Annotated in this window: 48 protein-coding genes, 1 tRNA gene, 1 pseudogene and 1 riboswitch; of the genes and pseudogenes, 31 read left to right on the forward strand and 19 right to left on the reverse strand. The window is 65.8% G+C overall.

The annotated features are described in order from the left end of the window. The 5 genes and pseudogenes from AS93_RS20810 to AS93_RS0101965 form a co-directional block, all read left to right on the forward strand. Positions 1-629: pseudogene (locus tag AS93_RS20810) on the forward strand (hypothetical protein); the annotation flags it as partial. A 76-nt stretch (positions 630-705) separates the two neighbouring features. Further along, positions 706-1524 carry a rhodanese-like domain-containing protein gene (locus tag AS93_RS0101950; protein WP_027589014.1) on the forward strand — a complete coding sequence of 273 codons (819 nt, stop codon included), beginning with the start codon at positions 706-708 and terminating at the stop codon, positions 1522-1524. A gap of 21 nt (positions 1525-1545) precedes the next feature. Then, positions 1546-2421, forward strand: coding sequence for an archaetidylserine decarboxylase (asd, locus tag AS93_RS0101955; protein WP_027589015.1), 876 nt, complete (start codon positions 1546-1548; stop codon positions 2419-2421). A gap of 203 nt (positions 2422-2624) precedes the next feature. Then, on the forward strand, positions 2625-4709 hold the full coding sequence (locus AS93_RS0101960) for an EAL domain-containing protein (protein ID WP_027589016.1): 2085 nt from the start codon (positions 2625-2627) through the stop codon (positions 4707-4709). Between the two features lie 90 nt (positions 4710-4799). Next, a complete protein-coding gene (locus AS93_RS0101965; RefSeq protein ID WP_027589017.1) occupies positions 4800-5873 on the forward strand; it encodes an NAD(P)-dependent alcohol dehydrogenase in 1074 nt (357 codons plus the stop codon). 64 nt (positions 5874-5937) lie between these two features. Here AS93_RS0101965 and AS93_RS0101970 read toward each other — a convergent pair whose 3' ends face one another. Continuing rightward, positions 5938-6906 (reverse strand): polyprenyl synthetase family protein, encoded by a 969-nt coding sequence (locus AS93_RS0101970; protein ID WP_027589018.1) that lies wholly within the window; start codon positions 6904-6906, stop codon positions 5938-5940. Positions 6907-7148: 242 nt separating this feature from the next. On the opposite strand from AS93_RS0101970, the gene rplU reads away from it, so the two are divergent. The 5 genes from rplU to AS93_RS0101995 all read left to right on the forward strand — a co-directional run bounded on the left by rplU (position 7149) and on the right by AS93_RS0101995 (position 10767). Next, positions 7149-7460 (forward strand): 50S ribosomal protein L21, encoded by a 312-nt coding sequence (rplU, locus tag AS93_RS0101975; protein ID WP_027589019.1) that lies wholly within the window; start codon positions 7149-7151, stop codon positions 7458-7460. Between the two features lie 22 nt (positions 7461-7482). Then, complete coding sequence (gene rpmA / locus AS93_RS0101980) at positions 7483-7740, forward strand: 50S ribosomal protein L27 (protein ID WP_027589020.1); 258 nt, start codon at positions 7483-7485, stop codon at positions 7738-7740. Between the two features lie 156 nt (positions 7741-7896). Beyond that, positions 7897-9117, forward strand: coding sequence for an Obg family GTPase CgtA (gene cgtA / locus AS93_RS0101985; RefSeq protein WP_027589021.1), 1221 nt, complete (start codon positions 7897-7899; stop codon positions 9115-9117). 77 nt (positions 9118-9194) lie between these two features. Next, the gene (proB, locus tag AS93_RS0101990; protein WP_027589022.1) at positions 9195-10313 is read left to right on the forward strand and encodes a glutamate 5-kinase; all 1119 of its coding nucleotides are present in this window, start codon (positions 9195-9197) and stop codon (positions 10311-10313) included. 10 nt (positions 10314-10323) lie between these two features. After that, the gene (locus AS93_RS0101995) at positions 10324-10767 is read left to right on the forward strand and encodes a CreA family protein (protein ID WP_027589023.1); all 444 of its coding nucleotides are present in this window, start codon (positions 10324-10326) and stop codon (positions 10765-10767) included. 183 nt (positions 10768-10950) lie between these two features. Here the strand turns inward: AS93_RS0101995 and rpsT are convergent, their stop codons facing one another. Then, the gene (gene rpsT, locus AS93_RS0102000) at positions 10951-11217 is read right to left on the reverse strand and encodes a 30S ribosomal protein S20 (RefSeq protein ID WP_027589024.1); all 267 of its coding nucleotides are present in this window, start codon (positions 11215-11217) and stop codon (positions 10951-10953) included. 200 nt (positions 11218-11417) lie between these two features. On the opposite strand from rpsT, the gene murJ reads away from it, so the two are divergent. From murJ to ispH, 6 genes are all read left to right on the forward strand, one after another. Continuing rightward, positions 11418-12959 carry a murein biosynthesis integral membrane protein MurJ gene (gene murJ, locus AS93_RS0102005; protein WP_027589025.1) on the forward strand — a complete coding sequence of 514 codons (1542 nt, stop codon included), beginning with the start codon at positions 11418-11420 and terminating at the stop codon, positions 12957-12959. A gap of 75 nt (positions 12960-13034) precedes the next feature. Then, complete coding sequence (gene ribF, locus AS93_RS0102010) at positions 13035-13973, forward strand: bifunctional riboflavin kinase/FAD synthetase (RefSeq protein WP_027589026.1); 939 nt, start codon at positions 13035-13037, stop codon at positions 13971-13973. A 15-nt stretch (positions 13974-13988) separates the two neighbouring features. After that, positions 13989-16820 carry an isoleucine--tRNA ligase gene (gene ileS, locus AS93_RS0102015; protein ID WP_027589027.1) on the forward strand — a complete coding sequence of 944 codons (2832 nt, stop codon included), beginning with the start codon at positions 13989-13991 and terminating at the stop codon, positions 16818-16820. Positions 16821-16847: 27 nt separating this feature from the next. Continuing rightward, positions 16848-17345: a signal peptidase II gene (gene lspA / locus AS93_RS0102020; RefSeq protein WP_027589028.1), complete on the forward strand. Its 498-nt coding sequence runs from the start codon at positions 16848-16850 to the stop codon at positions 17343-17345. Continuing rightward, complete coding sequence (locus AS93_RS0102025) at positions 17342-17779, forward strand: peptidylprolyl isomerase (RefSeq protein ID WP_027589029.1); 438 nt, start codon at positions 17342-17344, stop codon at positions 17777-17779. Before lspA ends, AS93_RS0102025 begins: the two co-directional genes overlap by 4 nt. A 129-nt stretch (positions 17780-17908) precedes the next feature. After that, positions 17909-18853, forward strand: coding sequence for a 4-hydroxy-3-methylbut-2-enyl diphosphate reductase (gene ispH, locus AS93_RS0102030; RefSeq protein ID WP_027589030.1), 945 nt, complete (start codon positions 17909-17911; stop codon positions 18851-18853). Between the two features lie 93 nt (positions 18854-18946). Here ispH and AS93_RS0102035 read toward each other — a convergent pair whose 3' ends face one another. The 8 genes from AS93_RS0102035 to AS93_RS18575 form a co-directional block, all read right to left on the reverse strand. Next, positions 18947-19399, reverse strand: coding sequence for a type IV pilin protein (locus tag AS93_RS0102035; RefSeq protein ID WP_037008397.1), 453 nt, complete (start codon positions 19397-19399; stop codon positions 18947-18949). Further along, on the reverse strand, positions 19399-23475 hold the full coding sequence (locus AS93_RS0102040) for a PilC/PilY family type IV pilus protein (RefSeq protein ID WP_256214669.1): 4077 nt from the start codon (positions 23473-23475) through the stop codon (positions 19399-19401). Before AS93_RS0102040 ends, AS93_RS0102035 begins: the two co-directional genes overlap by 1 nt. A 12-nt stretch (positions 23476-23487) precedes the next feature. Continuing rightward, entirely contained in the window at positions 23488-23829 is a 342-nt protein-coding gene (locus AS93_RS0102045) for a hypothetical protein (RefSeq protein WP_139182016.1), read from the reverse strand. A 14-nt stretch (positions 23830-23843) separates the two neighbouring features. After that, positions 23844-24356: a PilX N-terminal domain-containing pilus assembly protein gene (locus tag AS93_RS0102050; RefSeq protein ID WP_027589034.1), complete on the reverse strand. Its 513-nt coding sequence runs from the start codon at positions 24354-24356 to the stop codon at positions 23844-23846. Positions 24357-24363: 7 nt separating this feature from the next. Beyond that, complete coding sequence (locus AS93_RS0102055) at positions 24364-25134, reverse strand: PilW family protein (RefSeq protein WP_027589035.1); 771 nt, start codon at positions 25132-25134, stop codon at positions 24364-24366. Continuing rightward, positions 25131-25709 (reverse strand): type IV pilus modification protein PilV, encoded by a 579-nt coding sequence (gene pilV / locus AS93_RS18570; protein WP_074467509.1) that lies wholly within the window; start codon positions 25707-25709, stop codon positions 25131-25133. Before pilV ends, AS93_RS0102055 begins: the two co-directional genes overlap by 4 nt. A 16-nt stretch (positions 25710-25725) precedes the next feature. Continuing rightward, positions 25726-26247, reverse strand: a complete 522-nt coding sequence (locus tag AS93_RS0102065) for a GspH/FimT family pseudopilin (protein ID WP_027589036.1) — start codon at positions 26245-26247, stop codon at positions 25726-25728. Between the two features lie 164 nt (positions 26248-26411). After that, entirely contained in the window at positions 26412-26939 is a 528-nt protein-coding gene (locus AS93_RS18575) for a GspH/FimT family pseudopilin (RefSeq protein ID WP_051587307.1), read from the reverse strand. Positions 26940-27057: 118 nt separating this feature from the next. Here AS93_RS18575 and thiO point away from each other — a divergent pair, with 118 nt between their 5' ends. Beyond that, positions 27058-28152, forward strand: a complete 1095-nt coding sequence (gene thiO / locus AS93_RS0102075; protein WP_037008399.1) for a glycine oxidase ThiO — start codon at positions 27058-27060, stop codon at positions 28150-28152. Between the two features lie 88 nt (positions 28153-28240). Here the strand turns inward: thiO and serB are convergent, their stop codons facing one another. After that, on the reverse strand, positions 28241-29455 hold the full coding sequence (serB, locus tag AS93_RS0102080; protein WP_027589038.1) for a phosphoserine phosphatase SerB: 1215 nt from the start codon (positions 29453-29455) through the stop codon (positions 28241-28243). A gap of 205 nt (positions 29456-29660) precedes the next feature. Here serB and AS93_RS0102085 point away from each other — a divergent pair, with 205 nt between their 5' ends. Further along, positions 29661-31142: a histidine kinase gene (locus AS93_RS0102085; RefSeq protein ID WP_027589039.1), complete on the forward strand. Its 1482-nt coding sequence runs from the start codon at positions 29661-29663 to the stop codon at positions 31140-31142. A gap of 124 nt (positions 31143-31266) precedes the next feature. Here the strand turns inward: AS93_RS0102085 and AS93_RS0102090 are convergent, their stop codons facing one another. Beyond that, the gene (locus AS93_RS0102090; protein WP_027589040.1) at positions 31267-32706 is read right to left on the reverse strand and encodes a TolC family outer membrane protein; all 1440 of its coding nucleotides are present in this window, start codon (positions 32704-32706) and stop codon (positions 31267-31269) included. A 113-nt stretch (positions 32707-32819) separates the two neighbouring features. After that, positions 32820-32926, forward strand: a riboswitch (TPP riboswitch). Between the two features lie 102 nt (positions 32927-33028). Here AS93_RS0102090 and thiC point away from each other — a divergent pair. Both thiC and AS93_RS0102100 read left to right on the forward strand, forming a co-directional pair. After that, a complete protein-coding gene (gene thiC, locus AS93_RS0102095; RefSeq protein WP_027589041.1) occupies positions 33029-34909 on the forward strand; it encodes a phosphomethylpyrimidine synthase ThiC in 1881 nt (626 codons plus the stop codon). 164 nt (positions 34910-35073) lie between these two features. Then, positions 35074-35148 (forward strand) — tRNA-Thr (locus AS93_RS0102100). 62 nt (positions 35149-35210) lie between these two features. On the opposite strand, the gene AS93_RS0102105 is transcribed toward AS93_RS0102100, so the two are convergent. Beyond that, on the reverse strand, positions 35211-35927 hold the full coding sequence (locus tag AS93_RS0102105) for an RsiV family protein (RefSeq protein WP_037008401.1): 717 nt from the start codon (positions 35925-35927) through the stop codon (positions 35211-35213). 133 nt (positions 35928-36060) lie between these two features. On the opposite strand from AS93_RS0102105, the gene AS93_RS0102110 reads away from it, so the two are divergent. The 9 genes from AS93_RS0102110 (at position 36061) to AS93_RS0102150 (ending at position 45284) form a co-directional block, all read left to right on the forward strand. Continuing rightward, entirely contained in the window at positions 36061-36678 is a 618-nt protein-coding gene (locus AS93_RS0102110; protein WP_027589043.1) for an NUDIX domain-containing protein, read from the forward strand. After that, positions 36678-37127, forward strand: a complete 450-nt coding sequence (locus AS93_RS0102115; protein WP_027589044.1) for a DUF1249 domain-containing protein — start codon at positions 36678-36680, stop codon at positions 37125-37127. The genes AS93_RS0102110 and AS93_RS0102115 overlap by 1 nt, the downstream gene beginning before the upstream one ends. A gap of 102 nt (positions 37128-37229) precedes the next feature. Further along, positions 37230-38045 (forward strand): 3',5'-cyclic-AMP phosphodiesterase, encoded by an 816-nt coding sequence (cpdA, locus tag AS93_RS0102120; protein WP_027589045.1) that lies wholly within the window; start codon positions 37230-37232, stop codon positions 38043-38045. A gap of 105 nt (positions 38046-38150) precedes the next feature. Next, positions 38151-38768, forward strand: coding sequence for a YqiA/YcfP family alpha/beta fold hydrolase (locus tag AS93_RS0102125; protein ID WP_027589046.1), 618 nt, complete (start codon positions 38151-38153; stop codon positions 38766-38768). A gap of 15 nt (positions 38769-38783) precedes the next feature. Next, the gene (gene parE / locus AS93_RS0102130) at positions 38784-40673 is read left to right on the forward strand and encodes a DNA topoisomerase IV subunit B (protein WP_027589047.1); all 1890 of its coding nucleotides are present in this window, start codon (positions 38784-38786) and stop codon (positions 40671-40673) included. After that, entirely contained in the window at positions 40670-41653 is a 984-nt protein-coding gene (locus AS93_RS0102135) for an esterase-like activity of phytase family protein (protein ID WP_027589048.1), read from the forward strand. The genes parE and AS93_RS0102135 overlap by 4 nt, the downstream gene beginning before the upstream one ends. Next, positions 41650-42174 carry a TIGR02281 family clan AA aspartic protease gene (locus tag AS93_RS0102140; RefSeq protein ID WP_027589049.1) on the forward strand — a complete coding sequence of 175 codons (525 nt, stop codon included), beginning with the start codon at positions 41650-41652 and terminating at the stop codon, positions 42172-42174. Before AS93_RS0102135 ends, AS93_RS0102140 begins: the two co-directional genes overlap by 4 nt. Positions 42175-42183: 9 nt before the next feature. Next, positions 42184-44436: a DNA topoisomerase IV subunit A gene (parC, locus tag AS93_RS0102145; RefSeq protein ID WP_027589050.1), complete on the forward strand. Its 2253-nt coding sequence runs from the start codon at positions 42184-42186 to the stop codon at positions 44434-44436. A 164-nt stretch (positions 44437-44600) separates the two neighbouring features. Then, positions 44601-45284, forward strand: coding sequence for an ABC-type transport auxiliary lipoprotein family protein (locus AS93_RS0102150; protein WP_027589051.1), 684 nt, complete (start codon positions 44601-44603; stop codon positions 45282-45284). A gap of 167 nt (positions 45285-45451) precedes the next feature. Here AS93_RS0102150 and AS93_RS0102155 read toward each other — a convergent pair whose 3' ends face one another. Continuing rightward, positions 45452-46657: an acyl-CoA dehydrogenase family protein gene (locus AS93_RS0102155; RefSeq protein ID WP_027589052.1), complete on the reverse strand. Its 1206-nt coding sequence runs from the start codon at positions 46655-46657 to the stop codon at positions 45452-45454. Between the two features lie 9 nt (positions 46658-46666). After that, entirely contained in the window at positions 46667-47947 is a 1281-nt protein-coding gene (locus AS93_RS0102160; RefSeq protein WP_037008403.1) for an acyl-CoA dehydrogenase family protein, read from the reverse strand. Positions 47948-48100: 153 nt separating this feature from the next. Between AS93_RS0102160 and AS93_RS0102165 the strand changes: the two genes are divergently transcribed. Next, positions 48101-48958, forward strand: coding sequence for a hypothetical protein (locus AS93_RS0102165; protein WP_027589054.1), 858 nt, complete (start codon positions 48101-48103; stop codon positions 48956-48958). Between the two features lie 34 nt (positions 48959-48992). Here AS93_RS0102165 and hldE read toward each other — a convergent pair whose 3' ends face one another. Both hldE and msbA read right to left on the reverse strand, forming a co-directional pair. After that, a complete protein-coding gene (hldE, locus tag AS93_RS0102170) occupies positions 48993-50414 on the reverse strand; it encodes a bifunctional D-glycero-beta-D-manno-heptose-7-phosphate kinase/D-glycero-beta-D-manno-heptose 1-phosphate adenylyltransferase HldE (RefSeq protein ID WP_027589055.1) in 1422 nt (473 codons plus the stop codon). 56 nt (positions 50415-50470) lie between these two features. Continuing rightward, positions 50471-52264 (reverse strand): lipid A export permease/ATP-binding protein MsbA, encoded by a 1794-nt coding sequence (gene msbA, locus AS93_RS0102175; protein WP_027589056.1) that lies wholly within the window; start codon positions 52262-52264, stop codon positions 50471-50473. Between the two features lie 164 nt (positions 52265-52428). On the opposite strand from msbA, the gene AS93_RS20045 reads away from it, so the two are divergent. Next, positions 52429-53403, forward strand: coding sequence for a glycosyltransferase family 2 protein (locus AS93_RS20045; protein ID WP_162172909.1), 975 nt, complete (start codon positions 52429-52431; stop codon positions 53401-53403). On the opposite strand, the gene AS93_RS20050 is transcribed toward AS93_RS20045, so the two are convergent. Continuing rightward, a complete protein-coding gene (locus AS93_RS20050) occupies positions 53396-54190 on the reverse strand; it encodes a lipopolysaccharide kinase InaA family protein (RefSeq protein WP_081798186.1) in 795 nt (264 codons plus the stop codon). The two genes, AS93_RS20045 and AS93_RS20050, sit on opposite strands and share 8 nt — an antisense overlap. Positions 54191-54203: 13 nt before the next feature. Continuing rightward, on the reverse strand, positions 54204-54771 hold a 568-nt coding region (locus tag AS93_RS18580), incomplete at its 5' end, for a glycosyltransferase (RefSeq protein ID WP_037008411.1).

A 54771-nucleotide genomic window follows, 5' to 3' on the forward strand; every position in this document is an offset into this window, starting at 1 on the left:
CGGGCCCGGCCTGGCACCCGGCCCAGGCGCTGCTCTGGCCGGCAGGCAGCCGCAGGCCGCCACCCCCTGAGCCGCCCTCGCTGCTTTCCAGCTTCTTCCGCCCGGAACAATGGAGCCGCCTGTGCGAGCGTTTCAGCCAGCAGCCGAGCGCCTTCGCCAATCTGCCACACCTGCTCGCCAGCGCCGCGCAAGCCCTGGAACTGTGCGGCCTGCAGCGCTTCGCCCTGCTCTGTACGGACCGCCAGGGCCAGTTGATCGCCCTGCATCAGCAAGGCCTGCCGCCCCGCACGCCCCGCCTGAAGGCCGACCCGGGGCATTGGCCGCTGTTGCCGCAACTGATTGCGCAATCGGTGCTGGTGCACGTCTCGCCGCAGCGCAACGCCGGGCTGTGTCGCAAGCTGCCGCCGGCCATCCGCGAACAGTTCGATGGGCGCCACATGGTCATGCGCGGCTTCGATCTGGGCGGACGCAACGGCCTGGTGCTGTTCGGCGACCAGCACGGCATGCCCTTCTCGGATCGCCAGCTAGAGCTGCTGGAGAAGACCGCGCGGGTGATCGAGCGTGGCACGCTGGCCTTCGGTCGGCGCGGCGCGCCAGCCACTGCGGCAGCCGTACCGCCGGCGCCCTGACCGTCTCGTCGGCGGGCCCACTGCCGTACGGGCGGCTTTTCGCTACAATCGCCCGCCCTTTTCCTGGAGAGCCGCCGTGAGCGACGTCTTTTCCGAACTGCCGCTGGTGATCGAACCGTCGGACCTGCTGCCGCGCCTGTCGGCGCCCGAGCTGATCCTGGTCGACCTGACCAGCAGCGCCCGCTATGCAGAGGGTCATATTCCCGGCGCTCGCTACATCGACCCCAAGCGCACTCAGCTTGGCCAGCCGCCGGCGCCCGGCCTGCTGCCGCCCCGCGAGCATCTGGAAGAGCTGTTCGGCGATCTCGGCCACCGGCACGGTGCGGTCTACGTGGTGTACGACGACGAAGGCGGCGGCTGGGCCGGCCGCTTCATCTGGCTGCTGGACATCATTGGCCAGCGCCGTTACCACTACCTGAATGGCGGCCTGCATGCCTGGCTGGCCGCCGGCCTGCCGCTCAGCCACGACGTCCCGCCGCGCGCCGGCGGCCCGGTGCAGCTGCGCCTCGACGAGACACCCATCGCCAGCCTCGACTACCTGCAGAGCCGCCTGGGCGCCGACGACCTGGTGATCTGGGACGCCCGTTCGCCCGCCGAATACCGGGGCGAGAAGGTGCTGGCTGCCAAGGGTGGGCACATCCCGGGGGCGGTGAACTACGAATGGACCGCCGGGATGGATGGCGCGCGTGCCCTGCGCATTCGTGCGAACATCGCCGAACAGCTGCAGGCCCTGGGCATTACCCCGGACAAGGAAATCATCACCCACTGCCACACCCATCACCGCTCGGGCTTCACCTATCTGGTGGCCAAGGCGCTCGGCTACCCGCGCGTCAAAGGCTATGCCGGCTCCTGGTCGGAATGGGGCAACCATCCCGACACGCCCGTCGAACTCTAGGCTCAGACCCAAGGAACCTTCATGTCCTTCAAAGACCGCCTGTTCATCCTCAGTCAGTACCTGACGCCCCATCACCTGCTGTCGCGCCTGGCCGGCTGCCTGGCCGAATGCCGGATCGGCTGGGTGAAGAGCACTTTCATCCGCCGTTTCGCCGAGCACTTCCAGGTGGACATGAGCCAGGCCCAGGTCGAGGACCTGAACGCCTACGCCCATTTCAACGATTTCTTCACCCGCGCCCTGAAGGAAGGCGCCCGCCCGCTGGACACGACGCCCGGCGCCATCCTCTGCCCGGCCGACGGCACCGTCAGCCAGCTCGGCGCGATCACCGACGGGCGCATCTTCCAGGCCAAGGGCCACAGCTTCAGCGCGCTGGAGCTGCTGGGCGGCGACGCCGAGCGCGCCGCGCCGTTCATGGGTGGCCAGTTCGCCACCGTCTACCTGTCGCCGCGCGACTATCACCGCGTGCACATGCCGCTGGGCGGCACCCTGCGCGAGATGGTCTACGTGCCCGGTCGACTGTTCTCGGTCAACCAGACCACCGCGGAAAACGTACCCGAGCTGTTCGCCCGCAACGAGCGCGTGGTCTGCCTGTTCGACACCGAGCGCGGGCCGATGGCCGTCGTGCTGGTCGGCGCCATGATCGTCGCCAGCATCGAAACGGTCTGGGCCGGCCTGGTCACGCCGCCCAAGCGTGCGCTGAAGACCTTCCGCTATGACGAGGCGGCCCGCGCACCCATCATTCTGGAGAAAGGCGAGGAAATGGGCCGCTTCAAGCTGGGCTCGACCGCCATCGTGCTGTTCGGACCCAACCAGGTCGACTGGGACGAACAACTGGCCGCCCTCAGCCCCGTGGTCATGGGTCAGCGACTGGGCATGGCGCACGACGGCGCCCAGTAAGCCTGCCGGGCCGGGTTCATCCCGGCCCACCCCGGCCAGCCCGATTCCGCGCGGCCGACATAACGCCTCCCCACCCGGCCTGCCGCACCCCAAGCGACCCACGTCACAGCTTCGGCCGGGCGTTTTGACGCGCCGCGCGCCGCGCCGCAAGATTCCGGGCACACCCTCCAGCGTTATTCGCCCGCCCGGGCCGCGTCCTCTCCATGACCATCGACAAGAAGACCATTCGCCTGCTGCTGCTCGAAGACTCGCAAAACGAGGCCGAGCGCCTGGTCAGCCTGTTTCGCAACGCCGGGCGCGCCACCCGCGTGCAGCGCCTGACCTCGGCCGAAGACCTGCAAAGCACCCTGCAACAGACCTGGGACCTGCTGATCTGCGCACCCAGCAGCCAGCTGCTGCCCCCCGAGGAGGTGGTGCACGCCATTCGCCGCCAGGCCAAGGACCTGCCGATCATCCAGTTGGTGCCCGCCGGCATGCCGACCCGCGACATCAGCGACGCGATTGTCGAGGCCATGAGCCTGGGCGCTCAGGATGCCCTGCCGCAGGGCGAGGACGAACGCCTGATGCGCGTCGCCGAGCGCGAACTGGCCAACCTGGAGGAGCGTCGCGCCCGCCGCGCCGCGGAGGTGGCGCTGCACGAGGCGGAGAAGCGCTGCCAACTGCTGCTCGACAGCTCAGTGGATGCCATCGCCTACGCGCATGACGGCATGCATATCTATGCCAACCGCGCCTACCTGGAGCTGTTCGGCTATGCCGACGCCGACGAGCTGGAAGGCATGCCGATGATCGACCTGATCGGTGCCAGCGATCAGAGTGCCTTCAAGGACTTCCTCAAGGGCTACCAGAGTGGCAATGGCCGCAGCGAACTCAACTGTGGCGGCGTGCGCACGGATGGCGAGACGTTCCGCGCCCGCATGCATTTTTCCCCGGCCAGCTATGACGGCGAGCCCTGCATTCAGGTGGTGATCCGCCGTGATGCAGACAACGCCGAGCTGGAGGAGCGGTTGCGCGAGGCGAGCACCCTCGACCCGCTGACCGGCCTGTACAACCGCCCGCATTTCCTGGAGCTGATGGATGCCGCCGCCGAGCGCGCGGTGAATGCCGGCCAGCCGTCCGCCCTCGCCTACCTGCAACTGAACCACTACGCCCAGTTGCTCAGCGAACTGGGTGTCACCGACATCGGCCTGCTGCTGACCGAGCTGGCGCGCTGGCTGCCCGGCCAGTTGCCCGCCGAGGCGTACCTGGCGCGCTTCAGCGACGAGGTCTTCACCGTCCTGTACACCGGGCACACTCCGGAGCAGCTGCAGACGCCGCTGGAGGCGCTGCTCAAGCGCCTGGAGGGCCACCTGTTCGACATCCACGGCCGCAGCGTACAGGCCAGCCTGGGCATCGGCCTCGCCGGCCTGAGCGAAAAGACCGCCCGCGCCCAGGACGTGATCGACCGTGCCCACCGTTGCGCCGACAGCCTGGAGGGACGCGCCGGCCTCAAGCTGCACGACCCGACCGAGGAGCTGGCCGCCGAAGCCAGCCGCGGCAACCTGGAGGCCATGGTGCGCCAGGCACTGGATAACAACGGTTTCCGGCTGCTGTTCCAGCCGATCATCAGCCTGCGCGGCGACACCCAGGAGCACTACGAAGTGCTGTTGCGACTGGCCTCGCCCCAGGGCGAGGAACTGTCGCCGCCGGACTTCCTGGACGCCGCCCGCCAGGCCGGACTGGCGGTACGGATCGACCGCTGGGTACTGCTCACGGCGGTCAAACAGCTGGTCGAGCACCTGGCCAAGGGACACAGCACGCGCCTGTTCATCCACCTGAGCGATGCCAGCCTGCAGGACCCCGGCCTGCTGCCCTGGCTCACCACGGTGCTCAAGGCTGCACGCCTGCCCGCCGACAGCCTGGTGCTGCAACTGCGCGAAACCGATGCCGTCAGCTACCTCAAGCAGGCCAAGGCGCTGGCCGAAGGGCTGCACGCGTTGCACTGCAAGGTCGCCCTGGTGCAGTTCGGCTGCGCGCTCAACCCGCTCAACACCCTGCGCCACCTGGCTGCCGACTACGTCAAGCTGGACGCTTCCTTCACGCGCGAGCTCGGCCAGCCGGAGCAGCTTGAAGGCATCAAGACCCTGCTGGCCGGCCTGCATGCCCAGAACCGCCTGAGCATCATGCCCGCAGTGGAAACCGCCAGCGCGCTGTCCAGCCTCTGGCAGGCCGGGGTGAACTATATCCAGGGCCATTACCTGCAGAGCCCGGCTGCCACCATGAACTACGACTTCGCGGCCGGCGAGGAGTAACCGCCCGGCGCGCGACAATGCACCGCCGCGACCGGGGGCCATTCCCGGGACTAGAGTGTCCTGACACTCTTCCCTACCCAGGAGCGTGCCATGGCCATGATGAAAGCCGCCGTGTTCGTCGAACCCGGCCGCATCGAACTGCAGGAAAAACCCATCCCAGAGGTCGGCCCCAACGACGCGCTGCTGCGCATCACGACCACCACCATCTGCGGCACCGACGTCCACATCCTCAAGGGTGAATACCCGGTGGCGCGCGGCCTGACCATCGGCCACGAACCGGTCGGCATCATCGAGAAGCTGGGCAGCAACGTGAAGGGCTATCAGGAAGGCCAGCGGGTGATTGCCGGCGCAATCTGCCCGAGCTTCACTTCCTACGCCTGCCAGGACGGCGTGCCGAGCCAGGACGGCGGCTGCAGCTGCCATGGCTACAAGCCGATGGGCGGCTGGCGCTTCGGCAACAGCATCGATGGCGTGCAGGCTGAATATGCGCTGGTGCCCGATGCACAGGCCAACCTCGCACCAATACCGGACGGCCTCAGCGACGAGCAGGTGCTGATGTGCCCGGACATCATGTCCACCGGTTTCGCCGGCGCCGAGGCGGCCCATATCCGTATCGGCGACATCGTCGCGGTATTCGCCCAGGGGCCGATCGGCCTGTGTGCCACCGCCGGTGCGCGCTTGCGTGGCGCCAGCACCATCATCGTGGTGGACGGCGTGGACCAGCGCCTGGAAGTCGCCCGCCGCATGGGCGCCGACGTGACGCTGAACTTCCGCAACGTCGACGTGGTAGACGAGATTCTGAAACTGACCGGCGGGCGTGGCGTGGACGCGTCCATCGAGGCGCTGGGTACCCAGACCACCTTCGAGCAGGCGCTGCGGGTGCTCAAGCCCGGCGGCACGCTGTCCAGCCTGGGGGTCTATTCCCAGGACCTGAGCATTCCACTGGGCGCCTTCCATGCCGGCCTGGGCGACCACAAGATCATCACGTCGCTGTGCCCGGGCGGCAAGGAACGCATGCGGCGGCTGCTCAATGTGGTGGCCTCCGGCCGGGCGGACTTCGGCGCGCTGGTCACCCATCACTACCGGCTGGACGACATCGTCGAGGCCTACGACCTGTTCTCCCACCAGCGCGACGGGGTGTTGAAGGTGGCGATAAAACCCTGAGGTCCTAGAGCGGTCGGCGTTTTTCCGGCCGCCGTCGGGGGGCGACGCCAGACGTCACCTGGCCTCAGTGGGTACGGGCGACCGCGAAGCGGGTCAGTTCTTCCAGGGCCTGGCGATGCTCGGAATCCGGCAGCACCTCCAGGCAGGCAATGGCACGATCGGCATACTCGCGGGCCAGCCTGGCGGTGTAGTCCAGCGCGCCGGCGGCTTCCACGGCCTCGCGGATGCGCTCCAGGTCCTCGATGCCGCCCTTCTGGATAGCCTGGCGCACCAGCGCGGCCTGTTCGGCGTTGCCTTCGCGCATGGTGTAGATCAGCGGCAGGGTCGGCTTGCCTTCGGCCAGATCGTCGCCGACGTTCTTGCCCAGGGTTTCGGCGTCGCCCTTGTAGTCCAGCAGGTCGTCGACCAGCTGGAAGGCGATGCCCAGGTTGTCGCCGAACTGGCGCAGCGCTTCAGCCACGTCCGCCGGGGTCTGGGTCAGCACGGCCGCGCTGTGGGTCGAGGCCTCGAAGAGCATCGCGGTCTTGCCGCGGATGACTTCCATGTAGGTTTCTTCGGTGGTGCTGGCGTCGCGCACCTTGGACAGCTGCAGCACTTCGCCTTCGGCGATCACCCGGGTGGCCTGGGAGATGATGCGCATCACCGGCATGGAGCCCAGCGTGACCATCATTTCGAACGAGCGCGCATACAGGAAGTCGCCGACCAGCACGCTGGGGGCGTTGCCCCACAGCGCGTTGGCGGTGGAACGGCCACGGCGCATGCCGGACATGTCCACCACATCGTCATGCAGCAGGGTCGAGGTATGCAGGAACTCGATGATCGCCGCCAGCAGGCGCAGATCGTCCTGGCGGTAACCGAGGGCGCGCCCGGCGAGCAGGACCAGCAGCGGGCGCAGGCGCTTGCCGCCGGCCGAGATGATGTAGTCGCCGATCTTTTCCACCAAGGGAACGCGCGAGCTGAGTTGCTGGCGGATGATCTCGTCGACGGCGGCGAAATCGTCCGCTACCACGCGGTGGAAAAGTTGCGGTTGCACGGCGTATCTCACACTTGCAGGATTGCGCGGCATGCTAGGGGCCGCCCCAGACACTGTCAAGGCGAGGCCCCGCGCCGCTTGCGCCGTCTGGGTGCCTTGCGTACAATCGCGCACCCTGAACTTTCCTGGGCAATTTCCCTGCCTTACGCAAATGCTCGGCGACCCTTCGAACCCGAGCAGCCATGCCAGCCAATACCTCCTCCTATAAAGCGCTGGGTGAGCAGGATCAACGGAGATATTCCATGTACGCTGTAATCGTTACCGGTGGCAAACAATACAAGGTCGCCGAAGGTGAATTCCTGAAGGTCGAGAAGCTGGAAGTCGCCACTGGCGAATCCATCAGCTTCGACCGCGTGCTGCTGGTCGGCAACGGCGACGACGTCAAGATCGGCGCTCCGATCGTAGAAGGCGCCAAGGTGACTGCTGAAGTCATCGGCCAGGGCCGTCATGACAAGGTGACCATCATCAAGTTCCGTCGCCGCAAGCACCACATGAAGCGCCAGGGCCACCGTCAGTGGTTCACCGAAATCAAGATCACTGGCATTCAGGCCTGATCCCTTTAGGAGGATTTGACTCATGGCACACAAAAAAGCTGGCGGTTCTACCCGCAACGGCCGCGACTCAGAAAGCAAACGCCTTGGCGTGAAGCTGTTCGGCGGCCAGGCTGTCAAGGCCGGCAACATCATCGTGCGTCAGCGCGGCACCCAATACCACGCTGGCTACGGCGTGGGCATCGGCAAGGATCACACCCTGTTCGCGAAAGTGGACGGTGCGATCAAGTTCGAAGTGAAGGGCGCCTTCGGCCGTCGCTACGTGAGCGTCGTGACTGCCTAAGTCCGCGCTTGCTGAAAAAGCCCCGTCCGTGCGACGGGGCTTTTTTGTTTCTGTATCCTAGTGGCCGCTGGGAGTCTGTCGGACGTTCGACAGACCCTCAGACCCTGGGCTGATTCACCCGATTCATACTGCCCGCCCACGGGCGGGAGGCGCTCCATGAAATTCGTCGACGAAGTATCGATCTCTGTAAAGGCCGGCGACGGCGGCAATGGCATGATGAGCTTCCGCCGCGAGAAGTTCATCGAAAAGGGCGGCCCCAACGGCGGTGACGGGGGCGACGGCGGCTCCGTGTACCTGGAAGCCGTGGAAAACTTCAACACCCTGGTGGACTACCGCTACACCCGCCGCTTCCAGGCCCAGAATGGCGAAAAGGGTGGCAGCACCGACTGCACCGGCGCCAAGGGCGAGGATCTGATCCTGCCGGTACCGATCGGCACCACGGTGATCGACGCCAACACCCAGGAAATCATTGGCGACCTCGTCAAGGCGGGGCAACGCCTGCTGGTCGCTCAGGGCGGCTGGCACGGCCTGGGCAACACCCGCTTCAAGTCGAGCACCAACCGCGCGCCGCGCCAGACCACGCCCGGCAAGCCCGGCGAATCCCGCGACCTCAAGCTGGAGCTCAAGGTGCTGGCCGATGTCGGCCTGCTCGGCCTGCCCAACGCCGGCAAGAGCACCTTCATCCGCGCAGTGTCCGCCGCCAAGCCGAAGGTCGCCGATTACCCCTTCACCACCCTGATCCCCAACCTGGGCGTGGTCAGCGTGGCCCGCTACAAGAGCTTCGTGGTCGCCGACATTCCCGGCCTGATCGAAGGTGCGTCGGAGGGCGCCGGCCTGGGCATCCGCTTCCTCAAGCACCTGGCGCGCACCCGCCTGCTGCTGCACCTGGTGGACATCGCCCCGCTGGATGAGAGCGACCCGGCTGACGCCGCCGAGACGATTCTCAACGAACTGGGCAAGTTCAGCCCGGCGCTGCTGGAGCGTGAACGCTGGCTGGTCCTGAACAAGGCCGACCAGATCCTCGACGAGGAGCGCGAGGAGCGTCTGAAGCACATCGTCGAGCGCCTGGACTGGAAGGGCCCGGTCTACGTGATCTCCGCGCTGGAGAGCGAAGGCACCGACGCGCTGAGCAAGGACATCATGCGCTACCTGGACGAGCGCGATCAGCGCATCGCCGAGGATCCGGAGTACGCCCAGGCGCTGGAAGAGCTCAACCAGCGTATCGAGGACGAGGCGCGCGCCCGCCTGCAGGCACTGGACGACCGCCGCGCCCTGCGCCGCGCCGGCCTGAAGAGCGTCGACGACGTGGACGACGACGATTTCGACGATTACGAGGACGACGAGGACGGTCCGGAAATCATCTACGTCAGGGACTGACGACAAACCCACGGCGCCGCTTCTCCAAGCGGCGCCGTGCTGATTGACTCACGGCTTTGCGAAGGCAGAACAAAGACATGCGCGACAAGGTGACCGGCGCCAGGCGCTGGGTAGTGAAGATTGGCAGCGCCCTGCTGACCGCCGACGGCAAGGGGCTGGACCGGGCGGCAATGGACACCTGGGTGAAGCAGATGGTCGCCCTGCGCCAGGCGGGCGCGGAACTGGTGCTGGTATCCTCCGGCGCGGTGGCGGCCGGCATGAACCGGCTTGGCTGGGCCGAACGCCCCAAGGCCATGCACGAGCTGCAGGCCGCCGCCGCGGTGGGCCAGATGAGCCTGATCCGCGCCTGGGAAAGCAGCTTCGCCGAGCACGGCCTGCAGACTGCGCAGATCCTGGTCACCCATGACGACCTGTCGGACCGCAAGCGCTACCTGAACGCCCGCACCACCCTGCGCACCCTGGTGGACCTGGGCGTGATCCCGGTGATCAACGAGAACGACACGGTGGTCACCGATGAGATCCGCTTCGGCGACAACGACACCCTGGCCGCGCTGGTGGCCAACCTGGTGGAAGCCGATCTGCTGGTGATCCTCACCGACCGCGACGGAATGTTCGACGCCGACCCGCGCCACAACCCCGACGCCAAGCTCATCTACGAAGCCCGCGCCGACGACCCGCAACTGGACGCCGTGGCTGGCGGCAGCGCCGGCGCCCTGGGGCGTGGCGGCATGCAGACCAAGCTGCGTGCCGCGCGCGTGGCGGCACGTTCCGGCGCCTACACGGTGATCGTTGGCGGCCGCATCGAGAGCGTTCTCGATCGCCTCAAGACCGGCGAGCGCCTGGGCACGCTGCTCAGCCCCGAACAGAGCCGCCACGCCGCCCGCAAGCAGTGGCTGGCCGGCCACCTGCAGATGCGCGGCACGCTGACGCTGGACGCCGGCGCCGTGCGCGCCCTGCGCGACGGACACAAGAGCCTGCTGCCGGTCGGCGTCAAGGCCGCCTCCGGCAACTTCCGGCGCGGCGAGATGGTGGTCTGCGTCGGCCCGCAGGGCGAGGAGGTCGCCCGCGGACTGGTGAACTACAGCGCGGCGGAGACCCAGAAGATCATCGGCCATCCGACCACCGACATCGAGGAGCTGCTTGGCTACATCGACGGCCCCGAGCTGATCCACCGCGACAACCTGATCCTGGTCTGAGGACACATCCATGCGCGCACTGGCCCTGGCCACCCTGCTCTTTTCGCCCCTCGCCCTGGCCGAAACCATCGGCGAGGTTTCCACGGTGTTCAAGTGGCTGGGGCCCAACGACAAGGTGGTGGTCGAGGCCTTCGATGACCCCAAGGTCGAGGGCGTGACCTGCTACCTGTCGCGCGCCAAGACCGGCGGGGTCAGCGGCGGCCTGGGCCTGGCCGAGGATCGCTCCGAGGCCTCGCTCGAATGCCTGCAGACCGGCGCGATCCGCTTCAAGGGCGAGCTGAAGGATGGCGAGGAGGTGTTCAAGGAGCGTACTTCGCTGGTCTTCAAGAGCATGCAGGTGGTGCGCTTTCACGACCAGAAGCGCAACACGCTGGTGTATCTGGTCTACAGCGACCGGATCATCGAAGGCAGTCCGCAGAACTCGCTGACGGCGGTGCCGATCCGGCCCTGGTAGCCCCACGGCCTATGCGGGGGCGGACTTGTCCGCGCGCTGTTCGCGCAGGCCGCCGCCAGAAGCTCGCGAATGAATTCGCTCCCACAGGATCCGCACGCCACCATCACCTCATTGCGGTTTCCAACATAAATCCCAGGCAACAAAAAACCGGCCCTTGGGCCGGTTCTTTGTGGAACGCTTTGCTTAGGCAACCAGGGCCTTGATGCGGGCGTTCAGGCGGCTCTTGTGACGAGCGGCCTTGTTCTTGTGGATGATGCCCTTGTCGGCCATACGGTCGATCACCGGCACTGCAGCCACGTAAGCGGTCTTGGCCTTGTCCAGGTCCTTGGCGTCGATAGCCTTGACCACGTTCTTGATGTAGGTACGAACCATGGAACGCAGGCTGGCATTGTGGCTGCGACGCTTCTCAGCCTGGCGGGCGCGTTTCTTGGCGGAAGGGCTGTTGGCCACCGTCGAACTCCTCGAAAACTGGGGATGCAGGTAAATAAGGCCGCGAATGATGCCGACGCGCCTTTGGCTTGTCAAGCGCGCGAACACCGGCGCGCGATGCCCGGCGAGGCCACGCCCGCTCCCCGCCCCGCGCTGTTTGCCGCTACACTCGCCGCCTGGTTTCCAGGCCCACCGGGCCGACTCTCTCGCATCGGTCGTCCATGAACCTACTCAAATCCCTGGCCGCGGTCAGCTCCATCACCCTGCTTTCCCGCGTGCTCGGCTTCGTGCGCGATACCATCATCGCCCGGGTGTTCGGCGCCGGCGTCGCTTCCGACGCCTTCTTCGTTGCCTTCAAGCTGCCCAACCTGCTGCGCCGCATCTTCGCCGAGGGCGCCTTCTCCCAGGCCTTCGTGCCGATCCTGGCCGAGTACAAGACCCAGCAGGGCGAGGAAGCCACTCGCACCTTCATCGCCTACGTGGCCGGACTGCTGACGCTGGTGCTGGCGGCGGTGAGCCTGCTCGGCGTGCTGGCCGCACCCTGGATTGTCTGGCTGACCGCCCCCGGCTTCGCCGACGAGGCCGACCGTTTCACGCTGACCAGCGACCTGTTGCGTGTCACCTTCCCTTATATCCTGCTGATCTCGCTGTCCTCACTGGCCGGCGCGATCCTCAACACCTGGAACCGCTTCGCCGTGCCGGCGTTCGTGCCGACGCTGCTCAATGTGTGCATGATCGGCTTTGCCCTGTTCCTCACCCCCTATTTCGACCCGCCGATCATGGTGCTCGGCTGGGCGGTGCTGGCCGGTGGCCTGGCGCAACTGCTCTATCAGCTGCCGCACCTGAAGAGGATCGGCATGCTGGTGCTGCCGCGCCTGAACCTGCGCGACAGCGGCGTGTGGCGGGTCATGAAGCTGATGGGCCCGGCGATCCTCGGCGTCTCGGCGGCGCAGCTGTCGCTGATCATCAACACCATCTTCGCCTCCTTCCTGGTGGCCGGCTCGGTGTCCTGGATGTACTACGCCGACCGCCTGATGGAGCTCCCCACCGGTGTGCTCGGCGTGGCGCTGGGGACCATCCTGCTGCCATCACTCTCCAAGTCGGTGGCCGGCGGCAACCGCGAAGACTACTCGCGCCTGCTCGACTGGGGCCTGCGCCTGTGCTTCCTGCTGGTGCTGCCCTGCGCGGTGGCCCTGGCGCTGCTGGCCGAGCCATTGACCGTGTCGCTGTTCCAGTACGGCCAGTTCACCGCCCACGACGCCGAGATGACCCAGCGCGCGCTGATCGCCTATTCGGTGGGCCTGCTCGGGCTGATCCTCATCAAGGTGCTGGCGCCAGGCTTCTACGCGCGCCAGAACGTGCGCACCCCGGTGCGCATCGCCCTGTTCACCCTGGCCATGACCCAGGTGATGAACGTGCTGTTCGTCTTCGTCATCCCGCTGGCCCACGCCGGCCTGGCTCTGGCCATCGGCCTGGCCGCCTGCCTTAACGCCGCCCTGCTGTTCTGGAAACTGCGCGCCCAGGACCTGTATCAGCCGCAACCCGGGTGGGCCTCCTTCCTCGCCCGACTGCTGATCGGGCTGTTGGCGATGGTCGCCGCGCTGCTGGCGGTCATGCACTACCTGCCGGCCTGGTCGGACGGCGACATGCCGATGCGCTTCGCGCGCCTGGGCGTGCTGATTGGCGCCGGGGTGCTCGCCTATTTCGGCGTGCTGGCGCTGCTCGGCTTCCGGCCCCGCCAGTTCGCCCGGCGCGCGCTGTAGCGGCGCGCCGCTGCGCCCTACCCGCATACCGGCGCTGTGCGTATAATCGGCCACTTTTCAATCAAGACATCCGCTATGCAGCTGGTTCGAGGCCTCCACAACCTGCGGCCCCAGCATCGGGGCTGCGTCGCAACCATCGGCAACTTCGATGGCGTGCACCGCGGCCATCAGGCCATTCTCAAGCGTCTGCGCGAACGCGCGGCCGAGCTGTGCCTGCCCAGTTGCGTGGTGATCTTCGAGCCGCAGCCGCGCGAGTTCTTCACCCCGGACAAGGCGCCCGCGCGCCTGGCGCGCCTGCGCGACAAGCTGGAGCTGCTGGCCGCCGAGGGCGTGGACCGCGTGCTGTGCCTGGCCTTCAACCGCCGCCTGCGCGAGCTGTCTGCCCAGGACTTCGTCCAGCAGGTGCTGGTCGACGGCCTGCACGTGGCACATCTGGAGATCGGCGACGACTTTCGCTTCGGCTGCGACCGCGCCGGGGATTTCGCCTTCCTGCAGCAGGCCGGCGAACGCCACGGTTTCTCGGTGGAAGCGGCCAGCACCATCGAGCTGGACGGTGAGCGAATCAGCAGCACGCGGGTGCGCCAGGCCCTGGCCGCCGCTGACTTTGCCCTCGCCGAACGCCTGCTGGGCCGCCCCTATGCGATTGCCGGCCGGGTGATGCACGGCCAGAAGCTCGGCCGCCAGCTGGGCACGCCCACCGCCAACGTACAGCTCAAGCGCACCCGCGTGCCGCTGCAGGGGGTGTACCTGGTCAGCGTGCTGCTCGACGGCCAGCGTCGCCCGGGCGTGGCCAACATCGGCATGCGTCCCACCGTCCAAGGCGACGGCCGCGCCCATCTGGAAGTGCATCTGCTGGATTACGCCGGCGACCTGTATGGCAAGCGCCTCAGCGTGGCGTTCCACCACAAGCTGCGCGACGAACAACGCTTCGCCTCGCTGGAAGAATTGAAAACCGCTATCGACGCCGATATCGCTGCCGCCCGAGCCTACTGGCTGGGCCAACCGCTTCAATAACGAGCCTGAACGACGATGACCGACTACAAAGCGACCCTCAATCTGCCGGAAACGGCATTTCCGATGAAGGCCGGCCTGCCGCAGCGCGAGCCGGAGATGCTGCAGCGCTGGGACAGCATTGACCTGTACGGCAAGCTGCGCGCGATCGGTGAGGGACGCCCGAAGTTCATCCTCCACGACGGTCCGCCCTACGCCAACGGCAGCATTCACATCGGCCACGCGGTGAACAAGGTCATCAAGGACATGATCGTGCGTTCGCGCACCCTGTCCGGCTTCGACGCCCCCTACGTGCCGGGCTGGGACTGCCATGGCCTGCCCATCGAGCACAAGGTGGAAACCACCTTCGGCAAGAACCAGCCGGCCGACCAGACCCGCGAGCGCTGCCGCGACTACGCCAGCCAGCAGATCGAAGGCCAGAAGGCCGACTTCATCCGCCTGGGCGTGCTCGGCGACTGGAACAACCCGTACAAGACCATGGAGTTCGCCAACGAGGCCGGCGAGATCCGCGCGCTGGCGAAGATGGTCGAAGGCGGTTTCGTGTTCAAGGGTCTCAAGCCGGTGAACTGGTGCTTCGACTGCGGCTCGGCACTGGCCGAGGCGGAAGTCGAATATCAGGACAAGAAGTCCGACGCCATCGACGTGGCCTTCGCGGTGGAAGACGCCGAAAAGCTCGCCGCCGCCTTCGGCCTGGCCAGCTTGGCCAAGCCGGCCAGCATCGTGATCTGGACCACCACCCCGTGGACCATCCCGGCCAACCAGGCGCTGAACGTTCACCCCGACTTCGTCTACGCGCTGGTCGATACCGGCGACAGGCTGCTGGTGCTGGCCGAGGAACTGGTCGAGTCCTGCCTGCAGCGCTACGAGCTGGACGGGCAGATCATCGCCCGCACCGAAGGCGCCAAGCTGGAACTGATCCGCTTCCGTCACCCGTTCTACGAGCGTTTCGCGCCGGTGTACCTGGCCGACTATGTGGAAACCGGCTCCGGGACCGGCATCGTGCACTCCGCACCGGCCTACGGCGAGGACGACTTCCGCTCCTGCAAGCACTACGGCATGTCCAACGACGACATCCTCAGCCCGGTGCAGAGCAACGGCGTGTACGTGGCCGACCTGCCGTTCTTCGGCGGCCAGTTCATCTGGAAGGCCAACCCGGCCATCGTCGACAAGCTGCGTGAAGTCGGCGCACTGCTCAAGCACACCGCGATCCAGCACAGCTACATGCACTGCTGGCGCCACAAGACCCCGTTGATCTACCGCGCCACCGCGCAGTGGTTCGTCGGTATGGACAAGGCGGTGGCCGACGGCAGCAGCCTGCGCGCCCGCGCACTGGACGCCATCGAGCAGACCCAGTTCGTGCCAGCCTGGGGCCAGGCGCGCCTGCACGGCATGATCGCCGGCCGCCCGGACTGGTGCATCTCGCGCCAGCGCAACTGGGGTGTGCCGATCCCGTTCTTCCTGCACAAGGAAAGCGGCGAGCTGCACCCGCGCACCGTCGAGCTGATGGAGCAGGTGGCCCAGCGCGTCGAGCAGCAGGGCATCGAAGCCTGGTTCAAGCTGGAGCCGGCCGAGCTGCTGGGCGCCGAGGCCGACCAGTACGAGAAGATCAACGACACCCTGGACGTGTGGTTCGACTCCGGCACCACCCACTGGCACGTGATGCGCGGCTCGCACCCCATGGGCCACGAGCAGGGCCCGCGCGCCGACCTGTATCTGGAAGGCTCCGACCAGCACCGCGGCTGGTTCCACTCATCCTTGCTCACCGGCTGCGCCATCGACGGCCACGCGCCCTATCGTGGCCTGCTGACCCACGGCTTCGTGGTCGACGAGAACGGCCGCAAGATGTCCAAGTCGCTGGGCAACGTGATCGCCCCGCAGGAAGTCAACGACAGCCTGGGCGCCGACATCCTGCGCCTGTGGGTGTCGTCCACCGACTACTCCGGCGAGATGGCCGTCTCCAAGACCATCCTCACCCGCAGCGCCGATGCCTACCGGCGTATCCGCAACACCACGCGCTTCCTGCTTTCCAACCTGAACGGCTTCGACCCGGCCCGCGACCTGCTGCAGCCCGAGCAGATGCTGGACCTGGACCGCTGGGCAGTGGACGCCGCGGCACGCCTGCAAGCCGAGATCATCGAGGCCTACGACGAGTACCGCTTCTGGAACGTCTACCACAAGGTGCACAACTTCTGCGTGCAGGAGCTGGGCGGCTTCTACCTGGACATCATCAAGGACCGCCAGTACACCACCCAGGCCAACAGCATCGCGCGGCGCTCCTGCCAGACCGCGCTGTTCCACATCGCCGAGGCGCTGGTGCGCTGGATCGCGCCGATCCTGGCCTTCACCGCCGACGAGATCTGGCAGTTCCTGCCGGGCGAGCGCAACGAGTCGGTGATGCTCAACACCTGGTACGACCAACTGGCCACCTTGCCGGAAGGCTCCACGCTGGATCGCGCCTACTGGGAGCAGATCCAGGCCGTGAAGGGCGCGGTGAACAAGGAGCTGGAAAACCTGCGCGCCGCCAAGGCCATCGGCGGCAGCCTGCAGGCCGAGGTCACCCTGTTCGCTGAACCGGCGATGGTCGAGCAGTTGGCCAAGCTGGGCAACGAGCTGCGCTTCGCGCTGATCACCTCCACCGCCTCCCTGGCGCCGCTGGCCGATGCGCCGGCTGACGCCGTGGGCACCGAGGTGGCGGGCCTGAAGCTGAAGATCGTCAAGTCCGAGCACGCCAAGTGCACCCGCTGCTGGCACCACCGTGAGGACGTGGGTCAACACGCCGAGCATCCGGAGCTGTGCGGCCGCTGCGTGGACAACATCGAAGGTCAGGGCGAGGAGCGCCACTATGCGTAACGAATCGCCGGTCAGCGAGGGCATGCGATGAGCGCGCGCTTCGGCAAGCTGCCCTGGTTGTGGCTCACCGCCCTGGTATTCGTGCTCGACCAGGCCAGCAAGTTCTACTTCGAGGGCGCCCTGAACCTGTACCAGCAGATCGTGATCATTCCCGACCTGTTCAGCTGGACGCTGGCCTACAACACCGGCGCGGCCTTCAGCTTCCTGGCCGGCCAGTCCGGCTGGCAGCGCTGGCTGTTCGCGCTGATCGCCATTGTGGTCAGCGTGGTGCTGGTGGTCTGGCTCAAGCGTCTGAAGCCCAACGAAACCTGGCTGGCCATCGCCCTGGCACTGGTGCTCGGCGGCGCGCTGGGCAACCTGGTGGACCGCGTGCTGTTCGGCCACGTCATCGACTTCATCCTCGTGCACTGGCAGAACCGCTGGTATTTCCCGGCTTTCAACCTGGCGGACAGCGCCATTACCGTTGGCGCCATCATGCTGGTCATCGACATGTTCACATCCAAGCAGTCCGGAGAATCCCAATGACTGACATCCGCATCGGCCCGGACAAGGAAGTTACCCTGCACTTCGCCCTGAAGCTGGAGAGCGGCGACGTGGTCGACAGCACCTTCGACAAGCAGCCCGCCACCTTCACATTCGGTGACGGCAACCTGCTGCCCGGCTTCGAGCTGGCCCTGCAGGGTCTGAAGGCCGGCGACAAGCGCAGCCTGCGCATCGAGCCGGAACACGGCTTCGGCCAGCCCAATCCGCAGAACGTGCAGGTCATGCCCCGCGGCCAGTTCGAGGGCATGGAGCTCTCCGAGGGGCTGATGGTCATCTTCCAGGACGCCGCCAAGGGCGAGCTGCCCGGCGTGGTCAGCCACTTCGACAACCAGCAGGTCACCGTTGATTTCAACCACCCGCTGGCCGGCAAGGTGCTGACCTTCGAGGTGGAGATCCTGGACGTCAAGGCCGCCTGACGGTAGCCGAGGCCATAGGGTAGACAACGCGACGCCTTGTCTACCGTTGACACCCCAGCGCCTACCCGGTGGAAAATCGCTTCGCGAGTTTCCACCCTACGCCTAGCACCACCACGACGAGACACCGCCATGCACATCAAACTCGCCAACCCCCGTGGCTTCTGCGCCGGTGTCGACCGCGCCATCGAGATCGTCAACCGCGCCCTGGAAGTTTTCGGCCCGCCGATCTACGTGCGTCACGAAGTGGTGCACAACAAGTTCGTGGTCGAGGACTTGCGCGCCCGTGGCGCCATCTTCGTCGAGGAACTCGACCAGGTGCCGGACAACTACATCGTCATCTTCAGCGCCCACGGCGTCTCCAAGGCCGTGCGTGACGAAGCCGATCGCCGCGGCCTGAAGGTTTTCGACGCCACCTGCCCGCTGGTCACCAAGGTGCATATGGAAGTGGTGCGCTACAGCCGCGAAGGCCGCGAATGCGTGCTGATCGGCCACGCCGGCCACCCGGAAGTGGAAGGCACCATGGGCCAGTACGACAACAGCAACGGCGGCAGCATCTACCTGGTGGAAAACGAGGAAGACGTGGCCCGCCTGCAGGTGCGCCAGCCAGAATCGCTGGCCTTCGTCACCCAGACCACCCTCTCCATGGACGACACCAGCAAGGTCATCGACGCCCTGCGCCAGCGCTTTCCCAACGTCGGCGGACCGCGCAAGGACGATATCTGCTACGCCACCCAGAACCGCCAGGACGCGGTCAAGCAACTGGCCGTCGAGTGCGACCTGGTGCTGGTGGTCGGCAGCCCGAACAGCTCCAACTCCAACCGCCTGCGCGAGCTGGCCGAACGCATCGGCACGCCGGCCTACCTGATCGATGGCGCCGAGGACCTCAAGCGCGAGTGGTTCGAGGGGGTCGAGAAGATCGGCATCACCGCCGGCGCCTCCGCCCCGGAAGTGCTGGTGCGTGGCGTGATCAGCCAGCTGCGCGAATGGGGCGCCACCGGCGCCGAGGAACTGGAAGGCCGGCCGGAGAACATCACCTTCTCCATGCCGAAGGAACTGCGGGTGAAGGCGCTGTAATTGCGCGGGTAACAAACGACAAGGCCGGCGATTGCCGGCCTTGTCGTTTCTGCCATTACCAGACCGTAGGGCGGTTGGCGCCTTTCCGGCCGCCTACCAGCAGGCGTCGAGATTACCGTTGCCGCTGCGCCCACGCTCGCCCCGGCTGTTCAGGGTCAGGTTGCCGCACGCGGCATCATTGACCTGCGCCCCGCGCGGGGTTGCCGTGAGGATCACGCAACTGGCGATGCCCTGCCCGGCGCCGTTGCCGCAGGCCGCCGCCGTGATGCTGTAGCGCCCCTCGTCGGAAATCACCGGGTTGGCGGCATAACCTAGGCCGGTCGGCGGGACGGCAACCGGATCGCCGTTCAACGCAGCGATATAGCGCTGGTTCTGCGAGTAGAAGCGCTCCTGGGCCTGCAGGATCTCCATCAGCTTGGCCTTGCCGTCAGCCCGCCCGGCCCGCAGGGTATGTTCCTGATAGCTCGGGTAGGCGATGGCCGCGAGGATGCCGATGATCGCCACGACGATCATCACTTCGAGCAGGGTGAAGCCTTTCTGGTCCATCAGTTTTCTCTCCAGTAGGTGGGTGTGACCGGGGTGCTTTCGCAATAGCTCTTGCCGGGGCCATAGCCGCAGACCGGCGTGCCGAGTTCAGAACCGGCGCCAGTTGTAGGTGTATTGGAACCACCAGTGCCAGTCCCCGTCCCAGGCGTCGTGCCATCATCACCGCCACCGTCGCTGCCTGAATCACCGGACGGGCTGTCATCCAGAATCACCGAAGGACTCGGCGGAATCCCGCTGCGATTCAGGTCGAAGCCGCGCACCACCACACCATCCTTGAGGAACACGCCGCTGGCATCGCTGAGGTTGACGGCGTAGTAGCGGCCCCGTCCGACATCCGGCCCGCAGGTGCTGACCGCCTGGCCGCGCGGGCTGAAGGTACTGAACAACACCACGCCCTTGTAGGAGGTCGAGGCCGATAGCACCTTCTCGCCATGGGGCAGGCGCATGAACCAGCCCTGGCTCTGGCCGAGCAGGGTCTGGTTGGGCGTGTAGTTGTCGCCCGGCTGCAGCTGGGCGTAGAGGCCATTGATCTCGGTGCGCAGGCCCGGCAGACGCTCGCTGGCGGTGACGATCGCCTGGTCCAGCAGGAACTGGTAGGCCTCGAGGATGGTCAGGTCGTCGCCGTACTGCGCGCGGGCCGCCGCCAGTTGTTCCTCAGTCAGCGAGGGGGAGTCGACGTAGGGCAGTGCCTGCAGCGCTTCGATGGCGGTCAGCAAGGCAGCGGCCTGGGCCAGATGCGTCTGGCGCTCATCCTCGAGATCGTCGAGCAGTTCGACATCATTACTCTGGCTGTCGGCCAAATTCTCTAGGTCCTGCAGCTTGCCCTGTTCGTCGCGCGCCAGGAGGTCGCTTTCGAGCTGGCCGGCACCGCTGTCCCAGGAACCGACGTCCGCGATGGCGGCCTGCAACGCATCCAGTGCTAACTGACGGTCTGTCGTGGCAGCACGGGCGGCGTCGATCAGATCAGGCAGCGTGGTATTCAGCCGATCGCGCCCGGCGGCCGCAGTTGCGTAGTTCTGACGCAGATCGCCGAGCTCTTGCTCCAGCCTATCCACATCTGCGTTGTCGGGGTCGTTGCGGGCTGCTACCAGCTCCGCCTCCTTGGCCGTCACGGTGGCCTGGTAGGCTTCCAGAGAGGCCTGCCGCTGCAACAGATTGCCGTAGACCGTGGTCAGCTGACTGCGATAGGCAATCAAATCGGTGTTGTTCGGATCCGCCGCCACCCAGCCATCGAGCAATGCCTGCACATTGGCGATCTGCTCCTGGAAGTCCCGCTGTTGCTCGGATTCCGGCGCATGCTGCACGACGAAGGGATTCCGCTCGAGGATCTGCTCGATCTGCTGCTGGCGATACAGCGCCTCGGCCTGTTCCTGTTGCCACTGCTGATACTTGCCGGTCAGGCCGCTGGAGGCCCGATAGTCCGTCAGGGCCAACTGGGCCGACACCACCGTCGCATTCAGCGCGCTGATTTCCGCTTCCTTGGCGGCCAGCTGCGTGCGGATAGCCGCCGCCGCGTCGCCACTGACACTCACACTGGAAACATCCGTCAGATCAGCCTCGGTCAGCGTCGTATAACTCGTCGGTGCCGAGTAGACGTTGTAGTCACGCAACACATAGAAGCGGTCTTCGGTGTCCTCGTTGAGTGGATGGGCGCGATAGCCCGAGCCGATGGCGATGGTGAAGTGCGGCTGGCTACCACGCACGCGGTGCAGCGCGATGTCCGGCGGGCTGTAGAAACGGCGATTGTCCGCCGCCGTAGTGCCGCCCAGGCTGGCGACACGCCCACCCGTCGCGGTGCTGTTGGCACCGCTGTGGTTGAAATCGATGCGGAAGATCTGCCCGCGGGTATCCGCGACATAGAGGATATCGACCAGCCCATTGCCATCGACATCCACCAGCGCCGGCTCGGCCGGAATGCTGTTGGTCATGCTGGCGATCTGCAGGTCGGCCGCCTGATCGCTGCCGGCCCGCCACAACAGCTTCCCGCTATCGGCGTCGACAATGAACAGCGCATTGCCACGTGTATCGTTGCTGGGGGTGTTCGGCTCGTCATTGTCCTGGTTGGTGTCGTAACCACCGGACAGGATCAGCACCTTGGTGGGCGTGCCGTTGACCTTGAGCTGGCCCAGCATCGGCGCCGCCCAGGTTTGCCCGAGCGCATCGAAACCCGGCGTCACGCCACCCTTGATCGCCCACTTGAGCTTGGGCGCATCAAGATTGGCGACATCCAGGGCGTAGTAATTGCGCCCGCCCCGGCGCATGCCGGCATACAGGAACGCCTTGGACAGGCTGCGGGTCTGGTTGTCGGCATCCAGGGGGCCGTACTCGACCCACAGCTTGATCTGCCCGTCCATGCCATAGGTCTTGGCTCCACCCTTCGCATCCTTGTAGTAGGCACCCAGGTTGGGCAGCAACTCCTTGGGAATGAAGGCGAACTTCTCTACCCCGGTGCTGGCATCGACGGCATGAATGAAGCCTTCGTTGCTGCTGAAGAACAGGTACAGCTGCTCCAGGGACGAGCCCAGCACGGGATCGTACGTGGGGTCATTGGTCGGTTTTTCGGCATTGGTGACCCGTGCCAGGTTCTCATCGGTGCGGTAGGCCACCAGCTTCGGCTCGTTATGCAGGATATCGGCCACCTGCTGGCGGCGGGTATTGGTCTGCGGATCGAGTCCCTGGCCCCACTTGATGAAGTTGCTGCGCTCGGTGTTGTTGGCCGCGCCAAGCATGGCGTTGGTCAGCTGCTGGGTATCCGCAAGGCTTGCCAAGGTGGCTGCGCCGGTTACACCCGCATTGGCTGTCGGGGTACGGTCGTTCCCGGTCCAGGTGTAAACCGTTCGCGAAGCCGGCAGGTTCTCGGCCACGCCACCCTTGGCCACATCCTTCCCGTCCGTGCTCGATGACCAGAAGCTGCGCGCGGTATCGCGGAAGAAGCCGGTCTGGGGGTCCACGGCCGGATTGCCGTCGCGATCGACGATCAGGCTGTCGCCGTTGCCATCCCGGGTCAGCTTGTAGCGCTTTACGTTGCCCACCCAGCGGTCGCCTTCGGCGGGCCGGAACAGCGCGTAATAGAGGTCGTTGCGGTAGCCGAGATTGTTGTAGGCGCTCACCGCCACGCTGGGCGCGGCGAAGCTGGTGTTCTCGGCGAGGATCTCGACGATGATCGACTTCATCGCCTCGGTCAGCCCGGAGACGTTGCTGGTGGTGAAGTACTTGCCGCCGCCAGCCTCGGCGGTGTTCTTCAGCAGCGGCAGGTCGATGGCGAAACCGATGGTGTAGGTGTTGACCGTCTGCGTGCCGCTCACGCCAGGAGCCATGTCCTGATTGGCCATGTACTCGGCCAGGTGAGGCAGGCAGGCTCCCTGACCATTGCCGCAGGTCGAGGCGGGATATCGGACATTCTTGCCGGCCACCAGCTTGCGCACCGCCTCGTTGGAACTGGTGTCCTGGGTTGGCTCGCCATCACTGAGATAAATGATGTTGGTCTTCTGGCAACTATGGGTAAGCGGGGATATATAGGCGCCGTCCCGGATGGAGCTCGCAACACTGACATTAACGAGTTCCCGCTTCGTACAGTTTCCCCTGCGGTCCCAATCAACACACTGCAAGACTTCCTTGCCCCAGTAGGGACTACCACCACTCAGATAAAGAAAGGCTTCGTAGAATGTTTCCAGCAGCGGAGTATTCCCCGATGCAGGGATATCATCCACAACGTCCTTCATGTCGACGGCATTATTTTTCGTCAGCCGCTTAACTTCCTGCAGGACCTTACCGCCATCATTGCCGTTGAAGCGCATGATGCCCACATTGACATCCTCGGCGACTTTCAACTCATCGATAAGCTGCTTGGTCACCTGGCGCACGACCTGAATGCGACTTTGCTTGGGCTTGGTGCCGGAGACTTCCGTGCCCATGGAACCGGAGGAGTCGATGATGAACAGAATGTTCGGCCGAACCCGTTGATCGGCCGGCAGATCGCGGGTGACGTAGATTTCTATGTCGTCTGCCAGCACCGCCTGAGAGGCCAGCAACGTATAGAGAAAGGCCCCTGCGGCCAGCGCTAATTTCCTTGCCATGATTGACCCTTCTTACTCGAATATCTCGACTTTTAGAATCCGCTTCGGATCAGCACTGGAGATCGTCACATGACCGTCCCATTCGACTCTTTGCCCGAGCAGCGAAATGTCCAGCTCCTGGTTGCCGCGTATCAGCCGGGTTTCTCGATCAATGAATTTCTGCTGAATCTCACAGGTCGAACAGGTGTAAACCAGCACAGTTGCCAAACGCTCTGGCTCGTGCCGCCAGTGGAAAATCAACCGCTGGGATTCGATGGTTTCCATAAGCACTTCATGCATCGCTTGTTCCCGCGCCGCTGCATTTCCTAGCGCCAACGCAAGAATGCAGGCGATACATACGCCGATCCGGGTCATGACCCACTCCTCGCTCACTGGTTACTCATGAATACGATGCCCTGCACCTGCGACGACTCGGCCCCGCCATCCATCCGGGCGGTGGTGGCCACTTCGTAATAGGTGCAGGAGAACTTGTCCCCGCTGCTGCCGTCCTCACAGATCCGCTGGTTCAGGAAACGCACGCTGTGCTGGGGGAAGGCAGCTCCCGCAGGATCGATTTCGGCATCAAGCGCCACGGGCAGCCGGCTGGTGTCCGGCAGGGCCAGGTTGGCCAACTGAGAGGACGTCAGGCCATGGACTCCGGCATTCAGCGCCTCCAGTAGCGGGGCACGCCCCGCGGCGCTGGTATTGAACAAGCGCTGCTGCGCGCGCATCTCGCTCTGCGCCAGCTGGTGGGCCATGCTGCGGAACTGGGTGTTGCTGGCCATGCGCTCCTCAAGCGTGGCAAAGCGCACGGCGGTCAGGCCGGCAACGGTCAGTACCAGGAGAAAGATCAGGGCCACGATCAGGCTGGCCCCGCGTTGACGAAGGGGTACTCGAAGCATGGGGACCTCAGTAAATGTTCTTCAGCTGAATCGTGGTGGTGAAGATCTGCCGGGCCAGCCGGTCATTGAAGCTCACCGGCTCGGCGTCGAGCAGGATGTAGGGCCGCGCGGGTGGTGCAGGCGACACGGGGGAGAGGGAATTGGCCAGCACGGCCACCCGCACGGCACGTACCTGCTCCCAGTTGGTGACGCGATCGGCCGAGACATACTGGTTGGCGCTATCGAGGTTCCCCTGGGTGCTGATGCCAAACAGCACCTGCAGGCGATCGATGCCGCTGACCAGCTCGACGTTCGACGTGAGCACCTGGTAGGGCGTGTGTTGGTAGGAAGAACAGCGCAGGCTGCCGTTCTGCACATGGAAGACGTTGACCAGGACGCGATCGTCATCCACGGTCGTTCCGCCGCAGTCCTGGCGCGTCCCGGTCACCGGGTCCCTGGGTGGCTGGAAGGCGATGGCCAACTGGTCCGAGGCGTTGCCGTTGCCAGTTTCCGTACACAGCCCCGTGCAACCCGAGCCCTGCACTGCGAGTGGCGGCCACAAGCTCAGCGCGGTTGGTTCCACATAGCCGCCCATCCGAACACTGCGCGCAATGAACTCCAGCGCAAAGCGGCCATTCTCCTGCAGCACCGACATGGCCTCGTTGGTGGCGTAGGTCTGCTTGCTGGCCAGGAACACCTGGATGATGCCGGTCAGCAGCAGCAGGCTGAGCACCAGGGCGACCAGCAGTTCGACCACGGTCAGGCCGAGCTGCCGAGCCGGAGCGATCATGTACTTCATCGACGAATCTCCTCGAGCCGGGAGGACAAGACCTTCTCCCCCCGCTGCTGTTTGCCACGCTCCTGCGGCTCGTTGCCCTTGCTCAGCCAGGTGGCTGTCAGCGACAGCACGCCGTTGACGTTGCCGATCGCCACCACCGGTGCAGCGGCACTCGCCGTGAGGAAGTCGCGACTGGAGAAGCGCGCATCGTCCGCATTGAAGTTGGCCAGAGCGGCATAGCTGCAGCGCGCCTCCCAGCTGTCGAACGCGGCCATCTGCGCGGCGGTGCAGCTGGCGGCATTGACCTTGGCGCCGGTGGCCGGATTGACGTGATCCGCACAGCGCACCGCCGGCAGGGCCGCGCAGTTCACGGCCGCCGCGTAGTCGGCAGCGCTCCCCTGGGGATTGGCGCGCATCCGCTCGGCCAGGTCCTGCAGCACGGCGGCGGCCTGCGAGCGCTGCGCACTGTCGGATGTCCCCTGCAGCGCATTGAGCTGCAGGGCCGCCAGGCCAAGCAGCCCCACCGTGAACACCAGCAGGGTGACCAGCACCTCGATCATCGAGAAGCCGGCCTGCCTGTTTCCTTTGTTCGACATTGCTGATCCCTCGTCCTTATTGCGGGCAGTTGGCATCCCGCGTCGTGGCCGACACCTCGGTGCGGCCTTGCGGCGTGAGCAACACGCAGCGGGCGTTCTGGCCGGCGGCGGGCAATTGCGGGGAAGACACCTTGAAACGCGGACGACCGCTGCTGACCCCTCGCGTGCCATCGCGCAGGAACAGGACCCGGTAAGGGCTGGCCAGGGCAGCGCTGCTGATGGTCACGTTGCCGCGGCCGGAGAATCGGCGCAGCACCGCGGCGTCATCGCAGTTCGCTACGGTTGCCGGGGCGACGCACCAGCCATTCGCCCAGCCGTTCGGACTGACCGCCTCCGGGATCACCGCGATGCTGGTCGAGCTCTTGATCGCTTCGGAGCGCGCCAGCGCCATGGCCAGGGCCAGGTCGCCCGCCTGGCTGGCGACCCGCTGGCGAACAATGAAGTCTCCCATCGCCGGCGCGGCCAATGCGGCCAGGACCGCCAGCAAGCTGATGGCCACCATGAGTTCGATGAGGGTGAAGCCTTGGTTGAATCGCATGACCCGCCTCGCCTGAAGAATCGAGCGCAGTGTCTGCAAGCCCCCCAGGCGTGACAATCGGGGTACCGATGGCTGGTGTGAAATCGTGGGCAAACGGTCGAGCAAATGGGTGAATTTGCAGACAACGTCGCAAAACCCACAAAACAGGGCTACCGCCCAGACAACTAACCCAGCGGGCAGCCCTGCTCGTGTCGCTCCGCACGCACCCGACCCTGGCGGCTGATAACCAGCTTGCCGTAGCGGTTAAGACCCGCCTGGTGACACAGGGTGAATGTGCCGTTACTGAGGTAGGTGGTGCCCTGCCCGCTGAAATGCAGCGAATGCAGGGGCTTTGTCCCCACCCAGTCCGCCTGCACGTGGCTCGGAATGGCCAGGGTTTGCAGCAGCGTCTCGCCGGCGTCCAGTGCCCGATTGCCGTTACCGTCGACGAAACTGGTCAGCACGCCGGCCTTCAGGCTGACGCAGCCCCCCTGAGCATTCAGGGCGCACAGGGTGACCCGACGCTGGTTGATCAGCGCATGCTGGCGAGCCTGCACGATCAGACGCATCAGTTCAGCCTGATAGGCGTCGAGCTGATGCTTGCGGTACAGCTGTGTCATCGAGGGCGCAGCCAGGCTGACGGCGATCACCAGGATCGCCAGCGCGATAATCAGTTCCACCAGCGTGAACGCACGCTGCCGTTCATAGTCCATGAGCGAATCCTTGCTAATCCCAATATCATGTCGGCCTTCCTGACCGACCCGTCCTTGTTAGACCATGGCCACGGCCCGTCAAGCAGATCACTTCGCTGAATCGCCCAAGGAGAGAAATGTGCAACACGTTCTGGTAATCGGCGCCGGCATCATCGGCCTGCTGACGGCCTACAAGCTGGTCGGCGCGGGTCTGCGCGTCACCCTGGTGGAATCCGGCGAGCCGGGTCGCGAGGCATCCTGGGCGGGGGGTGGCATCGTCTCGCCGCTGTATCCGTGGCGGTATCCGGCGGCGGTGCAGGCGCTGGCCCTGCAGGCGCAGGACGCCTACCCGGCGCTGACGGCGCAGTTGCTGCAGGACAGCGGAGTCGATCCCGAGCTGCACGTGACCGGCCTGTACTGGATGGATGTTGAGGACGAGGAGCAGGCTCTGGCCTGGGCCGCCCGTTTCGAGCGAACCCTGGAACGGGTGCCGGTCGACGATGTGCGGCGGACCATCCCCGCCCTCGCCGACCGTTTCCAGCGTGCGCTGTACATGCCGGGGGTGGCCAACATCCGCAATCCGCGCCTGCTGAAGGCCTTGCGCGTGGCGCTGGAGCGCCTGGCCCACGCGGAGATCCACAGCCAGCAGCCGGTGCAGGGCTTCGTGCAGGAAGGCGGGCGAGTGGTCGGCGTGCGCACGGCAGCACGCGAATACCGCGCCGACCAGGTAGTGCTGGCCGCCGGTGCCTGGAGCGGCGAGTTGCTGGCCACCCTGGGCGTGCAGCTACCGGTCCAGCCGGTGCGCGGGCAGATGATCCTGTTCAAGTGCGCCACGGATTTCCTGCCGAGCATGGTGCTGGCGGGTCGCCGCTACGCCATCCCGCGCCGCGACGGTCACATCCTGGTCGGCAGCACCCTGGAATACTGCGGCTTCGACAAATCCACCACCGAGAATGCCCTGGACAGCCTGCGCGCCACGGCCGCCGAGTTGCTACCAGATCTGGCGAACGCACCGGTGGTCGGCCACTGGGCTGGCCTGCGGCCGGGCTCGCCGGACGGCATCCCGTTCATCGGCGAACTGGCCAGCCATCCGGGGCTGTGGCTGAACTGCGGGCACTTCCGCAACGGCCTGGTGCTGGCGCCGGCCTCCTGCCGCCTGCTGGCGGATCTGATGCTGGGGCGGGCGCCTTCGATCGATCCAGCGCCGTATGCCCCGGATCAGCGACTGGGCTGATGCGGCTGTGAGGGCGGACTCGTCCGCGAGCTTTTCGTGCAGGTCACACCCGGAAGCTCGCGAATGAATTCGCTCCCACAGGTTCTCCCTACTCCTGGCCGTCGCGGTCGCGGAAGCCGAGCAGGTAGAGGATGCCGTCCAGTCCCAGGGTGGAGATCGCCTGCTTGGCCGACTGCTTGACCAGCGGCTTGGCGCGGAAGGCCACGCCGAGGCCGGCCAGGCCGAGCATCGGCAAGTCGTTGGCGCCGTCGCCCACGGCGATGGTCTGCTCCAGGCTCAGGCCTTCCTTTTCCGCCAGGTGGCGCAGCAGGTCGGCCTTGCGCTGGGCGTCGACGATCGGCTCGATGGCCACGCCGGTCAGCTTGCCGTTGACGATCTCCAGTTCGTTGGCGAACACGTAGTCGATGCCCAGCTTGGCCTGCAGCTGCTTGGCGAAGTAGCTGAAGCCGCCGGACAGGATCGCGGTCTTGTAGCCCAGGCGCTTGAGCTCGGCGAACAGCACCTCGGCGCCCTCGGTCAGGCGCAGGCCGGTGCCGATCTCGGCCAGCACGTCCTCGGACAGCCCCTTGAGCAGACCGAGGCGCTCCTTGAAGCTGGCGCGGAAATCCAGCTCGCCGCGCATGGCGCGCTCGGTGATCTCCGCCACCTGCTCGCCTACGCCGGCGGCCTTGGCCAGCTCGTCGATCACCTCGGCCTCGATCAGCGTGGAATCCATGTCGAACACCGCCAGACGGCGATTGCGGCGGAACACCGAGTCGCGCTGGAAGGCGATGTCCACGTTCAGCTCCTGGGCCACGCTGAGAAACTCGGCACGCAGGGCATCCGGATCGGCCGGCTCGCCGCGCACCGAGAACTCGATGCAGCCCTTGCCGCGCTCGACCGGCATGTCCAGCGGCATGCGCCCGGACAGGCGGTCGATATGGTCGATGTTCAGGTCGTACTTGGCGGTGATGGCACTGACCCGGTGCAGTTGCTCGGCAGTCACCTGGCGAGTCAGCAGGGTGACAATATGGCGCGGCTTGCCCTGGCCGTTCACCCAGTGCTGGTAGTCGGCCTCGGAGACCGGCGTGAAGCGCACTTGCTGGTCCAGCTTGTAGGCGGTGAACAGCACATCCTTGAGCGCTGCGGATGCGCGCTCGTTGTCGGGCATCTCCACCAGGATGCCGAACGACAGGGTGTCGTGGATCACGGCCTGGCCGATGTCGAGGATGTTCACGCCGCCCTGGGCCAGCACTCCGGTGATGGCGGCGGTCAGCCCGGGGCGGTCTTCCCCGGTGATGTTGATCAGGACGATTTCGCGCAAGGCGCAGCTCCCATGACGAAGGGCAACGGAAAGGCGCGCATTCTACCCCAAGCGCCGGCAAGGTATGCCGACGCACAGCGGGCGAGGCGCCAGACCCCGCGAAAATGGTGGCATTTAGCCTTGACACAATTCACGTCAGGGTGCTTTGGCAGCCTCCGGGCATTCCGTATACTCCCGCGACCTATATCGCCGAGATGCGCGGCCCGTGAGACCCGACAACCTGTTCCTGCGACTGTTCGACGCCCTGCGTGGGCGTACCCTGTCCGTTCCCCTGCGCATCACCGGCCTGTGCCTGGGCATGGTGGCCCTGGTGCTGCTGCTGTACGCCTGGGTGATCGGCACGCAGCTGCGCCAGACCAGCCAGCAACAGGCCAATGTGGTCGGCCAGACGCTGGTCACCCAGACCGCAGCAACGGCCACCAGCCTGCTGGTGGCTAACGACATCCTCAGCCTCAACGTGCTGTTGGGCAATCTGGTGAAGAACCCGCTGGTAGCCCACGCCGCCGTGTACAGCACGGACAACCGCATCCTCGCCGAAGCCGGCAGCCGGCCGGCTGACGCCACTGACGGCCTGTTCGCCACGCCTATCAGCTTCCAGGAGGTGCTCGCCGGCCAGTTGCGCATCAGCCTGGACATGCAGCATTTCCGTCAACCCCTGAGCCTTGGCCTGCAGAGCATGGCGTTGCTCAGCCTGATCCTGCTCGCGGCCGCGCTCTGGCTGTCGCTGCTGGCGGGCCGCAGCCTGGCCAACCCACTGATCGCGCTCGGCCACTGGGTGCGCGATCCCCAGGGGCTGGCACCTGGGTCGCAGCGACAGGACGAGATCGGCGAGCTGGCGCGTTCACTGCAGGCGCGCCTGGCCCCGCTCCCCGAGCCCGCGCCCGCGCCAGAACCCGAGCAGGAGCTTGACCTGGACCCGGAGGCGGACCCGGAGCTGGCCCTGGATGACGAGCCTGAGCTCGAAGCGGCCTGGCAACCCGAACCGGGCAACCCGCGCCCACAGCGCGCCATGGCCCATAGCCTGGACGAGGACGATCCGTTTCTGGATCTGGACGAGGTGGCGCTCGACGAGGATCTCGCCGCCCCTGCCCTGGCTGCCCGCTCCGATGCCAGTGCCTGCGCCGTGCTGGCCGTGCAGATCGGCCAGCAGGATCAGCTGCGCCGTCTGCCCCGCCAGCGCCTGGTCGACCTGCTGGACCGCTATCGGCACTGCCTGGAGCAGGCCAGCCGTCTCTACCAGGGCGAGCTGCACATCCTGCGCGACGGCAGCAGCCTGGTGTTGTTCCATCAGCGCCATGACGACGACTACCTGGGTCATGCGCTGTGCTGCGGGGAACTGCTGCGCGCGCTTGGCCATTCGCTGCAGCTGCAGATGGCCGACACCGGCCAGGTGCCCCAGCTGCAGCTCAGCCTGTGCGGTGGCGCCCTGCCCGAGCGCATCGGCCAGGGCGATCTGCTACTCAGCGAACCGGCCCAGCAGGCCCTGGCACTGGCCCAGCACAGCCGCACCCTGCTGCTCACCGACGCCCAGCTGGGGGTCGCCGCGCCGATTCGCGAGCGCGCACGCCTGCGCCCGACCAGCAACCCGCCGGGCGCCTATTGCGTGGAAAGCCTGCTGCCGCCCTATCCGGCGCTGATCGAGCGCCAGCTCGGCCGCTTCAGCGAACTGCGCGAAGGACAGGCGTAGGGCGCTTGCCGTTTTTGCCACGAGGCCGGATGGCTTTCGTAGCAGCGGCTTCGGCCGCGACGGCAGCCCCACCCACGGCCGAAGCCCCTCCCACAGGGAATTCCCCGGTTTTCTCGCTCGCCGGCTACAGCTGCGCCGGCCCCTGCCGCTTGGGCGCCAGGTCGGGCGGCAGGAAATCGCGGTCCGGGGTGTAGTCCGGCTGCAGGTAGGCGGATAGCGCCTGCAGGTCGGCGGGACTGAGGGTGCCGGCCACCTGCTTCAGGCGCAGGTTGTCGAGGATGTAGTCGTAGCGGGCGTTGTTGTAGTCGCGCACGGTCGCGTACAGCAGACGCTGGGCATCCAGCACGTCGACGATGTTGCGGGTGCCCACCTGGTAGCCGATTTCGGTAGCCTCCAGCGCGCTCTGGCTGGAGATGATCGCCTGGCGCCGGGCCTGCACCTGTTCGACATCGGTGTTTACCGCGCGGAACAGGTTGCGGGTGTTCTGCACCACCTGGCGGCGCAAACCTTCGCGCTGCTGCTCGGCCTGGGCCAGCAACTGCTGGGCCTCACGGCCCTGGGCGGTGGTCAGGCCGCCACTGAACAGCGGGATGTTCAGCTGCAGGCCAATGCTGCTTCGCGAGGCATCGCCAGCGTAGCGGGGCAGACTTAGCCCGGGGACGTCCGTGGCGTTGCTGAATCCCAGGCCGTCGTTGTCCCCCGTCTGGTACTGAGCCACGGCATCCAGGGTCGGCGCATGACCGGCGCGGCGCTGGCGCACATTTTCCTCGGCGGCGATGACCGCGTAGTGGCTGGCCTGCAGGTTGAGGTTCTGGCGGGCGGCGGTTTCCACCCACTGGCTGGCCTCGTTGGGCACCGGTGCAAGCACCGGCAGGCTGTGGCGAATACCGTCGAGGCGGCTGTAGGGACGCGCCGTCAGCGCCTCGAGGTTCTCGAAGGCGTCCCGCACCTGGCGCTCGGCCAGCAGGCGACCGGCGCGCGCCGAGTCGTACCCGGCCTGCGCCTGCAGCACGTCGGTGCGGTCGGATAGGCCGACCTCGAAACGCTCGTTGGCCTGGTCCAGCTGACGCTTGAGCGCGGCCTCCTCGGCCTTCACTGCGGCGAGACTGTCCTGGGCGCGCAACACCGCGAAGTACGCCTCGGCGCTGCGGAAGATCAGATCCTGCTGGCTGGCGGAGAATTCCAGGCCAGCCTGCTCGCCGCTCGCCTGGGCGGCCTGCAGCTGGAACCAGCGATCGGCGCGGAACAACGGCTGGCTCAGGGTCGCCTGATAGACCAGTGCACTGGCGCCCACTGACTGACGCCCCCGCAAGACGGTGTCCACCTCGGAGTCGGTATCGGTATAGGACGCCCCTGCCGACAACTGCGGCAACAGCCCGGCACGGGCCTGGGGAATCCGCTCCAGCACGGCTTGATAGCGGGCGCGTGCCGCCGCCAGATCGGCATTGTTCTCCACGGCTTGCTGATAGACGCTCAGCAGGTCGCTCTTGAGGGGCTCCTGGGCCACGGCCAATCCTGGCAGGGCGGCCGAGATGGCGAACGCGAGAGTGAGTCTACGCAGCATGTTCGTTCCTGAATGCCTGAAGATCGGCAAGGCTATGTGGGTCGGTCGACGGGGGTCAATGGCCATGACGCGACAGCATTGGAGTTTGTGCCAGGGCTTGCGTAGACTCCCCGCTGTTCTTGTCGGGGTGCCCAGAATCGTGGGCTGAGATCGGACAGTTCCGGATCCCGTTGAACCTGATCAGGTTAGCGCCTGCGTAGGGAACAAGATGTGTCTGCCTCCCGGCGGACCTCTGGACACCCCATCGGTGTTCACCCCACGGTCTCCGGGCCGCCTCGCCGCTGCATCAGGTTCACTCCGACATTCAGCCGAGGAGCCGCCGATGAACAGCACCCCCCAGCACCTGAGTGAAAGCGCCCGGGTCGACCAGCAGTCCGTTCAGCCCTTTCCGCGTTCGCGCAAGATCTATGTCCAGGGCTCGCGCCCCGATATCCGCGTGCCGATGCGCGAGATCAGCCTGGATGTCACGCCCACCGCCTTCGGCGGCGAGAGCAACGCACCCGTGACCGTCTACGACACCTCCGGCCCCTATACCGACCCGGCCGCCAGCATCGACGTGCGCAAGGGCCTGCCGGACGTGCGCAGCGCCTGGATCGAGGACCGCGGCGACACCGAAAAGCTGCCGGGCCTGTCCTCCGAGTTCGGCCAGCGTCGCCTGTCCGATCCGGAACTGGCCGCCATGCGCTTCGCCCATGTGCGCAATCCGCGCCGCGCCAAGGCCGGGCACAACGTCAGCCAGATGCACTACGCCAGGAAGGGCATCATCACGCCGGAAATGGAATTCGTCGCCATCCGCGAGAACATGAAGCTGGCCGAGGCCCGCGAGGCCGGCCTGCTCAAGGAACAGCACGCCGGACAGAGCTTCGGCGCCGCCATTCCCAAGGAAATCACCCCCGAGTTCGTGCGCCAGGAAGTGGCGCGCGGCCGCGCCATCATCCCGGCCAACATCAACCACGTGGAACTCGAGCCGATGATCATCGGCCGCAACTTCCTGGTGAAGATCAACGGCAACATCGGCAACTCGGCGCTGGGCTCTTCGATTGAAGAAGAAGTCGCCAAGCTGACCTGGGGCATCCGCTGGGGCTCGGACACCGTCATGGACCTGTCCACCGGCAAGCACATCCACGAAACCCGCGAGTGGATCATCCGCAACTCGCCGGTACCGATCGGCACCGTGCCCATCTACCAGGCGCTGGAGAAGGTCGGCGGCATCGCCGAGGAGCTGACCTGGGAGCTGTTCCGCGACACCCTGATCGAGCAGGCCGAGCAGGGCGTGGACTACTTCACCATCCACGCCGGCGTGTTGCTGCGCTACGTGCCGCTGACCGCCAAGCGCGTCACCGGCATCGTCAGCCGGGGCGGCTCGATCATGGCCAAGTGGTGCCTGGCGCACCACCAGGAGAATTTCCTCTACACCCACTTCGAGGAAATCTGCGAAATCATGAAGGCCTATGATGTCAGCTTCTCGCTGGGCGACGGCCTACGTCCGGGCTCGATCGCCGACGCCAACGACGCCGCGCAGTTCGGCGAGCTGGAAACCCTCGGCGAGCTGACCAAGATCGCCTGGAAGCACGATGTGCAGACCATGATCGAAGGCCCGGGCCATGTGCCGATGCAACTGATCAAGGAGAACATGGACAAGCAGCTGGAATGCTGCGACGAGGCGCCGTTCTACACCCTCGGCCCGCTGACCACCGACATCGCCCCCGGCTACGACCACATCACCAGCGGCATCGGCGCCGCGATGATCGGCTGGTTCGGCTGCGCCATGCTCTGCTACGTCACCCCCAAGGAGCACCTCGGCCTGCCGAACAAGGATGACGTGAAGACCGGCATCATCACCTACAAGATCGCCGCCCACGCCGCCGACCTGGCCAAGGGTCACCCGGGCGCGCAGATCCGCGACAACGCCCTGTCCAAGGCGCGCTTCGAGTTTCGCTGGGAGGACCAGTTCAACCTGGGCCTGGACCCGGACACCGCGCGCGCCTTCCACGACGAGACGCTGCCGAAGGAGTCGGCCAAGGTGGCGCACTTCTGCTCCATGTGCGGGCCGAAGTTCTGCTCCATGAAGATCACCCAGGAAGTGCGCGACTACGCCGCAGAGCACGGCCTGACCGACGAGCAGAAGGCCATCGAGGCCGGCTTCGCCGAACAGGCCGGGCGTTTCCGCGACGAAGGCTCGGTGATCTACAAGCAGGTATAAGCGCCTGGCAGGACCTGCAGGAGCGACTTCAGTCGCGATGCTTCTGGCGTCGACCCGCACGAAAGCATCGCGGCTGAAGCCGCTCCCACGGCAAAGCATTTTCCCAACCCTTTAATTTTTCTCTGGATTTCCCAAAAACACCTGACTAGAATGCGCGCCCATTCGCCCATGTAGCTCAGGGGTAGAGCACTCCCTTGGTAAGGGAGAGGTCGGCGGTTCAAATCCGCCCATGGGCTCCAGATGCCCCAAGAAGCCCGCCTCGTGCGGGCTTTCTTGTTTCTGGACGCTGTAGAGCAACGCCCTACAGATACTGCGGCTTCAGAATGCCGCGCAGCTGCTCTTTCGGAATGCTCAGTTCCGGATGGCCACTGGCATAGGGCGCGATGCTGTACACGTCGTACTTGAGCAGCACCCGGTCCCTGAGCAGCGCGATGTTGCGGGTCGGCTGGAACTGCCAGAAGGCGACGAACTCCTTGTCGTTGGCATGCCCCTTCTCCACCAGCCAGCGCTGGTGCGCCTCGGCGGCCAGCGACCAGAACGCGGCTTCCTGGCCGGGCAGCAGCAGATCCGCCAGCTGCAGCTCGCGATCACCGCGCCGCTCGTAGTTGATGAAGCCCCGTCCGGGCAGGCCGTGGGCACCCCCGGTGTACTGGTAGCTGGACAGCTCGATGACGATCAGCCCGTCATGCTGCTCGCGCACCTGCGCCTGCAGGTAGCTGGTCTGCTCCGGCTCGGCGCCGCTCAGGTAGCTGCGCTGATACTCACGCAGCGAAGCCGGCAGCGGATCGTTGGCATGCAGGCGGGTCATTTCCAGCAGCCGCTGTTCGATCAGCCGATCCAGCGCGGGCTCGTCGGGAAAATGCAGGGTGTCGATGTTGACCAGCGGGCAGGCTTCGCCCCGGCAACCGGCTGGCCGCTCCTCCCACGCCTGGCGTTCATAACGCGCCTGCCCGCCCATGGGCAGCAACTGGCAGGCACTGAGCAGGAGGAAACTGACAAGCACAAGGAGCTTAGGCATGTGGCGAATCCCTTGACTGGCATTGAAGGTCATTCAGCTTGGCACGCCGTCGCTCATCGGCAAAGTGGCTGCGGCCGACACCAGGTCACGCTAGGATGTTCGACAGTTTTCCCACTGCGCCTGGATGGCTTTCATGTCCGATTTCTTCAAGGCCGATGCCGACGCGGTCGAAGTCGTGCAACGCGAGCACTGCTTCCGCGGTTTCTACCGTCTCGATCGCCTGCACCTGCGCCATCGCCAGTTCAAAGGCGGCATGGGGCCGCTGATCAGCCGCGAGCTGTTCGTGCGCCATGACGCGGTCTGCGTGCTGCCCTACGACCCGCTGCGCGACGAGGTGGTGCTGATCGAACAGTTCCGCGTCGGCGCGCTGGGCAAGAAAACCAGCCCCTGGCTGCTGGAGCTGGTGGCGGGCCTGATCGAGGAAGGCGAACAGCCGGAGCAGGTCGCGCACCGCGAAGCCCTAGAGGAAGCCGACCTGACGCTGGATCGCCTGTGGCCGATCACCGAGTACTTCCCGTCGCCCGGCGGCTCCGACGAACGCGTGCACCTGTACCTGGGCCGCTGCGACAGCAGCGCCGCCGGTGGGGTGCACGGCCTGGCCGAGGAAGGCGAGGACATCCGCGTGCATGTGCTGTCCTACGCGGACGCCCTGCGCGCGCTCAAGGACGGCCTGATCGACAACGCCGCCAGCCTGATCGCCCTGCAGTGGCTGGCCCTCAATCGCGACGAAGTGCGGGGTGCCTGGAGTTGATGGTGACCGGACGCGAACGTTATCGGGTCGACCTGTGCGAATTGCAGGCCAGCTGCGAAGCCAATTACCAGCGCCTGATGAAGCTGCTGCCGGACATGCGCACCGCCAGCCCGCGCGTACGCCGCGTGGCGCTGAGCCAGGGCGAGCACCTGCTCGGCGTGCTGGCCGTTGACGTGCTGGAGAACTGCCCCTATACCACCAGCCTGCGCGTGCGCCAGGAAAACGGCCTGCCCTGGCTGCCGGCGCCGCAACTGGAGGTACGCGTGTACCACGACGCACGCATGGCCGAAGTAGTCGGCGCTGCCGAGTCGCGGCGCTTCCTCGGTCGCTATCCCTACCCCAACGAAGCCATGCACCAGCCGGACGAGAAGACCCAGCTCAACCTGTTCCTCGGCGAATGGCTGAGCCACTGCCAGGCGCTCGGCCATGAACTGGAGCCGGTTCTGTAACAATTCCGCCCCCTCATGGTGTGAACCACTTCCGCTTTTCGGGTTTGCCGGCACCCCTGCCCATCTCGATAATCCCGACTCCATTGCACGAGAGCGCATGCCTTGCCGAGCCTGACTGACTCCACACCGGATGCCCCGGTATCGCTGGTTCAGCTGACCGACAGCCACCTCTTCGCCGACCCCAGCGGTCGCCTGCTGGGCATGAACACCGCCGAGAGCCTGGCGCGGGTCATCGACCGGGTGCTTGACGAGCAGCCGCACATCGACCTGCTGCTGGCCACAGGTGACCTGTCCCAGGACGGCTCGGGCGCCTCCTACCAGGCCTTTCTGCAGATGACCGCGCGGATTCCCGCGCCACTGCGCGCGTTTCCCGGCAACCACGACTTGCACGACCCGCTGCGCGGCATCGCCGGCGACAGCCCGCTCCTCGAGCCCGTCGTGGATTGCGGCGCCTGGCGCATCGTGCTGCTGGACACCGCCGTGCCGGACGCGGTGCACGGCCATCTGTGCGACAACCAATTGGATCTGCTGGCGCGAGCGCTGGACGAACAGCCGCAGCGCCCGGCGCTGATCTGCCTGCACCATCACCCGGTGCCGATCGGCTGCGCCTGGATGGACCGCATCGGCCTGGACAATGCCGAGGCGCTGTTCGCCGTACTCGACAGCCGACCGCAGGTACGCGCCCTGCTCTGGGGCCACGTGCATCAGGAATTCGACTGCATGCGCTCCGGCGTGCGTCTGCTGGGCTCGCCCTCCACCTGCGTGCAGTTCGCGCCGGGCAGCGATCACTTCAAGGTCGGCGACCAGTCACCGGGCTATCGCTGGCTGCGCCTGCACCCGGACGGCGAGCTGGAAACCGGCGTTTCGCGGGTAGAGGGCATCGCCTTCGATATCGATTACAACGTGCGGGGCTATTGAGCATCCCGGCGCGGCCGATACAGGCAGCGCCGGACTCGGCTTGCAGCGCGTGCCTGTGCGCTTTAGCCTTGCCCACCCACCCCACTTCCGTTATCGAACGCGCGCATGGCCAGCCAACTGCCCACCCTCCTCTATCTGCACGGCTTCAACAGCTCGCCGGCTTCGAAGAAGGCCCGCCAGCTGGTGCATGCCTGCGAGCAGTTGGGCGTCGCCGGGCAGTTGCGCGTGCCGGCCCTCCATCACCACCCGCGTGAAGCCATCGCCCAGTGCGAGCAGGCCATCGCCGAACTGGGCGCGCCGCTGCTGATCGGCAGCTCGCTGGGCGGCTACTACGCCACGCACCTGGCCGAGCACCACGGGCTGAAGGCCCTGCTGATCAACCCGGCCGTGCTGCCCCACACGCGCTTCGACGGCTACCTCGGTCCGCAGCAGAACCTCTACAGCGGCGAAACCTGGCAGCTGACCCTGGAGCACATCCAGGCGCTGGCCGCACTGGAAGTGCCCGCACCCCAGGACCCGCGGCGCTTCCAGGTGTGGCTGCAGACCGCTGACGAGACCCTCGACTACCGCCAGGCCCAGGCCTGGTACCGGGCCTGCGCGCTGCGCATCCAGCCCGGTGGCGACCACAGCTACCAGGGCTTTGCCGCTCAGTTGCCCGCGCTGCTCGCCTTCGCCGGCTTTGATCCCGGCCTGTGGCGCGACCACGATTTTTCCGATCTTTGACGAACTAGAGAGCCCATGGCCACTTACAACGCCGACGCCATTGAAGTCCTTTCCGGCCTCGATCCGGTGCGCAAGCGCCCGGGCATGTACACGGACACCACCCGCCCCAACCACCTGGCCCAGGAAGTCATCGACAACAGCGTCGACGAGGCGCTGGCCGGGCATGCGAAGAGCGTGCAGGTGATTCTGCACACCGACAATTCGCTGGAGGTGATCGACGACGGGCGCGGCATGCCGGTGGACATCCACCCAGAAGAGGGCGTGCCTGGGGTCGAGCTGATCCTCACCAAGCTGCATGCCGGCGGCAAGTTCTCCAACAAGAACTACCAGTTCTCCGGCGGCCTGCACGGCGTGGGCATTTCCGTGGTGAACGCGCTGTCCACCCGCGTGGAAGTGCGGGTGCGCCGCGACGGCAACGAATACTGCATGACCTTCGCCGACGGCTTCAAGGCCAGCGACCTGGAGATCATCGGCACGGTCGGCAAGCGCAACACCGGCACCAGCGTGCAGTTCTGGCCGGACGCCAAGTACTTCGATTCGGCGAAGTTCTCGGTCAGCCGCCTCAAGCATGTGCTCAAGGCCAAGGCGGTGCTTTGCCCCGGGCTGTCGGTGGTGTTCGACGACCGCAACAGCGGCGAGCGCATCGAATGGTGCTACGAGGATGGCCTGCGCTCCTACCTGATCGACGCCGTCAGCGCGTTCGCCCGCCTGCCGGAAGAGCCCTTCTGCGGCAACCTGGCCGGCGAGCGCGAAGCCGTGGAATGGGCGCTGCTGTGGCTCCCCGAGGGCGGCGAGGCGGTGCAGGAAAGCTACGTCAACCTGATCCCCACCGCGCAGGGAGGCACCCACGTCAACGGCCTGCGCCAGGGCCTGCTGGACGCCATGCGCGAGTTCTGCGAGTTCCGCAACCTGCTGCCGCGCGGCGTCAAGCTGGCGCCCGAGGACGTCTGGGAACGCATCGCCTTCGTGCTGTCGATGAAGATGCAGGAACCGCAGTTCTCCGGCCAGACCAAGGAACGCCTGTCCTCCCGCGAGGCGGCCGCCTTCGTCTCCGGGGTGGTCAAGGACGCCTTCAGCCTGTGGCTCAACGCCCATCCCGAGCAGGGGCTGCTGCTGGCCGAGCTGGCCATCAGCAACGCCGGCCGGCGCCTGAAGGCCAGCAAGAAGGTCGAGCGCAAGAAGATTACCCAGGGTCCGGCGCTGCCCGGCAAGCTGGCCGATTGCGCCGGCCAGGACCCGCTGCGCGCCGAACTGTTCCTGGTGGAAGGCGACTCCGCCGGCGGCAGCGCCAAGCAGGCCCGCGACAAGGAGTTCCAGGCGATCCTGCCGCTGCGCGGCAAGATCCTCAACACCTGGGAAGTGGACGGCGGCGAGGTGCTGGGCAGCCAGGAAGTCCATGACATCGCCGTGGCCATCGGCCTCGACCCGGGCTCCGACGACCTGTCCCAGCTGCGCTACGGCAAGGTCTGCATCCTCGCCGACGCCGACTCCGACGGCCTGCACATCGCTACCCTGCTGTGCGCCCTGTTCGTGCGGCACTTCCGCACCCTGGTGGAGGCCGGACACGTCTACGTGGCCATGCCTCCGCTGTACCGCATCGACCTGGGGAAGGACGTCTTCTATGCCTTGGACGAGGCCGAGCGCGACGGCATCCTCGAGCGCCTGACCGCCGAGAAACGCCGCGGCAAGCCGCAGGTCACGCGCTTCAAGGGCCTGGGCGAGATGAACCCGCCGCAGCTGCGGGAAACCACCATGGACCCGAATACCCGCCGCCTGGTGCAGCTGACCCTGGACGACTTCGAGGACACCCGGCAGGTGATGGACATGCTGCTTGCCAAGAAGCGCGCCAGCGACCGCAAGAGCTGGCTGGAAAGCAAGGGCAACCTGGCCGAGGTCGCGGTTTGATTCGCCGCTGGCTGCTTGCCGGCCTGCTGCTGGCCGGTGCGGTCCCTGTCGCCGCCACCGAGCAACTGCAACTGGCAGGCGAGCATCCCGTCGATGGCGTGCCGCGCGGCAACCTGTCGGGACTCGCCTGGTGCGGCGACGGCTTCTGGACGGTTTCCGACCGCGACGACGATCGCCTGTATCGCCTGGTGCCCGGGGAGCAGAGCTGGACCGTCGAGGAAGAACGCTTCAGCGCCCCGCCACCGCCACCCTCCGGCCTGCCCTGGGGCTTGCGGCAGGGCCAGCGGCTGATCGGCTGGGTGCGCGGCGGCATGCTGGATTTCGAGGGCATCACCTGCGATGGCAGCGGTAACCGTTACCTGGTCAGCGAGGCCAGCCTCGGCGTGCTGATGATTCCCCCGGTCGGTCCGGCCCGCTGGCTGAAGCTGCCGCCGGCGCTGGTCAGTCAGGCCCGGGGCGCCGGCCTGTTGCAGCGCCACAACGCCTTTCTCGAAGGCATTGCGGTCGACCCGGCCAGCCAGCGCCTGTGGCTGGCCGCCGAGCGCGAGCGCCGTGGCCTGTTGGTGCTGCATCGCCAGCAGGCCGATTGGAGCTGCAACGGCGGCTGCGTGCTGCTCAGCGAGGGGGGCTTCGAACCGCCGCCCGCGCAGAGCGGCCTGACCCGTCCGCAGCCGCTGGACTTCAGCGATCTGGCCTTTCATGAAGAGCGCCTCTATACGCTGGAACGCATGACCCACCAGATCTGCCGGCGCTCGCTCTCCACCGGCCAGGCAGAGCGCTGCTGGTCGTTTGCCGATGCCACGCTCGGCGAGGACCGCCGCTACGGGGCGCCACACGGCGTCGCGGAAGGTTTGTGGCTCGACGCAAAGGGCGCCTGGGTGCTGATCGACAACAGCGAACTGGCGCGGGGCGACGGCGAGCGCCGGCCAATGCTCTGGCACTTCGCCGCACCGGAAGGCGGCTGGGGGGCGACGCCGTGAGCAGCGCACCACCCGGCAAGCGCCTGGGGCGCATCATGCTGCTGCTCGCCTGGGGCGCCGGCATGCTGCTGGCCACGCGCTTCTTCGCCCAGTGGGAAGAGTCGCGCTACAACCCCAACCCGGCGCCGGCCTCGCTGCACAGCGCCAGCCATATCGAAGTGCGCCTGCAAGGCGACGGCCACGGCCACTTCCGCGCCAGCGGGCGCATCAACGGCCAGCCGGTGCTGTTCCTGCTCGACACCGGCGCCACCGACGTCGCCGTGCCGGAATCGCTGGTGGAGACGCTCGGCCTGGAGCGCGGCGCGCCCATCGAGCTGCTCACCGCCAACGGCCGCGCCACCGGCTATCGCACGCGCCTGGAACGCCTGCAACTGGGCGACATCGTGCTCACCGATGTACGCGCACTGATCGCCCCGGGGATGGGCAACGACCAGGTGCTGCTGGGCATGAGCGCCCTGCGCCAACTCGAATTCACGCAGCGCGACGGCACCCTGCTGCTGCGCCAGTACTTTTCAAACTAGGGCCCCACCATGAGCGAAACCCTCGACCTCAGCCTGGATGGCGTGGAGCGCCGCTCCCTCGCCGAGTTCACCGAACAGGCCTACCTGAACTATTCCATGTACGTGATCATGGATCGGGCCTTGCCGCACATCGGCGACGGCCTCAAGCCGGTGCAGCGCCGCATCGTCTACGCCATGAGCGAACTGGGCCTGAACGCCGACGCCAAGCACAAGAAGTCGGCGCGTACCGTGGGTGACGTGCTCGGCAAGTTCCACCCCCACGGCGATTTGGCCTGCTACGAGGCCATGGTGCTGATGGCCCAGCCGTTCAGCTACCGCTACACCCTGGTGGACGGCCAGGGCAACTGGGGCGCGCCGGACGATCCCAAGTCGTTCGCTGCCATGCGCTATACCGAGGCGCGCCTGTCGCGCTATTCCGAGGTGCTGCTCAGCGAATTGGGCCAGGGCACCAGCGACTGGGTGCCCAACTTCGACGGCACGCTGGAAGAACCGGCGGTACTGCCGGCACGCCTGCCCAACCTGCTGCTCAACGGCACCACCGGCATCGCCGTGGGCATGGCCACCGACGTGCCGCCCCACAACCTGCGCGAGGTGGCTGCGGCCTGCGTGCGCCTGCTGGACGAGCCGAACGCCACGGTGGCGCAACTGTGCGAACACGTACCCGGCCCGGATTTCCCCACCGAGGCGGAGGTGATCACCTCGCGCGCCGACCTGCTCAAGGTCTACGAAACCGGCCGCGGCTCGGTGCGCATGCGCGCCGTGTACCGCGTGGAGGATGGCGATGTGGTGATCACCGCGCTGCCGCACCAGGTCTCCGGCGCCAAGGTGCTGGAGCAGATCGCCGCGCAGATGCAGGCCAAGAAGCTGCCGATGGTCGCGGACCTGCGCGACGAATCCGACCACGAGAATCCCTGCCGCATCGTCATCATCCCGCGCTCCAACCGCGTGGACGTGGAAGACCTGATGCGTCACCTGTTCGCCACCACGGACCTGGAATCCAGCTACCGGGTGAACATGAACGTCATCGGCCTGGACGGTCGCCCGCAGGTCAAGGACCTGCGCACCCTGCTCGGCGAATGGCTGACCTACCGCATCGGCACCGTGCGCCGCCGCCTGCAGTTCCGCCTGGACAAGGTGGAGAAACGCCTGCACCTGCTGGAAGGCCTGCTGATCGCCTTCCTCAATCTCGACGAAGTGATCGCCATCATCCGCAACGAGGATCAGCCCAAGCCGGTGCTGATGGAGCGCTTCGGCCTCAGCGATCTGCAGACCGACTACATCCTCGACACCCGGCTGCGCCAACTGGCCCGCCTGGAGGAAATGAAGATTCGCGGCGAGCAGGACGAACTGGCCAAGGAACGCGAGAAGCTGCTGGCCCTGCTGGGCAGCGAGACCAAGCTGAAGAAGCTGGTGCGCAAGGAGCTGCTGGAGGACGCCGAGACCTACGGCGATGCGCGCCGCTCGCCGATCATCGAGCGCGCCGAGGCCCGTGCGCTGTCGGAGACCGAATTGCTGCCGTCCGAGCCGGTCACCGTGGTGCTCTCCGAGATGGGCTGGGTGCGTTGCGCCAAGGGCCACGAGGTGGATGCCGCCGGGCTGTCCTACAAGGCCGGGGACAGCTTCAAGTCCGCTGCGCCGGGCCGCTCCAACCAGTACGCGGTGTTTATCGATTCCACCGGGCGCAGCTATTCGCTGGCCGCCCATTCGCTGCCTTCCGCGCGCGGCCAGGGCGAGCCGCTGACCGGTCGCCTGACCCCACCGCCCGGCGCCAGCTTCGAATGCGTACTGCTGCCGGACGACGAGGCGCTGTATGTCATGGCTTCGGATGCCGGCTACGGCTTCGTCGCCAAAGGCGACGACCTGCAGGCCAAGAACAAGGCCGGCAAGGCCCTGCTCACCCTGCCGACCGGCGCCAAGGTGCTGCCGCCGCTACCGCTGAGCAACCGCGAACAGGACTGGCTGGCAGCGGCCACCAGCGACGGCCGCCTGCTGCTGTTCCGCATCGCCGAGCTGCCGCAGCTGCCCAAGGGCAAGGGCAACAAGCTGATCAGCATTCCCGCCGACCGCGTGGCCTCTCGGGAGGAATACGTCACCGCGCTGGCCGTGCTGCCCGAAGGCGCCAACCTGGTGCTGCAGGCTGGCAAGCGCACGCTGACACTCAAGGGCGAGGATCTGGCCCACTACCAGGGCGAACGTGGGCGGCGCGGCAACAAGCTGCCGCGCGGCTTCCAGCGGGTCGACGCGCTGCAGGTGGAAATCTGAGGGTAGTGCTGGGAGAATGCCCGGCACCAAGCGCCAGCCGCCCCGCCTGCACGCCCCTGGCGTCACGTGGCGACCTGACCGCACATTAGAATCACGGGCCGGCGAAACCCGCCGGCCCAGCTTGCTGCCAATCCGGCCGCCCCTTGCGGCCTTCTGGGTGAATGATGAAGTACATGCGCTTTGCGGCGCTGTCGCTGCTGACAGGACTGTTGGCGGTGGGAGGTTGTATCAGCCGCCCGCCCGCCGTGCTCTATCAGCTGGACAGCGGCAGTCCGACAATCAAGGAAAAGGCCTCCGGCCTGATGGTCCTGCTGGAACCGGTGGACCTGGCTGACTACCTCAACCAGAGCGATGCGGTGCTGCAGCGCCAGGCCGATGGCAGTCTGGTGCCCGACCTCGGTGCCCGCTGGGCCGGCAATCTGGGCGACAACATCGACAATGTCATGCTGCAACGCCTGGCCGGCCGTCTGAGCGGCCAGCGCGTCGCCCTGGAACCGGCCGCCGGTTTCGAGCCGGATATTGAAGTGCGCCTGAGCATTTCCCGGCTGGACTCCGGTCCACAGAAGCCGGCCGTGCTGGAAGGCCAGTGGCGCCTGCTGGACCGCAACGGCAAGCTGCGCGACAGTCGCCTGGTGCGCCTGGAGGCGGCACACCAGGGCAGCACCGCCGACCAGATCCGCGCCCAGAGCCAGTTGCTGCAGCAACTGGCCGAGCAGCTCGCCGGCGCCATCGAGCCGCTGTCGCGGCAGATCGTCGCCGCCCGCAAGGCGCGCCCGAGCGAGCCTCAGGCTCCGCAGATTCCCACCGTCGAGCCGCTGCGGACCGACGTGGAGATCTATCGGTTCTGAGGCTGGGCGGCCAGGGTCTGCACCGCCCATTGCCGGGCACCGTTGCGGTGATCTTCATGGTGGCCAACGCGCTGCGTTGACCACCCTACGCCTGGCCGATCCGTAGGGCGGTCGGCGCCTTTTCCGGCCGCCGTGTGCACCCTACCGGCGGCCCGCCCCACGTGGCCCTACTTCAGTTCGGCGGAGCTCTTGCCGAGCAGCCGGCGGGCAATGATCAGTTGCTGGATCTGCTGAGTGCCCTCGAAGATGTCGAGAATCTTGGCATCGCGCGCCCACTTCTCCAGCAGCTCGTCCTCGCCATAACCCTGCGCCCCCACCAGCGCCAAGCAGCCAAGGGTCACCTCGCCGACCATGCGGCCTGCCTTGGCCTTGGCAATCGAGGCCTCCTTCGAGTTCGGCATTCGGTTATCGGCCATCCAGGCTGCCTTGAGGGTGAGCAGCCGCGCCGCCTCCCACTCCGCTTCGTAGCGATGCCAGCAGGCTTCGGCGTGCTGCAGCACCAGCAGGGGGCGCTGGCGGTCGAAGCGACATCCTGCTTTTTCCAACAGCGTACGGCTGCGATCCAGCGCCGCCCGCGCCAGGCCCACCGCCATGGCGGCCACCAGCGGCCGGGTGTTGTCGAATGTCTCCATCACCCCGGCAAAGCCCTTCTGCGTATCGATATCGGGACTGCCCAGCAGGTTGGCGGCGGGCACCCGGCAATCCTGAAAACTGATCGAGGCGGTGTCCGAAGCCTTGATACCGAGCTTCTTCTCCAGCCGGGTCACGGTCATGCCCGTCGTACCCTTTTCCACCACGAAGGACTTGATGGCGGCCCGCCCGAGGCTGCGGTCCAGGGTCGCCCAGACCACCACGGCATCGGCCCGCGCGCCAGCGGTGACGAAGATCTTCTCGCCGTTGAGCACGTAGTGGTCGCCGTCGCGCACCGCCGTGGTACGGATGGCCGCCGAGTCCGAACCGCAGCCGGGTTCGGTGATGGCCATGGCGGCCCAGACAGAGGCAAAGCGCTGGCGCTGTTCCTCGTTGGCCACGGCAGCGATCGCGGCATTGCCCAGCCCCTGGCGCGGCATGGACAGCAGCAGGCCGACATCGCCCCAGCACATTTCCATCACCGCCAGGCAGGCGGACAGGTTGCCGCCATTGCGTACGCCGTCGGCAGCGCCCTCGCTGCGCTTGCCCGCCGCGCCAGCTCCCACCGCATCCGGCGAGCCGGCATTCATGCCGTCGAGCAGCGCGGCAAGCATGTCCAGCTCCTTGGGGTAGGCATGCTCGGCACGGTCGTAGGTGCGGGACAGCGGTCGCAGGTAGTTCGCCGCCACCTGGTGCGCCTGGCTGACCAGCGCGCGGAATTTTCGCGGAGTTTCCAGATACATGGCTGAACCTCAGAGCGACATTGCGCCGTTGAGCACGCCCACGGCGCGCAGGTCCCGGTACCAGCGCTCGACCGGGTGTTCCTGGGTGAAGCCATGCCCACCCAGCAGTTGCACCGCGGCGCTACCAATGCGCGGGGCGTGTTCGCTGCAGAACAGCCGGGCGCGCCAGGCCTGCTCCTGGAAATCCAGCCCCCGGTCGGCGCGCGCGCAGGCCCGCCAGAGCAGCAGGCGCATGCCCTCCAGCTCGATGGCCATGTCGGCGATGCTGAACGCCACGCCCTGACGGTGGCTGATGGGCTCACCAAAGGCGTGGCGGTCGTTGCAGTAGGCGATCATGTAGTCGAGCGCCGCCTGGCAGGTGCCCACCGCCAGGGCGCACCAGCCGAGGGCGGACAGATCGAGAAAGGCCCGATGATCGAAGCCGCGCCCCGCAAGGCGAGCGTCACGCTCGACCCTCACCTGACGCAGGCGGATGCGAGTGGTGGCGCAGGCCTTCAGCCCCATGGCCGGCTCCGGCTGGCGCGAGAGGCCGTCAGTGTCGGCCGGCACCCGGAACAGCGCCGGCCCGTCGCTGCACTGCGCCGAGACGATCAGGTATTCGGCGTCCCCGCCCTGCAGCACCAGGCACTTTTCGCCATCGAGCCGATACTGTCCGCCGCGCTTGCGCGCGCGGGTGGCGGGCCGTGCGGGATCGGCCAGTACCTGCGGCTCGTGGATGGCCAGGGCATAGTGCGGTGCATCTTCGTGCAGCAAGGCCGGCAACCAGCGTTGCTGCTGCTCGGTACTGCTCCAGCGGCGCAGGCAATGGGCCGCCGACAGGGGCTGCAGCAAGGCGGCGGCCAGGGACAGATCCCCCTGGGCCAGGGTTTCGGCCAGCAGGGCCGTGGTCAGCGCTGTCGGGCCACCGGCCAGCCCGCCCATGGACTCCGGCACGCCGTAATGCACCAGCCCGAGGGCAGCCGCCTGCGCTCGCAGCGCCGGGGGAAGGTTACCCTGCGCATCCGCCTCCAGCGCCGCCGGGCGCATGACCTCGACGGCGAACGGGGCCAGCATGTCGCGCAGCAGTTGCTGTTCCTCGCTCAGCGACAGGTCGAACAGCTCCGCAGGCCCGCTCAGCAGCGGCCGCGTGGACCCGTGAGCCGACCGGCGCCCGGCCAGTCGGAAGCCGGCGCGACTGCCACGTAGCAACAGGCCTTCCAGCGGCTTGCGCAGTTTGAATCGATCCGGCCAGTCGGCCCGGGCCAGGCGATTGAGCAGGGCCAGGGCGTGGCCCTGGAGGGTGGTGGCCATGGATATCGTCCCGATTCGGCGGAGAACCAGGATGATGCGTGTGGGGGTTGAGGGCGCCTATGACTCGCCTGCCGCAGCCGCATGGCAGGGCAGCCAGCGGGATCGCACTGTGCGAAAATGCCGGCCCGTTTCCGGCCCCTTCAAGGATTCGTCATGCCGTACCTTGCTGGCCAGCACCCCAGCCTACCCGTCCACCTGAACCACCAGGGCATCAGCTTCCAGCTTTACCAGGCGCCCGATGCCGAACTGCTGGCTTCGATTGCCGACCAGTTCGATAGGCTGGAAGACGGCCGGCGACTGACCACCCACCAATCGGCATTTGGCCACTGCTTCATCAAGACCACGCCGATCCGCAGCCTGAGCCGCCGCCTGCGCATCACCTTTGGACTTCCCTCGCCCGGCAAAGGACTGGACTGGGAGCTGGTGGAGCTGGTCAATCATCTCCAGGCCGAGGCGCTGGGCATTCCCTGCCCGCGCCTGCTGGGCTACGGCTATCGCACCCGTGCCGGCCTGGTCGATGCCCTTTGCCTGATCTACGAATACCTGGACGGTCAGTGCGACGGCGCTGAATGGCTGGGCCGGCACCCCGAGCGCGCTCCCGAGCTGCTCGCCACGCTGTGCGAAGCCGTGCTGGACCTGCATGGGAAACGGGCCTACCCGCTGGACCTTTGGCTGGGCAATCTGATGCTGAGCCCCCAGGACCCATCGCGCCTGACCTTCATCGACTTCGAAAGCTGCTGCTTCGGCACGAGCCCGCACATCGATGCGGTGCTGGGTCTTATCTTCGGGCAGCTGTATTACGGCACGCTGAAAGCCACCTTCAGGGACTTCCTCAGCGAGGCGCAATTCGACGCCATCGTACGCCCCTACCGCGAACGACTGGCAGCACTGGACACCGACCAGTTCGAAGCCGCCTACCAGGCCGCCAAGCACACCATCGTCAACCGCAAGGCGCGGCGGCGGATTTTCAGGCAGGGGCTTCGGGGATCGAAGTTGCTTCAAGCCCACTGAATGAACAAGGCCCGGTTACCCGGGCCTTGTTCATTCACTTCTGGCGAATCTTCTCCACGATCGCCGTGGTGGAGCTGTTCTCCACCAGCCCCAGCACCTTTACCTCGCCGCCGTAGGAACGCACGAAGTCGCCACCGACCACGCCCTCGATCCCGTAGTCTCCACCCTTGACCAGCACATCCGGGCGCAATGCGTGCAGCAGGTTCTCCGGGGTGTCCTCGTCGAAGCTGGTTACCCAATCCACGGCTTCAAGGCCGGCCAGTACCGCCATACGGCGGTCGACGGCGTTGATCGGACGTCCCGGCCCTTTCAGGCGCGTCACCGAAGCATCACCGTTCACGGCCACGATCAGCCGGTCGCCCTGGGCACGGGCTTGCTCCAGGTAAGTCACGTGGCCGGCATGCAGGATGTCGAAGCAGCCGTTGGTGAAGACGATCTTCTCGCCCTGGGCGCGGGCATCCTCTATGGCCAGCTTGAGTTGTTCAAGCCCCAGGACACCGCGTTCGGAACCCTTTTCGCGCTGTACCGCGCGCCGCAGCTCCGGCGCGCTGATGGCTGCGGTGCCCAACTTGCCGACGACGATGCCGGCAGCCAGGTTAGCCAGCGCCGTCGCCTGGGGCAGCTCCTCACCCGCGGCCAGCGCGGCAGCCAGGGTGGAAATCACCGTGTCCCCGGCGCCGGTGACATCAAACACCTCGCGCGCCCGCGCTGGGAGATGAAGGGCCGGATGATCAGGGCGCAGCAGGGTCACGCCATGCTCGCTGCGGGTCACCAGCAACGCGCCCAACTCCAGCTCAGCCATCAACCGGTTGCCCTTGGCCACCAGGTCGGCCTCATCAGCGCAACGGCCCACCACCGCTTCGAACTCGGAAAGGTTGGGAGTGATCAGGCTGGCACCGCGGTAGATGGAGAAGTCCTTGCCCTTGGGGTCGGCCAGCACCGGGATGCCGCGCACGCGGGCCGCCTGGATCAGCGCCTGGTGATTCTGCAGCGCGCCCTTGCCGTAGTCGGACAGTACCAGCACCTTGACCCCGGCCAGTTGCTGCTCGACTTCAGCGATCAACGCCGCGGTATCGGTCTCGAAGGGTTCTTCGAAGTCCATGCGCAGCAACTGCTGGCTGCGACTCAGAACGCGCAGTTTCACGATGGTCGGCTGCCTGTCGATGCGCTGGAAGCGGGTGACCACGCCAGCAGCCGCCAGGCTCTGCTCCAGGCAATGAGCGGCCTCGTCCTTGCCAGTAACACCGATCAGGCGGACCGGTGCGCCTAGAGCAGCGATATTCAGGGCCACGTTGGCCGCACCGCCAGGACGGTCTTCCCGATGCTCGACCTTGACCACCGGCACCGGCGCCTCCGGAGAAATACGCGAAGTCCCGCCATGCCAGTAGCGGTCGAGCATGACATCACCGACCACCAGCACGGCGGCCTGATCGAAACGGGGCATGGACAGCTGCATGAGGACTCCAGAAGGGCGCGAAAATGCGCCCGATTCTAGCACGACGGCAGCTGAACTCAGGCCCGCTCCTCGAACTGCGTCGAATGCAGGCGCGCGTAATAGCCGTTCTGGGCCAGCAGCTCGGCATGCGTGCCACGCTCGACGATCTGGCCCTGGTCCATCACCAGAATCAGGTCGGCTTTCTCGATCGTGGACAACCGGTGGGCAATGACCAGCGTGGTCCGCCCGCTCATCACCTTGTCCAGCGCAGCCTGGATATGGCGCTCGGACTCGGTGTCCAGCGCCGAAGTGGCCTCATCGAGAATCAGCAACGGCGCGTTCTTCAACAGCGCGCGCGCGATGGCCAGGCGTTGCCGCTGACCACCCGAGAGCAACACGCCGTTCTCTCCCACTTCGGTGTCGAAGCCCTGCGGCAGCCGGTCGATGAACTCCCGAGCATAGGCCGCTTCAGCCGCCTGCTCGATGGCCTCGCGCGGTGAGCCGGCCAGATCGCCGTAAGCGATATTGTCAGCCACCGAGCCATTGAAAAGGGTCACCTGCTGGGTTACCAGCGCGATATGCCTGCGCAGATTACGCAGTCGATAATCCTGCACTTCGACACCGTCCAGCAGAATCTGACCCTCGCTGTGCTGGTAAAAGCGGGGGATCAGGTTGGCCAGCGTCGACTTGCCGCTGCCAGAGCGACCGACCAGCGCAATCATCTGCCCCGGCTCCGCGCAGAAGTTGATACCCGCCAGTACCGGCTTATCTGTGCCTGGGTAACGGAAATTCAGGTCGCGCACTTCCAGGCGCCCATTCACGTGTTGGCGCTCCACCGTTCCCTGATCCGGCTCCGGGGGTGTGTCCAGTTGCTCGAAAATGCTTTCAGCGCCGGCCAGGCCCTTCTGGATGGTGGAGCTGATTTCCGACAGCTGCTTGATCGGCTTGGGCAGCAGACCGGCTGCAGTGATGTAGGCCACCAGATCACCTGCCGTCGCATCGCCGCGCAACAAGAGCACGAGGAACAGCACCACCGACATGCCTGTGTATGTCACCAATTGCAGGGTCGGGGTGTAGATCGAGTTGGTGCGGGTCATGCGCAGTTGGCGGTTGGTGTTATTGGCGCTGGCCTCCGAGAAACGTGCGTATTCGTAGTCCTCGCCCCCGAAGCTACGCACTACGCGGTAGCCGTGGATGGTTTCCGAGGCGACCTGGGTGACATCGCCCATCGCCACCTGGATGCGACGGCTCTGCTTGCGGAACTTCTTGCCCGCGGTACCCACGATCACACCGATGACCGGCAGGATGGCCACCATGACCAGGGTCAGCTTCCAGTTCATCCACAGCAGGTAGGTAAACAGGAAGACGACCGTCAGGCCCTCACGGATCATGATCTTGATCGCCTCAGTCGCGGCGCCGGTGACCATGGTGACGTTGTAGGTGATGCGCGAGATCAGGTGGCCCGAGTTGTGCTCGTCGAAATACCGGTTGGGCAGACGTAGCAGACTATCGAACAGCGCTACCCGCAGATCGTGCACTAACCCGAGAGAAACCTTTGACAGGAAGTAGTTGCCGAGGAAAGACCCGACGCCCTGCCATGCGGCGATGGCGACGATCATCAATGGCACCAGCTCCAGCAACCGGAAGCCCTGCAGGAACCTGATGTCGGGGAACAGCACTGCTTCGGGATTGCCCAGCCCATCGACAAAGTACTTGAGGATGCCGGCCAGCATGGGCTGGCTGGATGCGAAAATGACGTAGCCAACGATGCTCAGGGCAAAGTAGCCCGTGTAGGGCTTCACGTAGCCGAGTAGGCGGAGGTAGATGGTGAGGCTGGAGGCGCCTTCGGCGCGTGAATTGAGGCTGGTCATGCAGCTAAGGTCCCGGACGGCAGGGGGCGGATTCTACCATAGGGCATCGGGAGCTCCTGCGAGGCATTTGATAGACTGCCGACCGCGACGTCGTGGGCGCTCATGCAGAATCCATGGCGCCGGCCGACAACTTATTCTCCAGCAGTCGAGATTCGTGCTTTTCAATGACCACACTCAGCGTGCTCATCCCTGTCTACAACGCCGCCCCTTACCTGGCGGAAATGCTGGATTCCGTCCTCCAGCAATCAACTCCAGCCGATCAGATCGTCATCGTCAATGACGGATCGACAGACCAATCCCTTGAGCTGCTGACGACTTATCAGCGTCGCGAAGAGCGGATTGTGCTCATTGATCAACCCAACGGCGGGGTATCTCGGGCCCGTAATAGCGGCCTGGCTCGCTGCGAGGGCGATATTATTGCCCTAATGGATGCTGACGACGTTTGCACACCTAATCGCTTCGAGGTTCAACTGAAAACCTTGAAGGAAAAGGCTGATATTTGTGGAGCCTGGCTACAAAACTTTGGAGCATCCAACCGCCTAAATAAATACCCGAATCATTCCGACCAAATTAAATGGAATTACTTCTTCTTTGGCCGCACGATACCAAGCGGCAGCTGCATGCTCCGACGCAGTAGTATTGGCGAGACACGCTACATCGAAGGTCTTACTTACGGAGAGGACTACGCCTTCTTTCTGGCGAGCCTAATTAGCAACCCGGAAATTCGCCTGACCAACATACCCAAAGCCCTGGTTAAATATAGAATACATCCAACACAGGCGAGCCAGCACCTAAGAGATTGCAATCTAGAAAACCTGCAAGCCATACAGCGCCGCCTGCTGCCACACACTGCAGAGTTTCTTCTCGAGGATCTTCTCCCTCTGCACTTTAAAGCCTGGAAGAGCAAGCAAATCCTAACGGAAAGAGAGCTAGCCCAGTATCTGCCGCTGATGGAATTCTGGAGCGAGTGGCTTTGTTCTGAAGCTCGAGCTTCACAACCTGCATCCAGCCACTGGCTTGCACTCCTGCGCCAACATCGTACCGATGCAAAAGCTCAGGCACTAATTCGCCAATACGCCCGGCCTTACTTTCAAGGCTGGAGGAATAGCCCGGCGCGATTGCTCGCCCGGCTCAGTTGAATCCTCCACCCTTGCGTAGGCGCCGGCGTACGGCTTGGACAATGTATTCTGTTCCCCCTGGCCCAACAGCTGCGCCTTCGCCAGCCCCAACGTAGGCCTTTAGAAAAAAGTCCAAGTAGCTCTCTTCCTCAAGCTGACGTGTCAGTCGATACCCGAACTGGATGAGATTGCGCCGCTGAGCGTAGCGTGGCCTGAACCATGGGGCCCTGGCAGTTCTGTCGTTGTCAAAGAATACCAGGCGACCCGATTCAATCAGGGCCAGATTTGGAGGAATGCAATCGCCGTGTACAAACCCTGAGCCGTGAAAGCGGTTCATTTCAACTGCCACCCTCTCGAGCAAGGACTCAATCTCAGCACGCCCAAGCCCTGACATCTGATCGGAAAGATTGGATTCCCGGCGCTCGGCACTGATAAACACATCCACAGGCCAACCAGTACGCGTGCGGCGGCGCGCCGCCAATACCGGAACAGGACATTCAAACCCGGCATTCAGCAACGATTCTGATATCCGCAGAGTCGCTAGCGCCCGAGAGGGTCGCAGCAACCATTTCAGCGATGCGAATGTCCCTCGCAGCAGGCCCTTCACTTCACTGGCACGGTAAATGACTTTGACAAAAACGACACCTTTAGGCGTTTCAGTACGCCAGACCTGCCGGGAAGGCAGATTCACAATTCGAGCACCCTCACTCTCCGCCAACCAGGTGTCGAACTTGGCGAATACATCTTCCCAGCCTGCCAGCACTAGGCCTCGCCAGCCTTCAGCGTTAAACGGGAGATAATGCGGCATCGAATCTTCCTTTTTACTCAGGCAACGCAAGCAACTCGCGGTAGTTGCGGTGGTAATCCTCGATGGAATGCGCGGAACACAGGTAGCGATAACAACGCTCCCCCTGTTCCCGCAGCTGTTGCCTAGGCAGCAACAGGATTTCTCTCAGGCGCTGGGCCAGCTCGTCCGGCTGCCCGGAGGAAAAGACGCCGCCCCCACAATCTTCAAGGATGGGCAGCAGGCTGGGAATATTCGAGCCGATCACAGGCAAATGACCACTCATACCCTCCAACAGGGCAAGAGGCAGTCCCTCGCTCAGCGAGGGCATGACAAAGACGTCAAACGCCCGCACGTAGCGCAGTGCCTGTGGCTTGGCCCCGGGCAGGAATACGCGCCCTTCCAAACCCAGACGCGCGATGGCCGCCTCCAGTTCCGCGCGACATTGCCCCTCTCCGATGATCGCGACGCCTGCCTGGGGAAATTCATCCTTCAATTGCGCAAACGCGTCCAGCAAATGGATATGTCCCTTGACCGGAACCAATCGCCCTATGGTGCCAAACAGAAAGCCGTCTGCAGGCAATTGCAATTGGCGGCGCGCCTCC

Origin of the sequence: Pseudomonas sp. RL, from assembly GCF_000647775.1 — a bacterium.
Taxonomy (GTDB): Bacteria; Pseudomonadota; Gammaproteobacteria; order Pseudomonadales; family Pseudomonadaceae; genus Serpens; species Serpens flexibilis.

What these genes read in the sequence shown, in the direction of transcription:
- asd (WP_027589015.1), top strand. Translation starts at nt 1,546, where the DNA reads ATGTCCTTCAAAGACCGCCTGTTCATCCTCAGTCAGTACCTGACGCCC.
- AS93_RS0101960 (WP_027589016.1), top strand. Translation starts at nt 2,625, where the DNA reads ATGACCATCGACAAGAAGACCATTCGCCTGCTGCTGCTCGAAGACTCG.
- AS93_RS0101965 (WP_027589017.1), top strand. Translation starts at nt 4,800, where the DNA reads ATGGCCATGATGAAAGCCGCCGTGTTCGTCGAACCCGGCCGCATCGAA.
- rplU (WP_027589019.1), top strand. Translation starts at nt 7,149, where the DNA reads ATGTACGCTGTAATCGTTACCGGTGGCAAACAATACAAGGTCGCCGAA.
- rpmA (WP_027589020.1), top strand. Translation starts at nt 7,483, where the DNA reads ATGGCACACAAAAAAGCTGGCGGTTCTACCCGCAACGGCCGCGACTCA.
- cgtA (WP_027589021.1), top strand. Translation starts at nt 7,897, where the DNA reads ATGAAATTCGTCGACGAAGTATCGATCTCTGTAAAGGCCGGCGACGGC.
- proB (WP_027589022.1), top strand. Translation starts at nt 9,195, where the DNA reads ATGCGCGACAAGGTGACCGGCGCCAGGCGCTGGGTAGTGAAGATTGGC.
- AS93_RS0101995 (WP_027589023.1), top strand. Translation starts at nt 10,324, where the DNA reads ATGCGCGCACTGGCCCTGGCCACCCTGCTCTTTTCGCCCCTCGCCCTG.
- murJ (WP_027589025.1), top strand. Translation starts at nt 11,418, where the DNA reads ATGAACCTACTCAAATCCCTGGCCGCGGTCAGCTCCATCACCCTGCTT.
- ribF (WP_027589026.1), top strand. Translation starts at nt 13,035, where the DNA reads ATGCAGCTGGTTCGAGGCCTCCACAACCTGCGGCCCCAGCATCGGGGC.
- ileS (WP_027589027.1), top strand. Translation starts at nt 13,989, where the DNA reads ATGACCGACTACAAAGCGACCCTCAATCTGCCGGAAACGGCATTTCCG.
- lspA (WP_027589028.1), top strand. Translation starts at nt 16,848, where the DNA reads ATGAGCGCGCGCTTCGGCAAGCTGCCCTGGTTGTGGCTCACCGCCCTG.
- AS93_RS0102025 (WP_027589029.1), top strand. Translation starts at nt 17,342, where the DNA reads ATGACTGACATCCGCATCGGCCCGGACAAGGAAGTTACCCTGCACTTC.
- ispH (WP_027589030.1), top strand. Translation starts at nt 17,909, where the DNA reads ATGCACATCAAACTCGCCAACCCCCGTGGCTTCTGCGCCGGTGTCGAC.
- AS93_RS0102035 (WP_037008397.1), bottom strand. Translation starts at nt 19,399, where the DNA reads ATGGACCAGAAAGGCTTCACCCTGCTCGAAGTGATGATCGTCGTGGCG.
- AS93_RS0102040 (WP_256214669.1), bottom strand. Translation starts at nt 23,475, where the DNA reads ATGGCAAGGAAATTAGCGCTGGCCGCAGGGGCCTTTCTCTATACGTTG.
- AS93_RS0102045 (WP_139182016.1), bottom strand. Translation starts at nt 23,829, where the DNA reads ATGACCCGGATCGGCGTATGTATCGCCTGCATTCTTGCGTTGGCGCTA.
- AS93_RS0102050 (WP_027589034.1), bottom strand. Translation starts at nt 24,356, where the DNA reads ATGCTTCGAGTACCCCTTCGTCAACGCGGGGCCAGCCTGATCGTGGCC.
- AS93_RS0102055 (WP_027589035.1), bottom strand. Translation starts at nt 25,134, where the DNA reads ATGAAGTACATGATCGCTCCGGCTCGGCAGCTCGGCCTGACCGTGGTC.
- pilV (WP_074467509.1), bottom strand. Translation starts at nt 25,709, where the DNA reads ATGTCGAACAAAGGAAACAGGCAGGCCGGCTTCTCGATGATCGAGGTG.
- AS93_RS0102065 (WP_027589036.1), bottom strand. Translation starts at nt 26,247, where the DNA reads ATGCGATTCAACCAAGGCTTCACCCTCATCGAACTCATGGTGGCCATC.
- AS93_RS18575 (WP_051587307.1), bottom strand. Translation starts at nt 26,939, where the DNA reads ATGGACTATGAACGGCAGCGTGCGTTCACGCTGGTGGAACTGATTATC.
- AS93_RS0102090 (WP_027589040.1), bottom strand. Translation starts at nt 32,706, where the DNA reads ATGCTGCGTAGACTCACTCTCGCGTTCGCCATCTCGGCCGCCCTGCCA.
- thiC (WP_027589041.1), top strand. Translation starts at nt 33,029, where the DNA reads ATGAACAGCACCCCCCAGCACCTGAGTGAAAGCGCCCGGGTCGACCAG.
- AS93_RS0102105 (WP_037008401.1), bottom strand. Translation starts at nt 35,927, where the DNA reads ATGCCTAAGCTCCTTGTGCTTGTCAGTTTCCTCCTGCTCAGTGCCTGC.
- AS93_RS0102110 (WP_027589043.1), top strand. Translation starts at nt 36,061, where the DNA reads ATGTCCGATTTCTTCAAGGCCGATGCCGACGCGGTCGAAGTCGTGCAA.
- AS93_RS0102115 (WP_027589044.1), top strand. Translation starts at nt 36,678, where the DNA reads ATGGTGACCGGACGCGAACGTTATCGGGTCGACCTGTGCGAATTGCAG.
- AS93_RS0102125 (WP_027589046.1), top strand. Translation starts at nt 38,151, where the DNA reads ATGGCCAGCCAACTGCCCACCCTCCTCTATCTGCACGGCTTCAACAGC.
- parE (WP_027589047.1), top strand. Translation starts at nt 38,784, where the DNA reads ATGGCCACTTACAACGCCGACGCCATTGAAGTCCTTTCCGGCCTCGAT.
- parC (WP_027589050.1), top strand. Translation starts at nt 42,184, where the DNA reads ATGAGCGAAACCCTCGACCTCAGCCTGGATGGCGTGGAGCGCCGCTCC.
- AS93_RS0102150 (WP_027589051.1), top strand. Translation starts at nt 44,601, where the DNA reads ATGAAGTACATGCGCTTTGCGGCGCTGTCGCTGCTGACAGGACTGTTG.
- AS93_RS0102155 (WP_027589052.1), bottom strand. Translation starts at nt 46,657, where the DNA reads ATGTATCTGGAAACTCCGCGAAAATTCCGCGCGCTGGTCAGCCAGGCG.
- AS93_RS0102160 (WP_037008403.1), bottom strand. Translation starts at nt 47,947, where the DNA reads ATGGCCACCACCCTCCAGGGCCACGCCCTGGCCCTGCTCAATCGCCTG.
- AS93_RS0102165 (WP_027589054.1), top strand. Translation starts at nt 48,101, where the DNA reads ATGCCGTACCTTGCTGGCCAGCACCCCAGCCTACCCGTCCACCTGAAC.
- hldE (WP_027589055.1), bottom strand. Translation starts at nt 50,414, where the DNA reads ATGCAGCTGTCCATGCCCCGTTTCGATCAGGCCGCCGTGCTGGTGGTC.
- msbA (WP_027589056.1), bottom strand. Translation starts at nt 52,264, where the DNA reads ATGACCAGCCTCAATTCACGCGCCGAAGGCGCCTCCAGCCTCACCATC.
- AS93_RS20045 (WP_162172909.1), top strand. Translation starts at nt 52,429, where the DNA reads ATGACCACACTCAGCGTGCTCATCCCTGTCTACAACGCCGCCCCTTAC.
- AS93_RS20050 (WP_081798186.1), bottom strand. Translation starts at nt 54,190, where the DNA reads ATGCCGCATTATCTCCCGTTTAACGCTGAAGGCTGGCGAGGCCTAGTG.